The organism is Paenibacillus pinisoli (assembly GCF_003605435.1).
In the GTDB taxonomy this organism is placed as follows: Bacteria; Bacillota; Bacilli; order Paenibacillales; family Paenibacillaceae; genus Pristimantibacillus; species Pristimantibacillus pinisoli.
This window is the reverse complement of sequence record NZ_QXQB01000006.1, coordinates 1-57,671: the sequence shown is the minus strand read 5'-3', so window position 1 is coordinate 57,671 and position 57,671 is coordinate 1. Positions and strand designations below refer to the sequence as shown.

47 protein-coding genes, 1 pseudogene and 1 other annotated feature (1 of these 49 running past the window's edge) are annotated in these 57,671 nt (G+C 53.7%); of the genes and pseudogenes, 17 read left to right on the top strand and 31 right to left on the bottom strand.

Translation table 11 applies throughout. The features are described from left to right. Window positions 1–582, bottom strand: partial view of a response regulator gene (locus D3P09_RS23100; protein WP_120113801.1) — the 5' portion only. It extends 117 nt beyond the left edge of the window; the window shows 582 of its 699 coding nt (coding positions 1–582); its start codon is at window positions 580–582; its stop codon lies off the left edge, out of view. Next, entirely contained in the window at window positions 560–2,173 is a 1,614-nt protein-coding gene (locus D3P09_RS23095; protein ID WP_120113800.1) for an ATP-binding protein, read from the bottom strand. The genes D3P09_RS23100 and D3P09_RS23095 overlap by 23 nt, the downstream gene beginning before the upstream one ends. 256 nt (window positions 2,174–2,429) lie before the next feature. On the opposite strand from D3P09_RS23095, the gene D3P09_RS23090 reads away from it, so the two are divergent. The 5 genes from D3P09_RS23090 (at window position 2,430) to D3P09_RS23070 (ending at window position 7,297) form a co-directional block, all read left to right on the top strand. Beyond that, window positions 2,430–3,440 carry a Bug family tripartite tricarboxylate transporter substrate binding protein gene (locus D3P09_RS23090; protein ID WP_120113987.1) on the top strand — a complete coding sequence of 337 codons (1,011 nt, stop codon included), beginning with the start codon at window positions 2,430–2,432 and terminating at the stop codon, window positions 3,438–3,440. A gap of 91 nt (window positions 3,441–3,531) precedes the next feature. Then, on the top strand, window positions 3,532–3,987 hold the full coding sequence (locus D3P09_RS23085; RefSeq protein ID WP_120113799.1) for a tripartite tricarboxylate transporter TctB family protein: 456 nt from the start codon (window positions 3,532–3,534) through the stop codon (window positions 3,985–3,987). 17 nt (window positions 3,988–4,004) lie between these two features. Further along, window positions 4,005–5,531 carry a tripartite tricarboxylate transporter permease gene (locus D3P09_RS23080; protein ID WP_120113798.1) on the top strand — a complete coding sequence of 509 codons (1,527 nt, stop codon included), beginning with the start codon at window positions 4,005–4,007 and terminating at the stop codon, window positions 5,529–5,531. A 53-nt stretch (window positions 5,532–5,584) separates the two neighbouring features. Then, window positions 5,585–7,006, top strand: coding sequence for an NAD-dependent malic enzyme (locus tag D3P09_RS23075; protein ID WP_120113797.1), 1,422 nt, complete (start codon window positions 5,585–5,587; stop codon window positions 7,004–7,006). 42 nt (window positions 7,007–7,048) lie between these two features. Then, complete coding sequence (locus tag D3P09_RS23070) at window positions 7,049–7,297, top strand: HPr family phosphocarrier protein (RefSeq protein ID WP_120113796.1); 249 nt, start codon at window positions 7,049–7,051, stop codon at window positions 7,295–7,297. 944 nt (window positions 7,298–8,241) lie between these two features. Here D3P09_RS23070 and D3P09_RS23065 read toward each other — a convergent pair. Further along, window positions 8,242–12,396, bottom strand: a complete 4,155-nt coding sequence (locus tag D3P09_RS23065; protein WP_133305048.1) for an S-layer homology domain-containing protein — start codon at window positions 12,394–12,396, stop codon at window positions 8,242–8,244. A gap of 172 nt (window positions 12,397–12,568) precedes the next feature. Continuing rightward, the gene (locus tag D3P09_RS23060) at window positions 12,569–13,261 is read right to left on the bottom strand and encodes a lysoplasmalogenase (RefSeq protein ID WP_120113794.1); all 693 of its coding nucleotides are present in this window, start codon (window positions 13,259–13,261) and stop codon (window positions 12,569–12,571) included. A 395-nt stretch (window positions 13,262–13,656) separates the two neighbouring features. Here D3P09_RS23060 and D3P09_RS23055 point away from each other — a divergent pair, with 395 nt between their 5' ends. Continuing rightward, window positions 13,657–14,433 (top strand): GNAT family N-acetyltransferase, encoded by a 777-nt coding sequence (locus D3P09_RS23055; protein WP_120113793.1) that lies wholly within the window; start codon window positions 13,657–13,659, stop codon window positions 14,431–14,433. 54 nt (window positions 14,434–14,487) lie between these two features. On the opposite strand, the gene D3P09_RS23050 is transcribed toward D3P09_RS23055, so the two are convergent. From D3P09_RS23050 to D3P09_RS28525, 9 genes and pseudogenes are all read right to left on the bottom strand, one after another. Next, the gene (locus D3P09_RS23050; RefSeq protein ID WP_120113792.1) at window positions 14,488–15,792 is read right to left on the bottom strand and encodes a D-arabinono-1,4-lactone oxidase; all 1,305 of its coding nucleotides are present in this window, start codon (window positions 15,790–15,792) and stop codon (window positions 14,488–14,490) included. Then, window positions 15,789–16,976: an amino acid deaminase/aldolase gene (locus D3P09_RS23045; protein ID WP_120113791.1), complete on the bottom strand. Its 1,188-nt coding sequence runs from the start codon at window positions 16,974–16,976 to the stop codon at window positions 15,789–15,791. Before D3P09_RS23045 ends, D3P09_RS23050 begins: the two co-directional genes overlap by 4 nt. 232 nt (window positions 16,977–17,208) lie before the next feature. Next, window positions 17,209–17,331 carry a hypothetical protein gene (locus D3P09_RS28375; protein ID WP_279387145.1) on the bottom strand — a complete coding sequence of 41 codons (123 nt, stop codon included), beginning with the start codon at window positions 17,329–17,331 and terminating at the stop codon, window positions 17,209–17,211. A gap of 29 nt (window positions 17,332–17,360) precedes the next feature. Continuing rightward, a complete protein-coding gene (locus tag D3P09_RS23040; RefSeq protein WP_120113790.1) occupies window positions 17,361–17,855 on the bottom strand; it encodes a GNAT family N-acetyltransferase in 495 nt (164 codons plus the stop codon). A gap of 34 nt (window positions 17,856–17,889) precedes the next feature. Continuing rightward, window positions 17,890–18,414, bottom strand: coding sequence for a hypothetical protein (locus tag D3P09_RS23035; protein ID WP_120113789.1), 525 nt, complete (start codon window positions 18,412–18,414; stop codon window positions 17,890–17,892). Between the two features lie 143 nt (window positions 18,415–18,557). Continuing rightward, window positions 18,558–20,351, bottom strand: coding sequence for an ABC transporter ATP-binding protein (locus D3P09_RS23030; protein ID WP_120113788.1), 1,794 nt, complete (start codon window positions 20,349–20,351; stop codon window positions 18,558–18,560). 42 nt (window positions 20,352–20,393) lie between these two features. Further along, on the bottom strand, window positions 20,394–20,681 hold the full coding sequence (locus D3P09_RS23025) for a lasso peptide biosynthesis PqqD family chaperone (protein ID WP_120113787.1): 288 nt from the start codon (window positions 20,679–20,681) through the stop codon (window positions 20,394–20,396). Beyond that, the gene (locus tag D3P09_RS23020) at window positions 20,647–21,654 is read right to left on the bottom strand and encodes a phosphoenolpyruvate carboxykinase (ATP) (protein ID WP_120113786.1); all 1,008 of its coding nucleotides are present in this window, start codon (window positions 21,652–21,654) and stop codon (window positions 20,647–20,649) included. The genes D3P09_RS23025 and D3P09_RS23020 overlap by 35 nt, the downstream gene beginning before the upstream one ends. Before the next feature lie 153 nt (window positions 21,655–21,807). Continuing rightward, window positions 21,808–21,891, bottom strand: a pseudogene (locus D3P09_RS28525) (paeninodin family lasso peptide); the annotation flags it as partial. A 526-nt stretch (window positions 21,892–22,417) separates the two neighbouring features. Next, window positions 22,418–22,636 (top strand) — a binding site (T-box leader). A 47-nt stretch (window positions 22,637–22,683) separates the two neighbouring features. Here D3P09_RS28525 and D3P09_RS23010 point away from each other — a divergent pair. Next, complete coding sequence (locus D3P09_RS23010) at window positions 22,684–24,567, top strand: arginine--tRNA ligase (RefSeq protein ID WP_120113784.1); 1,884 nt, start codon at window positions 22,684–22,686, stop codon at window positions 24,565–24,567. Window positions 24,568–25,398: 831 nt separating this feature from the next. On the opposite strand, the gene D3P09_RS23005 is transcribed toward D3P09_RS23010, so the two are convergent. The 3 genes from D3P09_RS23005 to D3P09_RS22995 all read right to left on the bottom strand — a co-directional run bounded on the left by D3P09_RS23005 (window position 25,399) and on the right by D3P09_RS22995 (window position 28,583). Next, a complete protein-coding gene (locus D3P09_RS23005) occupies window positions 25,399–26,682 on the bottom strand; it encodes a cell wall-binding repeat-containing protein (RefSeq protein WP_207892546.1) in 1,284 nt (427 codons plus the stop codon). Window positions 26,683–26,814: 132 nt separating this feature from the next. After that, window positions 26,815–27,894 (bottom strand): sensor histidine kinase, encoded by a 1,080-nt coding sequence (locus D3P09_RS23000; protein WP_120113783.1) that lies wholly within the window; start codon window positions 27,892–27,894, stop codon window positions 26,815–26,817. Next, the gene (locus D3P09_RS22995; RefSeq protein ID WP_120113782.1) at window positions 27,891–28,583 is read right to left on the bottom strand and encodes a response regulator transcription factor; all 693 of its coding nucleotides are present in this window, start codon (window positions 28,581–28,583) and stop codon (window positions 27,891–27,893) included. Before D3P09_RS22995 ends, D3P09_RS23000 begins: the two co-directional genes overlap by 4 nt. A gap of 235 nt (window positions 28,584–28,818) precedes the next feature. Between D3P09_RS22995 and D3P09_RS22990 the strand changes: the two genes are divergently transcribed. Beyond that, window positions 28,819–29,856 carry an LLM class flavin-dependent oxidoreductase gene (locus D3P09_RS22990; protein ID WP_120113781.1) on the top strand — a complete coding sequence of 346 codons (1,038 nt, stop codon included), beginning with the start codon at window positions 28,819–28,821 and terminating at the stop codon, window positions 29,854–29,856. Window positions 29,857–29,988: 132 nt separating this feature from the next. Here D3P09_RS22990 and D3P09_RS22985 read toward each other — a convergent pair whose 3' ends face one another. The 4 genes from D3P09_RS22985 to D3P09_RS22970 form a co-directional block, all read right to left on the bottom strand. Then, window positions 29,989–30,825: a YitT family protein gene (locus tag D3P09_RS22985; RefSeq protein WP_120113780.1), complete on the bottom strand. Its 837-nt coding sequence runs from the start codon at window positions 30,823–30,825 to the stop codon at window positions 29,989–29,991. Window positions 30,826–31,001: 176 nt separating this feature from the next. Next, entirely contained in the window at window positions 31,002–32,294 is a 1,293-nt protein-coding gene (locus tag D3P09_RS22980) for an ABC transporter substrate-binding protein (RefSeq protein WP_120113779.1), read from the bottom strand. Window positions 32,295–32,426: 132 nt separating this feature from the next. Continuing rightward, window positions 32,427–33,263 carry a carbohydrate ABC transporter permease gene (locus D3P09_RS22975; RefSeq protein ID WP_120113778.1) on the bottom strand — a complete coding sequence of 279 codons (837 nt, stop codon included), beginning with the start codon at window positions 33,261–33,263 and terminating at the stop codon, window positions 32,427–32,429. Further along, window positions 33,263–34,144 (bottom strand): carbohydrate ABC transporter permease, encoded by an 882-nt coding sequence (locus tag D3P09_RS22970; RefSeq protein ID WP_120113986.1) that lies wholly within the window; start codon window positions 34,142–34,144, stop codon window positions 33,263–33,265. The genes D3P09_RS22975 and D3P09_RS22970 overlap by 1 nt, the downstream gene beginning before the upstream one ends. Window positions 34,145–34,344: 200 nt before the next feature. On the opposite strand from D3P09_RS22970, the gene D3P09_RS22965 reads away from it, so the two are divergent. Both D3P09_RS22965 and D3P09_RS22960 read left to right on the top strand, forming a co-directional pair. Continuing rightward, a complete protein-coding gene (locus D3P09_RS22965; protein ID WP_243644416.1) occupies window positions 34,345–36,093 on the top strand; it encodes a cache domain-containing sensor histidine kinase in 1,749 nt (582 codons plus the stop codon). 4 nt (window positions 36,094–36,097) lie between these two features. Then, entirely contained in the window at window positions 36,098–37,708 is a 1,611-nt protein-coding gene (locus D3P09_RS22960) for a response regulator transcription factor (RefSeq protein ID WP_120113776.1), read from the top strand. A gap of 278 nt (window positions 37,709–37,986) precedes the next feature. Here the strand turns inward: D3P09_RS22960 and D3P09_RS22955 are convergent, their stop codons facing one another. Continuing rightward, window positions 37,987–38,637, bottom strand: a complete 651-nt coding sequence (locus tag D3P09_RS22955) for a TetR/AcrR family transcriptional regulator (protein ID WP_120113775.1) — start codon at window positions 38,635–38,637, stop codon at window positions 37,987–37,989. 180 nt (window positions 38,638–38,817) lie between these two features. Here D3P09_RS22955 and D3P09_RS22950 point away from each other — a divergent pair, with 180 nt between their 5' ends. Beyond that, window positions 38,818–40,461, top strand: a complete 1,644-nt coding sequence (locus tag D3P09_RS22950) for an FAD-binding protein (RefSeq protein ID WP_165867556.1) — start codon at window positions 38,818–38,820, stop codon at window positions 40,459–40,461. Window positions 40,462–40,501: 40 nt separating this feature from the next. After that, window positions 40,502–40,957 carry an SRPBCC family protein gene (locus D3P09_RS22945; RefSeq protein ID WP_120113773.1) on the top strand — a complete coding sequence of 152 codons (456 nt, stop codon included), beginning with the start codon at window positions 40,502–40,504 and terminating at the stop codon, window positions 40,955–40,957. Between the two features lie 199 nt (window positions 40,958–41,156). On the opposite strand, the gene greA is transcribed toward D3P09_RS22945, so the two are convergent. The 4 genes from greA to D3P09_RS22925 all read right to left on the bottom strand — a co-directional run bounded on the left by greA (window position 41,157) and on the right by D3P09_RS22925 (window position 43,804). Continuing rightward, window positions 41,157–41,633, bottom strand: a complete 477-nt coding sequence (gene greA / locus D3P09_RS22940; RefSeq protein ID WP_120113772.1) for a transcription elongation factor GreA — start codon at window positions 41,631–41,633, stop codon at window positions 41,157–41,159. Window positions 41,634–41,692: 59 nt separating this feature from the next. Then, window positions 41,693–42,031, bottom strand: a complete 339-nt coding sequence (locus D3P09_RS22935) for a zinc ribbon domain-containing protein YjdM (protein ID WP_120113771.1) — start codon at window positions 42,029–42,031, stop codon at window positions 41,693–41,695. A 184-nt stretch (window positions 42,032–42,215) separates the two neighbouring features. After that, window positions 42,216–43,262, bottom strand: a complete 1,047-nt coding sequence (locus D3P09_RS22930) for a hypothetical protein (RefSeq protein WP_120113770.1) — start codon at window positions 43,260–43,262, stop codon at window positions 42,216–42,218. Then, complete coding sequence (locus tag D3P09_RS22925) at window positions 43,259–43,804, bottom strand: RNA polymerase sigma factor (protein ID WP_243644414.1); 546 nt, start codon at window positions 43,802–43,804, stop codon at window positions 43,259–43,261. The genes D3P09_RS22930 and D3P09_RS22925 overlap by 4 nt, the downstream gene beginning before the upstream one ends. Before the next feature lie 259 nt (window positions 43,805–44,063). Between D3P09_RS22925 and D3P09_RS22920 the strand changes: the two genes are divergently transcribed. After that, window positions 44,064–44,408: a DUF4234 domain-containing protein gene (locus D3P09_RS22920; RefSeq protein WP_120113769.1), complete on the top strand. Its 345-nt coding sequence runs from the start codon at window positions 44,064–44,066 to the stop codon at window positions 44,406–44,408. Continuing rightward, on the top strand, window positions 44,383–44,793 hold the full coding sequence (locus D3P09_RS22915) for a DUF2752 domain-containing protein (RefSeq protein ID WP_120113768.1): 411 nt from the start codon (window positions 44,383–44,385) through the stop codon (window positions 44,791–44,793). The genes D3P09_RS22920 and D3P09_RS22915 overlap by 26 nt, the downstream gene beginning before the upstream one ends. An 82-nt stretch (window positions 44,794–44,875) precedes the next feature. Here the strand turns inward: D3P09_RS22915 and D3P09_RS22910 are convergent, their stop codons facing one another. From D3P09_RS22910 to D3P09_RS22900, 3 genes are all read right to left on the bottom strand, one after another. Continuing rightward, window positions 44,876–47,410: a tetratricopeptide repeat protein gene (locus tag D3P09_RS22910; RefSeq protein ID WP_120113767.1), complete on the bottom strand. Its 2,535-nt coding sequence runs from the start codon at window positions 47,408–47,410 to the stop codon at window positions 44,876–44,878. 3 nt (window positions 47,411–47,413) lie between these two features. Beyond that, on the bottom strand, window positions 47,414–49,111 hold the full coding sequence (locus tag D3P09_RS22905) for a molecular chaperone HscC (RefSeq protein WP_120113766.1): 1,698 nt from the start codon (window positions 49,109–49,111) through the stop codon (window positions 47,414–47,416). 228 nt (window positions 49,112–49,339) lie between these two features. After that, a complete protein-coding gene (locus D3P09_RS22900) occupies window positions 49,340–50,752 on the bottom strand; it encodes an MFS transporter (protein ID WP_165867555.1) in 1,413 nt (470 codons plus the stop codon). Window positions 50,753–50,873: 121 nt separating this feature from the next. Between D3P09_RS22900 and D3P09_RS22895 the strand changes: the two genes are divergently transcribed. Both D3P09_RS22895 and D3P09_RS22890 read left to right on the top strand, forming a co-directional pair. Further along, a complete protein-coding gene (locus tag D3P09_RS22895; RefSeq protein WP_120113764.1) occupies window positions 50,874–51,770 on the top strand; it encodes a LysR family transcriptional regulator in 897 nt (298 codons plus the stop codon). 60 nt (window positions 51,771–51,830) lie between these two features. Continuing rightward, on the top strand, window positions 51,831–53,525 hold the full coding sequence (locus D3P09_RS22890) for a M3 family oligoendopeptidase (RefSeq protein ID WP_120113763.1): 1,695 nt from the start codon (window positions 51,831–51,833) through the stop codon (window positions 53,523–53,525). Window positions 53,526–53,791: 266 nt separating this feature from the next. Here the strand turns inward: D3P09_RS22890 and D3P09_RS22885 are convergent, their stop codons facing one another. From D3P09_RS22885 to D3P09_RS22875, 3 genes are read right to left on the bottom strand one after another with little or no spacing between them, the layout of a single operon-like run. Then, window positions 53,792–55,192, bottom strand: coding sequence for a hypothetical protein (locus tag D3P09_RS22885; protein ID WP_120113762.1), 1,401 nt, complete (start codon window positions 55,190–55,192; stop codon window positions 53,792–53,794). Between the two features lie 17 nt (window positions 55,193–55,209). Next, a complete protein-coding gene (locus D3P09_RS22880; RefSeq protein ID WP_120113761.1) occupies window positions 55,210–55,983 on the bottom strand; it encodes a DODA-type extradiol aromatic ring-opening family dioxygenase in 774 nt (257 codons plus the stop codon). Then, the gene (locus D3P09_RS22875; protein WP_120113760.1) at window positions 55,980–56,651 is read right to left on the bottom strand and encodes an alpha/beta hydrolase; all 672 of its coding nucleotides are present in this window, start codon (window positions 56,649–56,651) and stop codon (window positions 55,980–55,982) included. Before D3P09_RS22875 ends, D3P09_RS22880 begins: the two co-directional genes overlap by 4 nt. 150 nt (window positions 56,652–56,801) lie before the next feature. On the opposite strand from D3P09_RS22875, the gene D3P09_RS22870 reads away from it, so the two are divergent. After that, the gene (locus tag D3P09_RS22870; protein ID WP_120113759.1) at window positions 56,802–57,350 is read left to right on the top strand and encodes a helix-turn-helix domain-containing protein; all 549 of its coding nucleotides are present in this window, start codon (window positions 56,802–56,804) and stop codon (window positions 57,348–57,350) included. Window positions 57,351–57,671: the final 321 nt, after the last annotated feature.

Sequence of the window (57,671 nt, the reverse complement as noted above, 5' to 3'; positions counted from 1 at the left end):
ACGGCTGAAGCCGCCGTGCTTGCCCAGCTCCTCCGCGGTCCAGACGCCATCCGCCGATTCAAGGTATGCCATAATTTTCTCGCTTGTAATCTTATCGATGCCCTTTGGCAAATACGCATCCTTATGATCGGAACGCTCTCCCGTCCCCCATAACAGCTGATCCACACATTGCTGATCCATCTGCGCATCGGATTCCTCATATTGTCTGAGCTGTCCGTAATACTTGCGATAGGCCTTCAGCTTTTCCTGGAATCGCTCGAATACGACCGGCTTGATCATGAAGTCGAATACGCCGCCCCGTATGGCCTCACGCACCGTATCGAACTCCTTGGCCGCCGTAATGATCATCACATCGGTATGCGGACAGCTTCTCTGGATATGCTGCAGCAAATCCAGGCCAGACATATCGGGAAAGTACAAATCCAGCAGCACCAAGTCCGGCATCAGAATATCAAGCTGTTCATGCGCCTGTGCTTTATCGGTCGCAATGCCGACTACCTCGAAGCCTTCCACTTTCTCCACAAAACGCTGATTGATGCTTGCGATTCGCACATCGTCCTCAATGATGACGACCCGTATCATAACTATCCCTCCTCGCCTTCGGAATGGTGACAGTGAATACCGCGCCCCCTTCTTCTGCATTGCGGTATGCGATCGTTCCGTTCAACTGCTGTACGGCTCCATGCACAATAGACAGGCCAAATCCCCGGTTGCTCTCCCCTTTCGTCGAATAGCCTACCTCGAACAATCGGCCCTCGCTGCTTGCAGGAATGCCTCCGCCGCTATCCGCCACCTCGATTTGAAGCTCCTCTCCCTTGTCGCTGAGCCATACACTAACCCATCTGTCCTCGGCAACTGTTAACGCTTGAGCCGCTTCCATTGCATTGTCAATCAAGTTGCCGATAATGGCGACCAGCAGGTTGCGGCTCACAGCTTCCGGAATATCCTTGAATGTGCTCCCCCTGTTAATGTCGAGCCTCACCTTTAGTTCGCTCGCCCGGTTAAATTTGCCGATGAGAATGCCTCCGATGATAGGATCGGGAATTTCCTGAAGGAGGAACTGAATCAGATTCTGGTGAACATCCGTCTCATGCGTAATGAGATCCATCGCTTCCTGGTAGGACTCCAATTGAATAAGGCCATAGATCGTATATAGCTTATTCGAATATTCATGCGTCTGGGCGCGCAGCGCCTCCGTATACTTCTTCACCTGCGTCAGCTCATCAGTCAATCTCAGCAGCTCTGACTTATTGCGGAAGCTCGATACCGCCCCGACGATGCGATGCTCATGGTCATAAATCGGCAGACGGTTCGCAACGACGATATGGTCATTAATGATCATCTCCTGATCCTTCTCCGCTTCCCCGGACTGTATCACCTCAAGGAGTCTCGTATCCGGGATGACATCCCGAATATGCCTTCCCGTGATCGTCGTCTCTGCCGAAGAATCGATCATGATCGTCGCCGTATGATTGGCGAGCGTAACGATTCCTTCCCGGTTAATCGCGATAATCCCTTCATGAATTGTCTCTAGAATCGCCCTCTTCTCCTGGTAGAGAAGCCCGATCTCCTTGGGCTCCAGACCGTGAATCAGCCTCTTCACGCTGGATGCGATCCATATCGCACCTCCGCAGCCCGCTATTAAAGCGAGCGCGGCAAAGAAGAGCACCCGATTGCGATAAGACTGAGCAGACTCTTCAATATCCTTCATCAAAATACCGACCGATACGATGCCGATGATTTCGTCCCGATCGTTATAGATCGGCGTCTTGCCGCGCAGCGACGGGCCCATAGAGCCGACAGCCTTCGAGATGATGCTCATGCCTTGCAGCACCGGACCGTTGTCGCCGCCCACCATCTCCTGCCCGATCCGGTCGGGTACAGGATGGGCATAGCGGATGCCGTCGCGATTGCCGATCACGATATATTCCGCATCGGTCTCCAGCCGAATCTCTTCTACGACCGGCTGAATAATAGCTGACGGATTCTCCGTCTCAAAGGCTTCCTGGATAACGTCCATCTCGGCGACCGCCTTGGCCAGCTTAAGCGCCGAAGCGCCAATATTCTTCTCCAGTGTATCCACTAGCAGACGCTCAAAGCTGAAGGTCAAGGCAACAATGGTAGAGAACAGCAGGATGCCGATCAGCAGAATCAGCCTTGTTTGTAACCGCATACATTTACCTCCATGCTTGCAAGCTGCGCTTCGAGCTTTGATTTCCTTATTGTATGCTACATCGTGCCCTCGAACAAAGTCCAAACAGTTGGAATTCCCGTAAATTTTATGAACAAAATTATCGAAATGAACCTTTTTCAACTTATAACGCAATTCTATTCAAGCGCAAAGCACGGTGATAGTATGAAGTCACTCCGATTAGTAAGCGCTTACAGAAGGCGCTTCTCGGGACCTTATAAGGGGGAAACTATCTATGATGTTGAAACGGAATGGCTTGAAAACAATAGCAGCAGCGCTCGTACTCGCCGTCAGTTTAACCGCTTGCAGCACCGCCGGGGGCAACGGCGGCGGAGATTATCCGAAGAAGCCTTTTATCGTAACGGCTCCTTCAGGCGCCGGCGGCGGATGGGATAAGACAGCCCGCTCTCTGACCAAGGTGCTGTCCGAGACCAAGCTCATTGAGCAGACGATGACCGTTGAGAACAAGCCGGGCGGCGGCGGCACAGTATTCCTCGGGGAGTACGTAGCCAAAGACAGCAAGGACCCCTACAAGCTGTTCGTCAGCTCGCCGCCGATTCTCATCAATAACCTGAAGAAGGAAGGCAACAGCCCGTACGGGTATAAGGATGTCACACCGCTAGCCCAGATTACGAAGGATTTCGGCGCCATCGCGGTGGCAGCCGGCTCCAAGTACAACGATCTTCAATCGCTGATTGACGCGATTAAAGCCGATCCCAAGTCCGTAACGCTAGCTGGCGGCTCCGCCCCGGGCTCTATGGACCACCTGATCAGCGTGCTGCCGGCCTTCAAGTCCGGCATCGATCCGAAGACCGTCAAGTATTTGTCCTATGACGGGGGAGGCGAAGCGATCGCCGCGCTGCTGGGCAAAAACGCCGACGCCATCGGCACGGACATCTCATCGCTGGGCAGCTATCTGAAAGCGGGCAAAATTAAAATTCTGGCCGTAACGTCAAGCGAACGTCTCGGCGGCGATTTTAAGGATGTGCCTACGATGAAGGAGCTTGGCCTGGACGCGGAATTCAACATTTGGCGCGGGGTATTCGGACCGAAGGAGATGACCGGGGAGCAGGTTGCTTTCTGGGACAAGAAGCTGAAGGAACTGTCCGAGAATCAAGTCTGGCAGAAGGAGCTTGTGGCGAATGACTGGGCCAGCGAATACCGTAATGCCGCCGACTTCAAGACATTCCTCGAGCAACAGGAAAAAGACGTGCAAGATCTGCTGACCGCGCTGGGCATGCAGAAATAACTTCAACTCGCTATATCAGCGCACGAATTTGAAGGAAAGGGGGATGATTTTCGGTGTTCTCCCTTCTTCTTCCCTACAGGAGGCATCCCCTATGAACAGAACCTTCGACCGCTATGCCAGCATCGTATTCCTGCTTCTCGGCATCGGCTTTATGTGGCAGAGCGCAAGCATCAGCGCCACCTCATACGGAAGCACTGTCGGGCCTAATATATTCCCCTTCGGACTGGGTCTCGTCTTAGTTCTGCTAAGCATCCGTCTCTTCTACGAAGTCATGAAAACCAAGCCGAACGAGCAAAAAAAGGCCCAGCTGGATTATAAGCGATTTTTTATCATCTTTATTACAGCGTTTCTCTATGCCTACTTCCTGGAATTCATCGGCTATATAATCGGCACCTTCGTCTTTCTGCTCGTGGCGTTCCAGACCATTGAGAGAGGCAAGTGGCTCAAATCGATTCTGATTGCCGGACTATTCTCTATTAGCGTCTATGTCATCTTTGTCGTCTTGCTGGAAGGCTCCATGCCGGGCTTCCCGTCTTGGCTATCATGAGCATGGGAGGAATCTGAATGAACGTACTGGATTATTTGGCGGACGGCTTCATGACCGCCTTGCAGTGGCATAATATTCTCTTTGCTTTTTTCGGCGTGCTGATCGGCACATCCGTCGGTGTCCTGCCGGGCATCGGTCCCATGAGCGGCGTCGCTCTGCTGATTCCGGTCACCGCTTCGATGACAAGCGGATTGCCGCCTGAGGCGGCAGCGACCAGCTCCATAATTCTGCTTGCAGGCGTGTATTATGGCGCTATGTATGGCGGCTCCACTACTTCAATCTTGCTCAATACGCCAGGCGAATCGTCCTCCGTCGTCACGACGCTTGACGGCTACCAGATGGCCAAGCAAGGCAGAGCAGGCGCAGCCCTGTCCATTGCCGCCATCGGCTCGTTCGTCGCCGGCCTTTTTGCCCTCGTAGCCTTGATTGCTCTGGCGCAGCCATTGTCGAGCGTCGCTATCAATTTCGGTCCGGCAGATTACTTCTCGCTAATGCTGCTGGGACTATGCGCTGTAAGCGGCCTTGCCGGCAAGTCCATTACAAAAGCGCTCATAATGACCGTATTCGGACTGCTGCTCGCTACCATCGGCATGGATACCGTATCCGGCGTGGCGCGCTTCACGTTCGGCATTCCGCTGCTGTATTCCGGCCTTGAATTTCTCACTATTGCTGTCGGCCTCTTCGCGCTAGGGGAAGTGTTCAAGACCATTCTGGAGAAGGATTACAGCTCGGGAGGCATCGCCAAGATCGGCCGCGTCCTGCCTAGCCGCCAGGACTTGAAGGATAGCGCCGCTCCCATCACGCGCGGCTCTATTCTGGGATTCTTTATCGGCATTCTGCCAGGCGCAGGAGCGACGCTTGCTTCGTTCTTCAGCTATATTGTGGAGAAGAAAGTCAGCAAGAAGCCTGAGACCTTCGGCAAAGGCAATATCGCCGGCGTCGCAGCGCCCGAATCTGCCAACAACGCGGCATCCGGCGGAGCGATGATTCCTCTGCTTACGCTCGGCATTCCGGGCTCTGGCACGACTGCCATTCTGATGGGCGCGCTCATCATGTACAACATTCAGCCGGGTCCGCTGCTCTTCGAAGAGCATCCGCAAGTTGCTTGGGGGCTAATTGCCAGCATGCTCATCGGCAACCTGCTCCTGCTCGTGCTTAACATGCCGCTGGTGAAAGTATTCGCCAAAGTCATTCAAACGCCGGCCAAATATCTCATTCCCATTATTATTGCGATCTCGGTATTCGGCGTCTACGCGGTGCAGGCCCAAGTCTTCGATCTTATTCTGTTGTTGGGCTGCGGCATCGCCGGCTTTCTGCTGGCCCGCAACGACTTCCCGCTTGCTCCGCTTGTGCTCGGCCTTGTATTGGGACCGATGATTGAGAACAACATGCGCCGGGCGCTGACAACATCGAATGGCGATTTCATGATCTTTTTGCAAAAGCCCATGTCGCTCGCGTTCTTGATCATTGCCGTACTATGGATTGCCGTGCCGATCCTTCTAAAGCGCAGAGGCAAGGAAGTTGTCGTGAACGAAGAAGGCTAACCGCTTGATCTACCCTAACGATACAGATCTAATGACATGCCAAGGAGGCAGCCATGAACACACCCAAATTAGGCGGTAAAAGCGTCATTGCCCGCATCGAAATGAATATCGGCGAAGCCAGCTTCGGCCAGGTAACGGCCGCCATCTTCGAGGCTGGCGGCGATATCGTCGCCATCGACGTCATACAGACCAGCAGCCAAATGACCATTCGCGATGTCACCATTACCGTCATCGACACTGTAGATATCGACATCATTACCGAGCGTATCCGCAGCATGCCGGGCATTCGCTTGCTCCATCTGTCGGACCGGACGTTCCTGCTGCATCTTGGCGGCAAGATCGAGACCAAGCTGAAGGCGCCGATTCAAAACCGCGACGACCTCTCCCGTGTCTACACCCCGGATGTCGCGCGCGTCTGCATGGCCATTCACGAGGAGCCGCGCAAAGCGTTCACGTTGACCGTGAAGCGCAATACAGTAGCGGTGATCTCCGATGGAAGCGCCGTTCTTGGCCTTGGCAATATTGGCCCATATGCGGCAATGCCCGTTATGGAGGGCAAGTCCATGCTGTTCAAGCAGCTGGCGGATGTCGACTCGTTCCCAATCTGTCTCGATACGCAAGATACGGAAGGCATTATTACCGCAATCAAAGCGATTGCCCCCGCATTCGGCGGCATTAATCTGGAGGATATCTCGTCGCCGCGCTGCTTCGAGATCGAGCAGCGGCTGCGCGAGGAGCTGGACATCCCTGTCTTCCATGACGATCAGCATGGCACGGCAGTTGTCCTGTATGCCGCGCTGATCAACGCGCTGAAGGTCGTCGGCAAATCTATCGAAGGCCTAAAGGTTGTCGTCTGCGGTATTGGCGCCGCCGGGGTCGCCTGCAGCAAAATCTTAATGTCCGCAGGCGTAAAAAACATCATCGGCGTAGACCGATGCGGCGCTCTTACGGCAGATGAGACCTACGACAATGAAATTTGGCAGTGGTATGCCGGCCATACGAATCCTGAGCGCAGGTCTGGCACGCTGGGCGATGTGCTCCAGGGAGCTGACGTCTTCATCGGCTTATCGGCAGGCGGACTGCTGAAGAGAGAAGACGTGCTCCGCATGGCAGATCGGCCAATCGTCTTCGCGATGGCTAATCCGACACCGGAGATTTTGCCGGAGGAAGTAGAAGATATAGCGGGCGTGATCGCGACAGGACGCTCCGATTATCCGAATCAGATCAACAATGTGCTGTGCTTCCCGGGCATATTCCGCGGCGCGCTGGACTGCCGGGCTACCACGATTAACGAAGAGATGAAGCTGGCCGCTTCGGAAGCGATCGCCTCTGCGGTCTCCGACAAGGAGCGGAGCAAGCACTACATCATTCCAAGCGTGTTCAATCAACACGTTGTAAGCGGCATCCGCGATCTGGTCATTCAAGCGGCAATTCGCACAGGCGTAGCCCGCAGAATTCCAAGAGAGTATCGTTAATCGTTGATGTTGTGCCGATTCCATGTAACGGGGGGATTTCCGATGAAAAGCAGTATTCGATCCATCGTGGACATCAACATGGTCGCCAATGATTATTCATCCAGCATCGTACTCATTGTTGGTCCCGATCATTACATTGATGCGAAGAGCATCCTTGGCCTAAGCATGACGCTGTACCGCGACCGAACCTATCATCTCCAAATCCACGGCCCCGACCAAGCCGAAGCCAAAGCTGCCATGCTCGACGTGTTCGCCAAGCATAATCTGCAAGTCGAGCTGCACGGGGAGTGAGCAGATGCGGATAGTGAGTTTTTGAAGTTGCTTTTTCTGTTTTGAAAGCTTTGTAGAGGGGCGGCTGCCGGTGGATAGTCGCCTCCTTGCGCCGTATTAGCTGCTTGTTGGCTCTAGCGGCGGCGTTTTGCCGGCCCTAGCGATGGCTAGCGGCGTTGGAGTAAACTTTCGGCGCTTTTGATGGCTCTAGCGGTACCTCACGGCGTTACAGCGAACTTTTGGCGCTTTTTAAGACTCCAACGATTCCTCACGGCGTTACAGCGAACTTTTGGCGCTTTTTACTACTCCAACGATTCCTTGCGGCGTTAGAGTAACTTTCGGCGCTTTTGATGGCTCTAACAGTGCCTCACGGCGTTACAGCGAACTTTTGGCGCTTTTTACGACTCCAACGATTCCTAGCGGCGTTAGAGCGAACTTTCGGCGCTTTTTACTACTCCAACGATTCCTAGCGGCGTTAGAGTAAACTTTCGGCGCTTTTGATGGCTCTAGCGATGCCTTACGGCGTTACAGCGAACTTTTGGCGCTTTTTACGACTCCAACGATTCCTAGCGGCGTTAGAGCGAACTTTCGGCGCTTTTGATGGCTCTAGCGATGCCTTACGGCGTTACAGCGAACTTTTGGCGCTTTTTAAGACTCCAACGATTCCTAGCGGCGTTAGAGCGAACTTTCGGCGCTTTTGATGGCTCTAGCGATGCCTTACGGTGTTACAGCGAACTTTTGGCGCTTTTACCTACTCTAGCGGTGTGTGGCGGTGCTAGAGTATCATTTTGGCGCTTTTGCTAACTCTAGTGGTGTGTCGCAGCGCTAGAGCAACATTTTGGCGCTTTTGCCGACACTAACTGTGCGTGGCGCTTCTTTTGAGGGAATCCTACTCATCGAGACGCTCGCTCCATCTACAAAAAAAGCCTCTCCGCAATGCGGAGAGACTTTCCCTATCAATAGAATTACTTCTTCTCCTTCAGCTCTTGCAGCTTCAAGAGTACCGTTACTGCTTCCGCTCTGGTCATGCCCGCAGTTGGGTCGAAGCGGTTGTTGCCTTTGCCTTGCATCAGACCCGCTTCATAGACTGCCGCTACATATGGAACAGCCCATTGCGGCACATCTCCTGCGTCGGAGAAGCTCAGCTTCGCCGCTGGATCAATCTTAAGCGCCGCTGCTTTGGCGAGCATAACAGCCAGCTCGGAACGCTTCACTTGTCCTGTAGGACGGAATGTTCCATCGTCATAGCCGCCGATCAATCCCGCTTCCACAGCCTGGGCGATAGCCTGCTGCGACCAAGCCGGGATACGGTCCTGATCCGCGAATGCAGTTCCTGCTTGAGCGACCGGCAGCTCAAGCGCGCTGACCAGCATCGCCACGAACTCCGCGCGCGACGCCCCGTGATCCGGACGGAACGTGCCATCGCCATAACCGTTAACGATACCGCCCTTCAGCGCGCGATCAATGGCAGAGCTTGCCCAGTGATTCGCTGTGTCTGTGACAGTCGGAGCAGGCGTCCCCGGACCGCTGCCGCCACCGTTATTGCCACCGTTGCCATTTCCGGTATCACCGCCGTTATTGCCACCGTTGCCATTCCCGGTATCGCCGCCGTTGTTACCTCCGTTATTCCCTTCATTGCCATTCCCGGTATCGCCACCATTATTGCCACCGTTGTTGCCTCCGTTATTGCCTCCCCCGCCGTTGTTGCCGCCGTTGCCGGAGGATGCCGCTACAGCTATAACCGGCTCGGAGTTGCTTTTGCCGACCATCGCTTTGACAACAAATTCATATTTGACCGCGGCGTCCAACCCCGTTACTTCATAAGTGAAGGAGCTTGCTCCCTCGGCAGGAACGATACGCGCGTTCCAGTTCGGGCCCAGCTTATCCGTCTTCTCATAGATGCGGTAAGCATCCACTGCCGTATTGCCTTGCGGCGCATTCCATGTCAATGTCGCCTTGCCGTCTTTGATTGCGCTGATTGCAGCATTGCGAACCTTGTTCGGCTGCGGCATCGTCTTCTTGATGCTGAATTCGTCATACAGCTCCGTCGCTCCGCGCTCGCTTGTCGTATACACCTGGAATGACATCGAATTCTCCGTCACCGTAATGCCCGTGAACATCTCGGTTCCCGGCTGACCATACTTCTCCGCGAACGGGAACGGCCCCGCCTTCGGCGTATAGCGCTTATCTCCAGCCGCGTTGCTGACCAGATACATGGTGCCCAGCGGATTCAGCAGGCCGCCGTCAGTATCCTTCGCCGTATCCTTCTGCGGCACATTGTCATACATCGGATACGTCCGAGTATACGTATGGTCGTGGCCGCTCAGCACGACATCGATGCCGATCTCGTCGAACAGCTTCGTCAGCTTATCGCGGAAGAACAGCACATCAGAGTCGTTGGTATGGCTGGCTACGGAATAAGGGGATTTGTGGAACAGGACGATTTTCCAAGCCTTATTGGATTTCGCCGCTTCCGCTCTCAGCCACTCCTCCTGCTTCTTGTACACCACATCGACACCGTTCACTTCGTTGTATTCCGTGTTGATGATCATAAACTGAGCATCGCCATATTCGAAGGAGTAGACCGAGCCATCCGGCTTGGCGCCCGTATACGATACGTTCGGCACATTAAAGTGATACCAGAAGTTGTTGTTCAGCTTGCTCTCGTGATTGCCCAGCGCCGGCACGAATGGCAGGCTGCGCAGCGTATCCTGCGGCGTGTTCAGCAGCCACATCCACTGATCCTCAATGTCCCCATGGTCAACCAAGTCGCCTGTCAGCGTAAAAAATTCCGATGCCGGGAACGTATTCATCGCTTCATCCAGCGTATGCTTCCACGTGACATAATCCGATGCCGTCGTACCTTGCGTATCTGTCATGTACAGGAACTGGAACGCATCAGCCGCCGGGTTCGCAGTCTTGAACGTACGGATCTCGCTCCAATGCCCCTCTTGGCCGTCGCCAAGGCGGTAGCTGTACGTTGTATTCGGCTTGAGTCCTGTCGCTGTCGCTTTGTGGCTGGCATACGAAATCCGCTTGCCCGCGCTTTTGTCCTCTCTGGATTGGAACACATAAATTTCAGTCGATGTTCCGTTAAATGTAATCGTATCTGCCGCCGGCATCGTATTGCCTGCAACCTTCGACGTCTCCGCTACCTGCAGCTTCGTGCCGGTAATGCTGGAGTCGGTATACCAGGCAAAGCCTTGAGCCGTGCTTGGATCGCCATTGTACGTCAGCGCAATCGCCGTCGGAATCAGGTCGCCGGACGAGTCGGGCGCCAGACCGACCGGGTTGCCGATCAGCTGCATATCCCAGTACAGATCAGAGCTGCTGTCGCTGCGCTGATGAACCTCGGCGGCCAGCACGTTCGTGCCTTCCTTCAACAGGCTCAGCATGCTCTGCGTAAGATCAGCCGTCTCCGTCGTCGGGCTGCCCAGCGTTGTAGCGCTAAGCGTCCGGTAGTCCGGCTCGCCCTCTGGCATATTGAACCGGTATACTTCCACACCGTTCGCATACAGCACCACGCCGTCATCCACGCCAAATTGGCCGAACAGCTTCGTAATGAGGGACAGATCCTCTACCTGGAACGTTGTCCGATAATAGGTCGTCCGGTGCTTCTTGGAGCTGTCTTCGCCGAAGCTGACTACCGTCTTCATGCTGCCGAACAGAGTCGTCGCGTCTCCGGCAGGATAACCCAGCGGACCTGGTCCCGCGCTCCATGCAGCATCGTCAAAGCTTGCCGCTCTCCAAGCCGTTCCCTGATCAGAGCCGTTGTCGAGGTATTTCCACACCGAGTTCTTCGGAAGCAGGGCAATGTTCTTGCCCTCTTCGGCCGGCTGCTCCTCTTCTTCGCCGCCTTCTTCGCCAGGAGGCAGCGCCGTCATCATCATGTCGAAATACAGGTCGGAGCTGCTCAGGCTTTGATTATGCACTTCTACAGCGAACACATTCTCGCCATTCCGAAGCGCGCCCTTCAGCGCTTCCGTCAGATCCGGCGTATAAATAATCGGCAGATCCTTGGATGTCGTCGCCACTGTATCAAAGCCGATCTCGCCTTCAGGCAAGCCGGCGCGGAATACTTCAATGCCATTCACGTAGAACACCATGCCATCGTCCACGCCGAACGCCGTCTCGTATTTGTCGTACAGGCTGATATCGTCAATCGTTACTTTTTTGCTGAAATAAGACGTAATGTGCTTCTTGCCCGCATCTCCGCCATAGCTGATGATCGTCGCTACCTTGTCAAAGATCGAGTCCGGTCCCACGTCATTCGTCGGCACGTTGCTCTTCACCTTGTAGCCCAGCGGCGCCAAGTCGATGTCCCATGCAGAGTAGTCGAACGAAGCGTCCTTCATGGCCGCACTGTAATCGATGCCCTGATCGCTATAGCTCCAGCTTGCGCCTTTCTGCACGACTTCTAGCGGCTCTACAGGCTGAACCGCCTTCTCTGCAGTCAGCTTCATGTCAAAATACAAGTCGGAGCTGCTCAGGCTTTGGTTATGTATCTCGGCAGTCAGCTTATTGTCGCCACTGCGCAGCGCCGCCTTAAGCGCATCAGTCAGGTCCGCTGTATACACAATTGGTTTATCCTTGCCCGATGTCGCCAGCGTCTCATAGCCGACCTCGCCCTCCGCCATGCCCGCGCGGTATACTTCAACTCCGTTGGCATACAGCACGATGCCGTCGTCTACGCCAAGCGTCGCTTCGTAGCTGGCAAAAGCATTCACGTCTTGAATTTGAATGATTTTGCTGAAGTACGTTGTCGGATGCTTCTTCGAAGCATCATCGCCTAAGCTCGTTATGGTAGCCACCTTGTCGAACACAGTAGTCGGCGCTACCTCATTCGTAATGTTGCCGCTCGTTACTTTATAGCCGAATGGAGCGACGCCAACCTGCCACGTCGAATAATCGAACGCCACGTTTTTCATCGCACTGCTGTAGTCGACGCCTTCGTCGCTGTAGCTCCATGTCGATCCTTTATCTATAATGGTTACCGCCGCCGCGCCCTCATCTGTCCCCTCTGCCGCAGAAACGCCAGCAGACGGCAGAACCGCGCCCGACAAGACAACGATGGCCAATACTACCAGTAACCATTGCTGTTTTCTCCAATTACTGAACAACAAGTCTACCACCTCGTTTAAATGATGTTGTCGATTCCTACTATTTGAAGGGAAGGAATAAGACAACTCATCTTAACAAGGCTTTGTTTGTACTGTGTCATGTCCATATTAAGCGATTATTGAGATTTGGTATCGGAATTGTAAAAGGGACGCCGATCCGGCGTCCCTCTCATTATGCGTTGACCTTCATCCCGGAAGCTGCCGCTTTATTCCCTCGGAACAAGCTCCCGGAGATGCTGCCTGCCAGCAATAGCTGGGCAGCAAAATAAGTGGACATAATCATCAGCCCGGCAGACGGCAGGGGCTCCACGAACTTATTCCACGCCAGCACCGAATCCGAAATCACAAAAAGCAGCGCCCCGACCGCCGCATATCTGTTGCCGCTTAAAATCGCCGTCCAGAACATAAGGCCGATGACGATAATGTAGCATAACACCGGAATCCATAATCCGCTACTCGCATCATCGGAAGCAAGAACCTCATGAAACTTGACGGCCATCCAGACGCAGTACAGCACGATCGGAACAGCCGACAGCCAGCCCAGAAGCGAACCTCTCATACGCGTCAACATAGCAGCGGTGTAGAACAGATGGCCCGTCAGGAAGGAAGCCAGCCCTATCGTAAACCACATGTCCCCTGGCAGGAGCAGGAAGGCATCGCCGCCAATACTGAATATGAGCCCCGCCACAACAAGCCCCTTATAGACACGGGAGGTCTTCGCTGAAGGCGAAGTGACCGCCAGCGTAATTATCAGCGTCATCGGAAGCAGCTTGAATACCCAATGCAGCGGCTCGCTATCAACCGATAGCGTAGCCAGATGAACCACTCCTGTCGCTACAATCAATCCCAGCAGCCATTTGGACATGAGCAGATCTCCTCCTAAGCATCTCAACCTCGTCACAACCTATAACTACGCTCAGTATACAGAATGGGCCCGTGCAAGAACAGTTATTTTTGAAGCGCTTTCCCACAGGGGCTGGGAGCGGCCTTCAAGGATACCCAGGCGGGCATCCCCTTGCTTTCTAAGTACATGCTCGGCCATAGCGTGCTGCATGTGATGTTCGCCCCTCATTATGCAGAGAAGCACCGAGCGCCGGGAGATTCGCGCTGTGCGAAAAGTCCATTGCCCTTTCCTCTTGCTTGCGGGTGCTTGCAACTTTCTTATCCTTTTCTATAAGGAAACGGGTTAAGGCTTCAGGCCCTTTTCATGAAAATTGCTGATCATCTATGCTATAGTAACCCCAAAGGAGGCGATGCCTTATGAATAAATCCGATTTAATCGAAATCTTTAACCGCGAGCAAAGAATGGATATCGTCTATCCCGGAACCCGCCGCGAGGCTGACGAATATGTAGTGAGGCAGATCTCTCCGGAAGAAGAGGACAGCTTCATCAGCTACTCCAGCTTAACCGCCGCTCATGCTGATGCCGTCATTCAGCGGGAGCTCGATTATTTCGCAGCGCTAGGCCGCCGCTTCGAGTGGAAGCTGTATGACTTTGACGAACCGGCTGACCTCAAGGATCGGCTTGCTGCGCATGGCTTCGAGATTGAGGATGCCGAAGCACTTATGATCATGAAGCTTGACGCAGCCCATCCCATGATAACGGCATCCATCCCAGACTCTATCCAGCGTATTACCGACGATGCCGGAATCGACGCGCTCATGGCGCTGGAAGATACGATCTGGCAGGTATCGCATCAGGAGCTGGGCAATCGGCTTAAGCGGGATAAGCGCACGATGCCGGAAGAGCTGCTGATCTATGCGGCATACGACGAGTCGGGCCGCATCGCAAGCGGCGCGTGGATGTATATGTATACGGGAACAGCCTTTTGCAGCTTCTGGGGAGGCTCAACCCTGCCTGAATACCGAGGCAAAGGATTCTATAAAGCGCTCATCGCCGTCAGGGCGCAAGAGGCTTGGAAGAGAGGCTTCCGTCTGCTTACGGTTGACGCCAGCCCCATGAGCCGGCCGATTCTGGAGCGCAACGGCTTCCAGTGCCTGGGATACACCTACCCATGCAAGTCGCCTCAAATTTAACGAAATCGCATTCCTCGGCCAGCGGCTAAGGAATGCGTTTTTTTATGGATACGGTTATGTATCGAGCAGCTTTTCAATATACGGGTTAAGCAGGATCCGATCCGGGTCCAGCTCTGCCCGCACGCTGCGAAAGTCATCCCATCTGGGATATCTCTCCTTGAGACGGCCGCCGCTCAGCGTATGCAGCTTGCCCCAATGCGGACGTCCTCCATAACGAAGAAAGATCTCCTCCATCGCGGCAAAATAAGCCTCATACGGCATTCCCTTATACATATGCACCGCGATGTACGCGGAATCCCGCCCGTAGGAAGGGCTCAGCCAAATATCGTCTCCCTGAACATAGCGGCATTCCACGGGAAAGTGGACATGGAACTTCATGCGGGCCATTGTCTCCCGCATCTCTTCTATTACCGGAACCATCGCCTCAGCGGGCAAATTGTATTCCATCTCATTGAACCGGACAAGCCGCGCTGTAGCGAACAGCTTGTGGCTGTACTGCACCTTGCGGCCGACCGGCACCTGCGAAGCAGACAGCCGGCTGATGGCGGCGCTCGTGCTCGGCATCCTGCGGCATATGCCGGACAATAAGCCGAACACGGCGTTTTCGACGACAACGTCTCCCAGGTAGTCTCTTACTTTGCGGACGACAACCGGCGAATCCGTCTCGTTCATCAGCTTGATCTGGCAAGGCTCGGCGTAAGGGAACCAATAAAACTCGAAGTGGCGGTTCTCCTCAGCGAGTCGAACGGACTCCTGCAGGCATTGCTTAAGAGGCATGCGACTGCTCACATACTCCAGCTTATAAGCCGGCCTCAATCTGAGCGTCACTTGCACGATAATGCCCAGCGCGCCAAGCGAGACCTGCATCGCCTTGAACCATTGCGGATGGGACTCCACCGTGCAGGTCAGAACCTCGCCCTGACCCGTTACGACCGTTACGCCGGCGATTTGCGTCGAGATGGTGCCCAGCCCCCGTCCCGTTCCATGGGTTCCCGTACTGATCGCCCCTGCGATGGACTGCACGTCGATGTCGCCCAAATTTTCTTGCGCAAGCCCGTGAACGAACAGCTCTTCGCCAAGCCGCTTCAGCTTGGTGCCGGCCCATACCGTTGCAGTGCCCCCTTCAGGATCCACCTCTACAATGCCCTGCAGCAGATCAAGCGAGATAAGCATATCATCGCTGGCGGCGATGGCCGTGAAGGAATGGCCAGAGCCAACGACACGAAGCCGTCTGCCTTCTTGCTTGCAGCGGCGAACAGCCCCAACCACCTCTTCAATAGACGCGGGCAGCAGCACCTCGCGCGGCGTAGCCTTCACCGAGCCCGACCAATTGGACCAGCCTGCAGCATTCCGTCTCATAAGAAACACTCCCCCATCCCCCGATAGGTGTCGTATTGTCCAACCAGCCTGCTCCTCGATACCGCATGCAGCACCGGGAATCGCTCGCACAGCTCTCCAGCCTTCGCATGGCGGAAAAATACCGGATCGCCAATCTCCATCCTCACATCCTTGGAACAGCGCAGCGGCGTCTGGACTTCTCCCGCTCCTTCAAGCGGGAACAGAGTCAGCCCCTCCGGCAAATACGGCTTCGGCAGCTTGTCGGCCCCCGCCGCACCAGATGCGGTATAACCGCCGCCAAGGCAAGTGACGATATTATCGCTTGGCCGGCGCACGACTTCTACGGCGTAACCTGCGGCAGGCTGATAACGGAACGTCTTATAATTGTCGAACAAGCCCGGCGAATAAAAGCCCGAGCCCGCCGTAAGCTCCGTCACCCACGGCTCTTGCTTCGAGCTGTCCAGACTGCCTGTTCCCCCGGCATTCACAAAGCGCAGCTTGACGCCCAGCCCCTCGATGCCGCGCACGGCTTCCTCCCGTCTTCGCGACACTTCGGCTATGGAGCGCTTCTTCAGCCATTGAATAAGCCCGTTGCGCATTGCCGCTCCAGGCGCATTGTCGCCTACGCCCGCAATCTGGGCTTCATAGCCCATTAATCCGTCGAGCTTGAGCCAAGGAGATTGCACAATCCGCTCCGCAACCGCTTTCATTTGCGGCCATGCCGACAAGGGTGAGCGCCATACCCCGAAGCGCAAGCCCGGATAAGATACGGACAAATCCAGATCCAGGCATAACGGCACGATAACGCCTCGCGCCTTGGCTCGCCCCTCTAGCTCCTCGACATGCTCGGCACAATCCACCATAAAGGAGATCGTCTTGCCTTCTGCAATCCGGTCAAGCAACCCATCGATGGAAGCCGACATGCCCTGCGGGTAACCAAGCAGCAAGTCATCCAGTCCCTGATCCGCCAGAAACACTGCTTCCGCTGCGGTATAGCACATGATCCCGCGATAGGCCGGGTGCGCCTCCAATATTAACCGCAGCACGCCAACCGAACGAATGGACTTGCTTGCTATTCGGATATACTTGTTTCCTGCCGCATGGGCAATAGCCGCGATATTCGCCTCCAGCCTATCCACATCCACAAAAGCAAACGGCATCGCGACGTCTTTAAAGGCTTCCTTATACTCGGCATATATCCCCATCTACGCTCAACTCCCCAGAGTTACGTACTATACCTGTGACGTTATGCCTAATTGTATTCTGGTTAAAGGGATCACTTTCCTCCTATTTGCCATAACGGGCAAGCATAGCCTGAATTTTGCTTTGGTTGACCCATTCCCATTAACCGCACGCAAAAAAGCAGGCAAGGAGCATTTCGCAACCAATGCTCTTGCCTGCTTGATCTGTTCTGGCACAAAGGCCAGGTACCGCTTATTACTTGCTGGAAGCCGCGGAAGTTCTGAGCTGCTCGTTCACTTTCAGAACGTTCAGGACGTCAATACGGCCGAAGCCGCTACCCTTAATATTTTGTTTAATTGTAGGTGGTTGTGGGATCATCTTTTTCACCTCCTCCATGAAATACTTGCTTACGATTCCAATCTCAAATAAGCTTTCAGCCTGCTCACTTCAGAGCTATAAATGTATTCCGGATCGCCGCCGTTGTCTCTCTCTCCAATCCTATCGGCGAACTTCCCGTACAACCGGTTCAAGTACCGATTCTCGGCCAGGGCATGGAACCGAATGCGGCGTACGGTCGGATATTTGCTGCATATATGCCGGACCAAGTCGCGAATTCCTTCATAAAAAACCCTGCTGCTGCGGTACTCTTCCATCAGGATGGCCGAATCGATAAACGCCGTGTGCCTATCCGGTTCATAGTAATATTGAACAAACCCGATGAATTCGCCTGATTCATTCTCATACATGAAGATATAGCTGGTTGGCAGAGTCATTAAAATATGGGCCGCAGCTATTTCGATCGTATAGTTGCGGCGAAACTGCCGGCTATATGTGAGATAGAAGCGTGCGAACCGGGCATAGTCGGAATCCCGCTCGCAAAGCTTGGTTGCCGCACGAATCATGAATACCCCTCCTGAATCCATTCTTTTTGGGGTCTTAGGCAAGCGCCAAAGGTCGAAACTTATTCAAATACGCCTCCAAATCGGTCAGCTTGGTCCGGTAAGCCGACAGCTTGCCGAATTCAGTCTCTGTCTCGGACTCCAGTATGGCGAGCTTTGCTGCGATTCTCTGGATGGAAGGGGTCTGCCCCGTCCAAAATACGATTTCCGTTACAGGAACTGGCTGATGGCGCAGATGATGCAGAAGGAATTGCAGCATTTGCAGAAAAAGCCTTGTCACTCTATAGTGCCTATCTAAATAAATGGCCTGGATTTGCACCACATGCTCATCCTCGTATTGCTTCTCGCCAGTTCCATGGATATAGCCGAGCGCTCCGACTGCCTCATTCTCCTCATTGAGGCATACAATCGCTTCCCTCCCCAGCAGGGTCGGACTTGAGATCATGCCGAAGGATACGACAAATGGATACGGCATATGAAGATCATCATAATGCCTCAACATAAAATCCAAATATTTGGCGTGATACACCTCGGTAGCACATACGGAAAAGCTGACATCCATGACTTGCTGCCCCCTCGTTCATCTATGCCAATACTACTAGTTCGACCATTTTCGCGTCTATCAACTAAATACTACTTTTTTTCTAATACGCAAAAAATCCCCCATATGGGGGATCATCTAATGCCAATTGGCTCTAGTCCTGCTCAGCCGGTCGAATGTCCAACCATCCTGCCGAATAGCCTTTTCCCGTCGACTGCCAAATCGTCGTAACCGCCGCGCTGAACAATCTCTCCATGATCAAGCACAATAACTTGATCCGCATGCTGAATCGTAGACAATCGGTGTGCGATCACAATGATGGTCATGCTTCCCTTCAGACTGTCCAGCGTCTCCTTCACGCGCCGCTCCGTTACGGTATCCAGCGCGCTGGTCGCCTCGTCCAATATGAGAATGGCGGGCTTGCGCAATAGCGCCCGCGCCAGCACAATCCGCTGCCGTTCGCCCCCGGACAAGCGGACGCCCCGATCGCCGATTATCGTATCCAGCCTCTCAGGCAGACCCCGGGCCAAGTCGCCCGCCGCAGCCAGATCCAATGCTTCCCACAGCTCCTCTTCCGTCGCCGACTCATTCATCAGCATCAGGTTATCGCGCAGAGAGGCGTGGAACAGGAAAGGGTCTTGCGACACATAGCTGACTGCGCGCCTGAGCGGCAGCAGATTATGCTCGGCAAGCGGCGAGCCGTCGACCAGCACTTCCCCTCTCTCCGGCTTATGCAAGCCCAGAAGCATATCGACGAGCGTGCTTTTGCCAGCGCCCGAGGGACCGGCAATGGCTGTCATCTGCCCGGCAGGGATATGCATATGGATATTGTTCAGCGCATACGGGCGATCGCCTTCCTGGCGGTAGCGGAAGCTGACTCCGCGCAGCTCCAGCCCATGCCGCAGCTCCAGCGTTCTGCCGCCCGCAAACCTCCCGTTCATCAGCTCCTGCGATTCTGCGCATTCCTGCTGCAGCTTAATCAGCGCCTCCAGTGACGGAATGAGCGCGGCGACGCTCTCCAGACTGGACTGCATGCTCGAGACGACCGGCCACAAGCGGGAAAAAATAACGATAATAAGCAGCAGCTGAGCGGGCTGTGATTGAAACAGACTGACCAGCACATAGACGAACACCGCCAGCAGAACGGCCGACGCAGCGCTATATATAAATTGGGAATTTGTTTTCATTTTCGTATAAGCTATCGCATTATGCTCCACCTTCCGCAGCAGCACATTCATCCAGTGGACATGCACACGCTCCAGCGTATTGCTCTTGATATCCTTCATGCCGCTTAGATGGTCGGTAACGCCAGCCTGATAGATTTTGGACAGCTCCAGATTATCTTGGCCGAATTGCTTGGCCTTGCGGGTGAAGTACCGTGAGAAGAGCAGCAGAATGCCTCCGCTCAGCAATACCGCAATTGTAATTTTAGGCGAGAGCGCGATAGCCAAGCCAATCTTAACGGCAGCGAAAATAAGCGCAGAGATGAAATCCAGCGATAACCCGATGCCTTTTTTCACCTGTGCAATCTCGATCGTCAGCATTTTCACCAGATCAGCGTTGCGGTTGCGCAAATAAAAAGCCCAGTCAGCCCGCAGCAAGCTGCTGTACGTATCCTCCCGAAGCTTGCGAAGATACCCCTGCTGGATGCGCTTGTCTACAATAGCTTGATGCCGTCCGATAAAGCTTTGCCCTATGATAATAAGCACATACAGAGCTAGAATCCCTGCCAGGCTTTGCATGAAAGGGATATGTCCGAACCAATCCAGCAAGCCGGCCAGGTAGCCGAAGTCATCCCCCTTCAGCTCGATAAGGCCTGTAAGGCCGAGCAGCGGGACGATCAGTAGAATACCCGCGGATTGCATCATGCCGATGGCGAGCATGCCAGCGAAATTGAACACAAGCTTGCTCCCGGCAAAACGGAGCATATCCTTCATGAAATAGACGATAGCCCTCATGGCTGCTTGCCTCCCTTGTCGCGGCCCTCAGCGTCCGCGGCCCTACGCTTCAACCCGGATGAGCCCTTGCTCGCGCAGCTGCTCCAGAAAGTCCAGCACCCGGCGCTCGCACTCGGGGCGCTCGACCGCATAATCGATCATAAGCGCATCCACCACTTGCCGGACCGTCGCCGCCCCCTCCAGCCGAGACCATATATCTCCCCCGATATCTCCCAAATTGTAATAAGCGTATGTTCCCGTATGCAGCAATACCTTCTCACCCTCGATATCCGAGGCCAGATGCTCCTCCCCTTGCCTAACGCAGCTGTCCAATGTTAATGCCGCAATCATTGCGCTCCCCCTCTCCAATATGGCTAACGATTAATTCCACAAGCTCATGAGCTGTAAATACCGAAGGCGCTCGCTTCACCCGGTACGCCGGAATCTCTCTTACAAGCGAGGTTACGGACTCAAAATGCCACTCCAGCAAGCCAAGCGGCGGAATTAGCGCCCGGTGGAAGGTATGCTGAAGCAGCGCTTGGAACTTCTCCGCCTTCTGAATCGGATGGAGCGATACGTGTTCTTCCCCGGCCGGCTCCTTCACAAGCTCAAAGATACCGCCTAGCGGCAGGGCTTCGCGCTGCAGCCGGTCGACCGCCACCGCATACTTCATGCGTCTGGCCGCATTGTCGCCGCGCTTTACCTCGCGCTCATAGATCGCAGATAAGCTATTGCCGTTCAGATCGAAGTGCGGCAGACATTCCTGCCACAGCTTCTGTTCCGGCAGAGCCGGCATAACGATAGGCGCGGAACCATCCTTAGGCATGGAGACCGGAATGACATCATCGGTCAGAAAGCTGTAGCCTTGCTCCAGAAACGCCCGTGTAAGCGTCGATTTGCCTGCGCCGGATTGGCCTACAATCGCGTAGGCCTTGCCCTGTATCGCAATCGCGCTTCCATGCAGGGGAAGCACTCTTCTCTGCAGCAGAAGAGCTGACACCGCGTAGCCGTCCAAAAAAAGGCGCAGCTTCTCAACAGGCGGGTTCCCGATCGGCGAGACGATAATGCGGTTGCCGTCACGAACAAGATAACGGGCGACGTTCTCAATCAGGAACAAAACAAAGTTCTCTTGAATGACATATGCCTCATCCTCCCCTGCCAGCTCCGACCATAGCGCCTCCAGGCCTCCATAGGTCACTTCTACGTCTGCCGGCAAGCCTGGGGAACTATTGTCATCCAAATCATGAGCCTCGGACGGCGGGATGTCGCTTCTGAAGCGCAGGCCAAAGGCCGTATATAGATAAGCTAGAGCAGCAGTAGTCATTAGAACCTCCCGTGAATGTAATAAGCCCCCATCCCTTCGGACAGGGAATAAGGGCTATCCTCACCATATGTATGCGCTTACTTAGCTGCCAAAGCCAATGCTGGGATCGGATCCCGGATTGGAGCCCGAGCCGGAGCCGGAACCAGAACCTTTGCCGGGCTTATGCGGCTTCTTCTTCATCGTCATGTTCACATTCAGCACTTCCAAATGCGGTACTTTCCATTCCTTCTTCTCCAAGGCCTAACACCTCCTTCTAACGGGTGGTATCATCCTGCATGAATGAGTGCGGAAGCGATCTGCGAATGATCCAATGTTCTTAATTAAGAACGATTGTGTCCTAATATTAAGGAAATTTTAAGATTTTGTCAATTTGTTTTTTAGTTCATTTAGGGGTGGTCTCGCGCTGCAGTTAGGACTATGGAATGAATTCCATACTAGGAATCGATTACCAGCCATTTGGAGGGAGACTATACTTGCGACTGCTCTGCGAAATGCACTTGCTTTTTACAGGATATTCGAAATCATTCCGCCAATCATGGACACCGCTATGACGCATGGCAGAGGCCGCGGCAAAATATCGCAGGAACCGCTTGCCGAACAATTTTCCCGCAGCTTTCGCCGCGATCGCCTGGAGATCGCGATAGGCAAGGTCAAATGGCTGAAATCGCTCAATCGTTGGCTTCCCTCCGTGGCAGAAGCTATATTGCGCCATTAACAGGGGCTTGCGTTTTGCGAATGAATCGTTATAATTAGTAAAAATATCGAACAATCCATGATTGGGAGAGTAACTGCCAGCAGAAGTTCAAGCGAGCCGGGAGAGTGGGAGCCGGTATGGATGCAGCAGCGAACCGGACCCATAAGATAGGCTTCTGAACCTTCAAAGTAAGAAGTCTCGGCTGCGGCCGTTATCCGTATTGAGTGGCTGAGCCTTCCGTTCAGCAACAAGAGTGGTACCGCGAATGCACACGCCTTCGTCTCTTATTCCAAGAGACGGGGGCGTTTTTTTATGAGTCAAAGGAGGATGCTGGGATGTTAATCGAATGGATGAAATTGCGCATAGCTGAGGCTGTGCTTGAATTGCATGAGGAATTAGGCGCCGAGCGTCCGCAGGATTTGAAGATTGCGGTGGAGCAGCCTGTGCATATGGAGCACGGGGATTACTCGACCAATGTAGCCATGCAGCTCGCCAAGCCGCTGCGCAAGCCTCCCCTGCATATCGCAGGGCTGCTTAAGAACAAGCTGGAGAGCGATGCCGAGTTCTCCGCTCTGGCACGCCTGATTGAAGTGGCGCCGCCCGGCTTCTTGAACGTGCATCTGGATTGGAACGATTGGGCACGCCGCGAATTCCATTCGTCCGATGCCTTCGGCGGCAAGGCCATTATCGAGCATACCTCGATCAACCCCAACAAATCGGCTCATATCGGCCATCTGCGCAATTCCTGCATCGGCGATACGCTTGCCCGCATTCTGAAGAAAACCGGGCGCGAGGTGGAGGTTCACAATTATATCGACGATCTGGGCAATCAGCTTGCCGATACCGTAGTCGGACTGCTGCATGTTCCGCTGAACAAGGAGCATGCCCGCTTCGGCGACTTCTGCTGGGATATCTATTCCGGCGTCAATCGGGAGTATGCGGCAAATCCTGTTAAGCTAAGCGAACGGACGAATGTGCTGCACGCGCTGGAGGAAGGCGACAACGGCTTGTCCTGGATCGGGCTGCTTGTAGCGGAGCGCATCGTGCGCGAGCATTTGGAGGAGATGAAGGCCTTCGGCATCGATTATGACCTGCTCGTATGGGAAAGCCAGATCGTCAGGGAAGGATTCTGGCAGGCGGCGTTCGAGCGTCTGAGCGGCACTTCCTCCTTCGTGCAGGAGACGTCCGGCAAGCTGGAAGGGTGCTGGGTGCTAAGGCAGACCGCAACTGGCACAAGCGAGACAGCTATGGAGTCGGATGAAGCCGATCAGCATCAGATGGATAAGGTGCTGGTACGCTCGAACGGCATTCTGACCTATACCGCCAAGGATATCGCCTACCACTTATGGAAATTCGGACTGCTGGAGAGGGACTTCTCGTACCAGCCTTTCTCGGACGGGCTTTGGTCAACGCACCATGGCGGCCTCTCTTCCTCAACGTACGGCAAAGCCGATACCGTCATCAACGTGATCGACTACAGACAGGAATATCCGCAGGCCATGGTGAAGCAGGCGCTCGAGGTGCTGGGCTATGCCGAGCAAGCCGATAAGCTGCGCCATGTCAGCTACGGGGTCGTATCGCTGAGCCCTGCCGCTGCGGAGGAACTTGGCATCGACACCTCATCCGGCAAGTCCTCTTATGCGATGTCCGGCAGACAAGGCGTAGGCATTAAGATCGCCGATCTGCTGGACCGGATGGAGAACGTGATCGACGAGAAGCGCTCGGACGCACACGGCTTGTCCAGCCGCATCATCGGGGCTGCAGCCATCCGGTATTATCTGCTGCGCTTCGCCTTATCGACGGAGGTTGTATTCGATCTTCAGCAAGCAACCGAAGTAACCGGCAATACCGGCGTCTACCTGATGTACGCATACGCGCGCGCGGCGAATATCATCGCGAAGACGGCTGAGCACGGCACCGGTTCTGCTGCCATTCCGGCTGAGGCTGAGCCAAAAGAAAAAGCGGAGCTCGCTTTGATCCGCCATATCGCCGCTTGGCAGGATACGCTGCATGCAGCTGCCCGCGAGCTGTCTCCAACAATTATCTGCAACTACGCTTATGAGCTTGCCTCCCTGTTCAACAACTTCTACGCGGCATGTCCGATTCTGAAGGCCGCTGAGGATACAAAGGCATACCGTCTATGGCTCGTCTCCTTGTTCCGGCAGACCATGGGCGAAGCACTGGATACGCTTGGCCTTCCGGCCCCGGCTCGCATGTAATCCCTCGGGTGTATCCATTATTTTTGCAGTAAACCGCGTTGTCTTCGTCTGCAACGGTCAGTTCGCCAATGCGCCGAACACGACCCCGATCGCCAATGGTGCCGGCCTGACTGCCTTGCGATGACGCGCGGTTCCGGCCAACCGAAAAACAGGCTGTCCCAAAAAGCGAAATAACTGTGCCACACAACGTTACACGCGACAAAGTGGCGGAAATGCGATTATAGCGACGCCTCACAACGTTACACGCGACAAAGTAGCGGAAATGCGATTGTAGCGACGCCTCACAACGTTACACGCGACAAAGTAGCGGAAATACAATTGTAGCGACGCCTCACAACGTTACACGCGTCAAAGTGGCGGAAATACGATTGTAGCGACGCCTCACAACGTTACACGCGACAAAGTAGCGGAAATACGATTGTAGCGACGCCTCACAACGTTACACGCGACAAAGTAGCGGAAATACGATTGTAGCGACGCCTCACAACGTTACACGCGTCAAAGTGGCGGAAATACGATTGTAGCGACGCCTCACAACGTTACACACGACAAAGTAGCGGAAATGCGATTGTAGCGACGCCTCACAACGTTACACGCGACAAAGTAGCGGAAATACGATTGTAGCGACGCCTCACAACGTTACACGCAACCAGAGCGCAGAACTGTTCAGAATTAATAGCTAAATAACTAAGGGACTTCCTTATTTATAAGCAGACCAAACCAAAATGACGGTGCAGGGATAACACCCAGGCACCGTCATTTTATTAATTTTCACCGATGTCTCTTGGAGTCAACCTGCTTTCGAGACAGCTCCCTTTCTGCTCAGCCGTATTAATGATGGGAGCCTCCGCTTTCGCCTCCGCCCCCGCTGCCGCCCTCTTGGGCGCCGGAGGAGGACTGTCCCTCTTCGGCAGGCTGTCCGCCGCCGTGAGCACCATGTCCCGCTCCCGACTCCGATACAATCTCCAGCATGGCATCAATCTCGCCTTGCGCCGCTTCGGACAGCTCGCCCTTCGAGCCTGTCAGCCAAGCGTGATTAAACGGGCCTTCGACTGGAGATTCCTTGTACTTCGGTTGAATAGACATGACATACGCCATGACGGAATCCGGCATTCCCTTCTTATCCGTCCATAGCAGCGGAGCGTGCTTGCCCAGATGCGAGAACGGCGCGGCTGCAAGGGCGAGCTCCGGCGAAGCCTTCGCTGCGAAGGAGAAGTTATGGCCAGGCGAGTCGATCCCCCAGCCGAAGCCCGTCTCCGGATCTTTGAATTTCGCGAAGGCTATCGCATTCTCGTAAGGATCGTCACCGGCAATCCGGACGACCTTGCCGTATTGGCCCAGCTGCTCCTCGACCTTAGCCGATACGGCCCCTTCCGGGCCCAGAATATAGATATTCGCTCCGCCGCCGCGCGTGTTCAGCGCATCAATCGTCTCTTGCGGAATGTTGTCTTTCTTTACATATAACAGCGGCTCCGGCATATGGGCTATCCAATTGACGGCCGGCATCGTATATTCGGCGCTATCCATCGAGCCCACAATTACGGATTTCGGGATCTCCTTCGTCAATTCGGCATAGTAGGCGTCTATTTCCTTGGCGATAGCCGGAGCGCTTCCCCCTTCGATGCGGTCCGTCTTATAGCCAAGCGCTTTGATTTGAACCTCTACGTTCTCCCCCAAATTGCCGACCAGCATCACTTGGACGCCATTATTGCTATCCACGCCTTTGGGACGAAGCCGCTTCAGCTCCTGCAGCGTCACATCCGGAACGCTGTCCGGGCCTGCGAACAAGACCGGACCATCATTGGGATGGTGGATGAGATTCGCGCTGACCAGAGCGGTCTGCCAATCCTGCGGATCGGCGATAATGACGCCACCGGGACGATTGCCCTCCTCCGTAGCCATCCACAACGTCTGCGATACGATAACTGCCGCTTCCTCCGGCTGATCCGCATTGATTCTTGTTGTATTTTTGGAAGCAATCCAAGGCGCCGATGAACCGACGACCGTGCTGCCGCCTCCGGTACTTGCGGCAGGCTTATTCGAGTCGAAGCATCCTGTAAGCGTCAATAGAAGCGCGGCGGATACGATGCCCGCTTTCCATGTATGTTGGAACATGCCAAACCTCCTGTATCCTGCTACTGAACTCCGTACATTGTCTCCCTGTTTTGGATATGCTCCATACCGGGGACAAGCTTCCGGGCAAGATCAGTATAATCGGAGGTTTTGAAGATCCTGTGTAGATGCCGGTCAGTGCTTCGGCAGCCGGATATGAATGGTTGTGCCAGTACCGCCGCTCTCTGCTCGCACCGTTCCGCCATGTGCCGTAACCAGCTGCTTAACAATTGTAAGCCCGAGGCCGCTGCCTCCTGTCCGGCGATTGCGGGACTTCTCCGTACGATAGAATCGCTCGAAGATATAGGGCAGCTCCTCCGGCGGGATGCCGCTCCCTGTATCCCGCACCAGCAGGCGCACGTCCTCCCCCTCATCAGCAGCCTCTATATGGACATTGCCTCCTTGCGGAGTATACTTCAGCGCATTGCTCAGCAGGTTAGCCATAATTTGCATCATCCGGTTCGGGTCCATCTCCAGTTGGATCCCTGAATCAGCCTGGAAGCTAAGGGCTACGCCCTTCTCTCTGAAGGCGGCATGCACAAGATCGGCAGCGCGCTGAATGACGTCTGCAAGCGGGCACAAGCTGCGATTCAGTTGGAACCCGGGAGACTCCACATGAGTCAAATCCTCCAGCTCCGCAACCAGCCGGGCCAGCCGCTCAATCTCCTCATAGCAGGCATGGATACGCTCCGGCGTCGGAGCCCATATTCCGTCCTCCATGGCCCGCATGTGGCTCTTCAAGGTTGCAAGGGGCGTGCGCAGCTCATGGGCAATATCCTCGGTCATCGTCACCCGAAGCTGCTCTTGCTGGCGAAGCTGGTCTGCTAGCGAGTTCAGCGAAGCGCCAAGCTGCGCCAGCTCATCCTCCCCCTTGACATGCACTCTTGAATGCCACTGCCCGCCCGACATTCTCTCCGCAATCCGTTTCATATGAACAAGCGGCTCGGATATGCGCCTTGCGACGTAGAAGCCCAGAACAACAGCCAGCGTAATGGAACCGAGGCCCGTCCAAAGGATCGTCTGAATAAGCGCCTGCTCCAGGTGATAAGCCAGCGCCTTTGGATCTCCATCCATGCCCGACGCTTCATGCTGCTCCTGATACATCGTAAAGTGATAATGCGTCTCCAGGACAATGCTGATCACCGCAATCGCAACAACGCCTGCGGCAAGCGCAATGATGATGAACGCCAGCCGCAGGTGAAGGCGCCGCTTCATGCTTCTCCCCCCGCGAACCGGTATCCCGTCCCGTATACCGTCACGATGTAAACGGGCGATTTGGGATCGGGTTCGATTTTGGAGCGGATATTTTTGACATGCTGATCGATCGTGCGAATATCTCCCTCGAATTCATAACCCAGCACCTTCTCCACCAGCTCCTCGCGTGTGAACCGCCGCTGGGGATGCTTCGCCAGCGCAAGCAGCAGCTTGTATTCATTCGGCGTCAGGCTCACCGCTTCTCCCCCGCAATGCACCTCTTGCTTGAGCGAATCGATGGCCAGATGGCCGCCATGGAACACGAGGCGATCCGCCAGCAGCTGATTGTCATCCGTACGGCGCAATATAGCGCGCACACGCGCCACTACCTCGCGAGGATCAAACGGTTTGATGACATAATCGTCCGCCCCCAGCGACAACCCTCTAATTCGATTACTCTCCGAGACCTTTGCCGTCAGCATCAGTATTGGAATAGAATGAATCCGGCGTATCGCTTCGCATACCGCCTCTCCGTCCATATCCGGTAGCATGAGATCCAGTATGATCAGATCAGGCGGCTGCTCCTCAACGATCCGCAAGGCCTCGCGTCCCGTCCCCGCTTCCAGGCAGCGGAATCCTCCTTGTGCCAAATAAGATACGAGCACGTCGCGTATTTTATATTCATCATCAACCACTGCGATTGTTTTCATGTTCACCCTCCAGATAAGCATAGAGCTATCTCCATTCTACCTTGGACTTGTGTAGAAACCATATAGAAGGAACCGCAATGCGGAAATAAATTGCATATTGGAGCAGCGAGACAAGTGTAAAGGCAGCCGTTCTATGCCACAATAAGGTAGGATTGAACTGCCGTTTACTTACTATAATTGATTTACATTCATTTTTATAGTAAACTGTAAAAAAGTAAAGGAGGCGTCGAATATTATGGAAATTGGAATCAGTACATTTATGGAAGCCACGCCCCATCCGGTCACAGGCAAGGCGATCGGCCATGCCGAGCGGCTGCGCAACGGAGTAGAAGAGATTGTACTTGCCGACCAGGTCGGCCTTGACGTATATGCCGTCGGCGAGCATCACCGCGCCGACTATGCCGCAAGCGCACCTGCTGTATTGCTGGCAGCAGCGGCTTCCCGCACGAAGAATATCCGCCTCTCCAGCGCCGTAACGGTCTTGTCGTCGGATGATCCTGTCCGCGTATACCAAGCCTTCTCCACACTGGATGGCATCTCGAACGGACGAGCAGAGATTATGGCTGGACGCGGATCCTTCATCGAATCCTTCCCGCTCTTCGGCCAGAGCCTGGACGATTATGATGAATTGTTCGAGGAGAAGCTGGAGCTGCTTCTCGCGGTGCGCGATTCCGAGAAGGTCACTTGGCGCGGAGGCCACCGCCCTGCCATCAACAATCGCGGCGTATATCCGCGCTCTGTCCAGGACCCGCTTCCGGTCTGGATCGGAACAGGCGGCAACCCGGAATCCGCCGTTCGCGCCGGCACGCTGGGCTTGCCAGTCGTCTTCGCTATCATCGGCGGCATGCCGGAGCGGTTCGCCCCGCTGGTGAACCTGTATAAGCAAGCGGCCACCAGAGCCGGCCATGATCCGCGGAAGCTGCAGATCGCGACGCACTCCCACGGCTTTATCGCCGATACGACCGAAGAAGCAGCAGACACCTTCTTCCCGTATACCCAAGCCCAAATGAACACGATCGGACGCGAGAGAGGCTGGCCGCATTATGACCGCGAAGCATTCGATTCCGCACGCAGCCTCAGAGGCTCCCTCTATGTCGGCGATCCGGAATATGTCGCGGAGAAAATCGTATTGCTGCACAAAAACCTGGGTCTGACCCGCTTCCTGCATCATGTAGACATTGGCTCCATGCCGCACCGCGAAGTGCTGCGCTCCATCGAGCTGCTTGGCACGAAGGTTGCGCCGATTGTGCGCAAGGAGCTGGCTCGCTCGTAAGGCAGCGAATAGTCCAGCCGTCAACTTTCCGCGAACGCACACGCATTAGCGCGACGGTAACAGAGCGCTCTAATCTGTCCCCTATGAACAAAAACGCCGCTCCTGTACAGGAACGGCGTTTTTATTGGCCTGCTATTTCGAAATATCCACAAATCCTTCGCCGAATACATTGCGTACATCATGGATCGTAATAAACGCATTTTTGTCGACCGATTTGACGATTTTTTTCAGCATGCTGACTTCAGGCTTCGTAATGACGATATACAGAATATCCTTCGGCGTATTGGTGTAGTTGCCTTTGCCGTAAAATACCGTTACCCCGCGGTCCATCACCTTGTTGACTCTCTCCGCAATCAGTTTCTGCTCATTGGAGACAATCATGACGGCCTTCTGCGAATTCAGACCTTCAATAATAAAGTCCATCACCTTCGTGCCGACATACAGCATCACAATCGTGAACAGCATGCCCTGAATGCCGATGATGAAATATGACGCAAATACGACAATCAGATCGAAGAACAGGAGCGCGTAGCTGACATTCCAGTCCAAATATTTGTTCATAATTCTGGCCAGAATCGTCGTTCCCGCCGTCGTGCCGCCTACGCGGATAATGATGCCGATCCCGGCGCCTGTAAGAACGCCGCCGAAGATCGTATTGATCATGAGATCATGCGTGCCAATCGTCCAGCTCTCCGTCAGATGCAGGAACAGCGAGTTGAACAAGACGGCAATGACCGTATAGATCGTCGTCGTTTTATCCAAAAATTTATAGCCGATAATAAGCAGAAATGAGTTAATAATCAGGTTGACCAGACCGGGTGACCATTGAAATTGGTAATAAGCGATAATCGTCAGGCCGGTGACGCCGCCTTCGCCCAGATCATTCGGGATGACAAACACATTGATCGCAACCGCAAAAATAAATGCGCCTACCATGATCATCAAAATGTCTATCAGTCGTTTTTTCATTGCTTTCACATGTCCTTTCGCCGGTGCACTATCCATCATCAAAAAAGCGAATACCGCAAGGGCATTCGCTTGAAGTTGTGTCGTTCATGCGTGTGCTTGTTAGGCCATCCCGATTATAGCAAATCAGCAAATGTTCGGCAATTGAGCGGACTAAAGCGTCATCGCCTTCCGAATGCTTACTTAGCTTTGAGACCATCCCATGACTTCTGCAAGTCTTCGAGCAAGCGGGCCGCATCGGATTTGCCTGCAATGTAGGCTTGAATCTTGCTTCCGAACTCATTCATCGCTCCATCCGGGAACTTATTGAAATTCCAGCTTAGCGCCTTGCCATCCTGGCTGTACTTCACCACTTCCGCTCCCAGATCGCCGAGATCCTCGCTAGTCGCCTCGATCGTGGTGAATGCCGGAATAAACTTGAATTCTTTTGCAATATAATGCTTCCCCGTTTCGGATGTAACGAGCCAATTCAGAAATTCCTTCGCTTCTTCCTTCATAGCGGAATTTTTGTTGATGACCCAGTTGTTCGGAACGCCGACGTACAGCTTGTCGTTCGCCTCTGCGTCTTCGTTAATCGGCATCGGGAGAATCCCGATATTGAGATTCGGATTGATGCCGTCGATCTGGACCTGCGTCCAGTTCCCCTGCTGTGTCATCGCGACCTCGCCATTCGCGAACATCGTCATCTCTGTATTGTAGTCCGTCGTCAGCGGATTTTTGTTGCCGTACTTCAGAGTCAGGTCCAGCAGCTTGATCCATTGCTCGAACACCGGGTTGCCCGCTATGCTCGCCGTTCCATCATTCAAGCCTTGCACAAAGCCGTTCGGGTCGTCTTGATGCGCAAACCCGACATTCAGCCCATGAAGGGCAAGCACCCACAGCTCCTGATACCCATTGGCGAACGGCGTGACGCCGGAAGCTTCCAGCTTCTTCGCCGCTTCCTCCAGCTGGCTAAGCGTCTTCGGCACATCGGTAATGCCTGCTTTCTCGAACAAATCCTTATTGTATAGGAAGCCGTACCCTTCCAGGTTCATCGGCTGGCCGTAGATCTTGCCGTCTTTGGTCATCGGATCCTTCGCAACCTCGATCGTATCCGCTACCCACGGCTGGTCAGACAGATCCTCCAGATTGCCAAGCCAAGTCTCCAGATCACGGTAGCCGCCGTTGTTGAAAATATCAGGCTCCTCGCCGGATGCGAATTTCGCTTTCAGAGCCGCTCCGTAATCCGCTCCGCCGCCGACAGTCTGAATATCGAGCTTAATGCCGGGATGCTCCTTCTCGTATTCCGCCTTCAAGCGGTTAAGAGCCTCGGCGATTTCTACTTTGAACTGGAAGATTTTCAGCGTCTTTGTCTCTCCGCCGCCGCTTCCCCCGCTGCCGGCATTCGGGCTTTTACCTGTTCCGCCGCAAGCCGCCAGCAATAGGGTCATGGCAAGCAACAGCAATAGCGTAAGCTTTGTATTCTTCTTCATTCGTCATTCCTCCCTTTTTTATGTACAAGCATATGAAAACGCTTCAATTGGATTACATCCTCATTGTAGAGATTGCCCCTGAACGAGAGTAGACCAGATATTGATCAAAGTAGTAGACAAAATTGACCTATGCTATCCTTTCACTGCGCCTGCCGTAATACCCTCGATAATATACTTTTGCATCGCCAGGAAAAACACGATGATTGGCACGATTCCCATCACCAGAGCCGGCAAGGCGAGATCCCACTGCTTCGTATATTGACCGAAAAAGGCAAAAGTCGCAATCGGAATTGTTCGAAGCTCCGGCGATTGCAGGATCAGCGACGGCAGCAGATAGTCGTTCCATATCCAAAGCGAATTCAGAATGAAGACGGTCACCAGCATCGGCTTCAGCAGCGGAAGCACAATCCGGATGAAGACGCCGTAGGTATTGGAGCCGTCCACGGTAGCCGCTTCCTCAATCTCCATCGGTATCGACTTGATAAAGCCGTGGAACAAGAAGACCGACATCGGCACGCCGAAGCCAAGATAGCAAATAATCAGTCCCGGAATGCTGTTCATCAGTCCCGCCATCCCGGTTACTTTCACCAGCGGAATCATGATGGACTGGAACGGCACGACCATAGCTGCGACAAAGGTCAGGAAGAGCAGGCGATTGAACAGCGTGCCGCTGCGCACCATCCAGTATGCCGCCATGGAGCTTAAGATAACGAGCAAGACGTTGCTCACGACCGTAATTACCAATGAGTTCCGGAACGCTACCGGGAAATTCGTCATCTCGAATGCGCGGGCATAATTGCTCCATTGAAAAAAGGACGGCCAGCTTGCAGCGTTCGTCAGCAGCTCGCTGAAGCTCTTAACAGAGTTCACGAACAGAAAGTAGAACGGAATGAGGAAGAGCAGACCGAGCGCAATCATGGCCAGCTCGACGGCGGCGATTCCTGATTTCTTTTTATAAGCAGCCTCCATTACGCTTCAACCTCCTTGCTCTTGGTGAATTTGACCTGAATGCTCGTAATAACCGCTACAATGACGAAGAAGATGATGGCCTTGGCCGTGCCGAGTCCGTAACGATTGTTGGAGAATGCCTCATTGTAGATATTCATCGCCACGGATTCCGTTGATCCGAACGGCCCGCCTCTGGTCAGCGAGAGATTCAAATCGAACATCTTGAACGACCATGACAGCGCCAGGAACAGACAGACCGTAGCAGCAGGCATGATCAGCGGGATGATAATCGTACGCAAGGTCTGCCATCTGCTCGCCCCGTCGATCTCAGCCGCCTCCAGAATATCCTTTGGCACATTGTTGAGAGACGAGATATAGATGACCATCAAATATCCTGCCGTCTGCCAGACGAATACAATGACGATCGCCCAGAACGCCGTCCCTTCCGTGCCTAGCCACGGCTGGTTGAAGAAAGCAAGGCCCGTCAGCTCGCCTACTGCCGAGAACCCTTTGACGAAGATGAACTGCCAGATAAACCCGAGCAGCAAGCCGCCAATGACATTCGGCATAAAGAAGACGGTACGCAGCACATTGCGCGACTTGAGCGGCTTAATCAGAAAGTAAGCCAGCGCGAAGCCAAGCACATTGGTTGCTGCAACGCCTATTATGGTGAACCGGGTCGTGAACCAGAAGGAGTCTCGGAACGCTGTATCCTGCATGAAGATATGCTTGTAATTATCAAGGCCGATCCAGCTCACCTCGCCGGATACCCCATTCCAGCTCGTGAAGGAATAATACAGGCCTGACACGAATGGAATCAAAATGATGAGGACGAAGACCAGGACGGCCGGACCGACGAATACGATCTGCTGACCCAACTGAGATGTTTTTTTGCGGTTCATCCATACTCCCCCTTGCGCATTTCGAATTTTGCTTATCATAATTATGCTTGAACCCTCCTTCCAAAAAAACGGACGATCGTGAACCGTTAGCAGTACGATATTGATCTATCTCGGGGGGCAGCGCTCCACCGCAAGATTTAATTCGAAATGAGGCGATTCCGATCAAAACCTACAGCATCCGCCGCAAGCTGATTGCATTCATGCTGGCCGTGACGATTATTCCTCTGACACTGTCGCTTGTCATTACGCTGGTCTATACCAAGGAATCTATCAAAGAGCAGTCGATGGGAGAAAATGCACGGCTGATATTTCAAGGCAAAACCAATCTCGTTAACTACTTGAACAACATTAACCGGGCTTCAACTGTGCTGTATTCGGATTCGCATTTTCTCAACAATCTGTCCAAGAGCTTCGACGACTATCAAGCCGTTGCGGAAATGTACATCACTTTGCAAAACCTGCAGGGCTCGCTGCCCGATATTCAACAGGTCTATCTGCATTCCTACCTGACGAACCAGTCGACGCTTATTACGAATACGGTGCCCAGGAGAGAATTTCGGGAATCTCCTTACCTCGGCACAGAGAAGGCCGATCCGGTCAAGCCGAGCACCGAGCCGCCGCACTACGCGCACAGCTACGGCTTCCCGCCTTCTCTACATGACGATCCGAAGCAGCTGGTCTTCACCTACTACCGCCCAATCGTCCGTATTCCGTCTACAGACCGGATGGCGATGCTGGCTATCGACCTGAAGCTGGACGGCATCGCGGCAATATCCGAGCAGCTCTTCCACCCGGATGATGAGAAGCTCTACCTGCTTGATGAGAATGGGATCATCATCTACAGCGGGCAAGCCGATGGAATCGGAAAGCCATTGGACGATCCTGGCTTGTTCGAGCGCATGCGCAGCGGCGGCCAAGGCATTATTGACGAAGAAGGCGCTATCCGCGTATACGAGAAGCTTGGCCTCGCCTTTGCCGACTGGACGATTGTGAAGGAAATTCCGTACAATGTGCTTTATCGCAAGTCAAATGAGTTAATAACGATTAATGCCGTCATTGCGGCGGTTGCCCTTATTGTCGTAATTGCAGGAACGCTATATATATCCATTCGGATTACGAGACCGATCCTGCGGCTTGCCAGTTACATGAACCAGATTCAGACCGGCAAGCTGGATGTGGATATCGATGTTCGCAGCCGGGACGAAATCGGCTTCCTCACCCGAAGGTTCAAGCAAATGATGGATACGATTAACAATCTAATATTGCGCAAATACAAGCTAGAGCTTGCGAATAAAAGCAATCAATTGGAAGCGCTTCAAGCACAAATTGATCCTCATTTCCTGTTCAATACCTTGCAGTCGATCGGCACCGTCGCCCTTCAGCATGACGCCCCTCGGGTGTATTCGCTGTTGTCGTCGCTGGCCGATATTATGCGTTACAAGATGCGGAGCGGCGAGGCGATGGTGACGCTGGAGGAGGAGCTCGATCAGCTCAAGCTGTATATGGAACTGCAGAAGGAGCGGTTCGACGAGCAATTTGACTTCTTCCTGGAGATAGATCCGGCCAGCCTGTCCGCACCGATGCCCAAGATGACGCTTCAGCCGCTGGCGGAGAACTACTTCAAGCATGGAATGAACGATCAATCAGGAACAGGAAATCTGACAGTCCGAAGCCGGATAACGGACGATGACCGGGTCATCGTAGAGATAGAGAATAATGGCTCCTCCATTCCACTTGATAGGCTTCGCCAGTTGCAAGAGGCGCTGGAGATAAATGCCGATGAGGAGCATAATGACCGCGGGCCGGAGACGGAGATTTCCTCTTCGATCGGCTTGCAGAATGTTCTGATGCGGCTTAAGCTGTATACCGACGATACAGCCGGATTGGAGATTGCGAACATGCAGCCTCAAGGAGTCAGCATCAGATTGAACTACAGACGAGGAGCGTGACGGAATGAAGGTTGTCATTGTCGATGATGAGAAGCATGTGCGCAGCGCCATTACTATGCTGGCGGAATGGGATAAGCTTGGCATTCAGGAGGTGCTGCAGGCATCCGACGGCGAGGAAGCTGAACGGCTTATTGAGTTGCACCAGCCCCACATTGTCTTGACGGATATGAGGATGCCGAGGAAGAGCGGAGCCGAGCTGCTCACATGGCTGTCGGAGAACAAGCCGCATATGAAGACGATCGTCATCAGCGGCTATGACGACTTCGAATACGTGCGCCACGCTATCCGTCATGGCGGCATGGATTATATTCTTAAGCCGGTGAAAGCAGCTGCACTGAACGAGGCGCTGAAGAAAGCTGTACAATGCTGGCGGAAGGAAGAAGATGAGCGCATTCGCTTGACCCAGCAGATGATCGGGATGAACGAAATGAAGCCGCATTACACCGACAGGCTGCTCACAGAGCTGCTCTCCGGCCAAAGCGGACGCGAGTTCCTGGAGGGGATCCAGGATGAATTGCAATTCCCGGCAGGGCTTGCCTCATGTTCTGTCGCGGTTGCCGCTGTCTCTCAACTGGACCATGAGCTGTTCGGGAAATTCAAGAACAGGCTGCAGCTGATTCATTTCGTTATTCTCAATATTTGCAACGAGCTGCTGCGCAGCCGAGGCATTGCTTTCCGGCAGCTGGACAGCCGAGGCGAGATCGTCCTGTTATTCTGGGGACCCTCTGAACAATTCGAAGCTCTGCTGGGTGAGATTGGGAAGGGCATCCTGGTTACCTTGCAGCGCCAGGTTCATTTTGGCTTGGCGCTGGAACGCTCTTATCCGAAGGAATTGCCGCGTGCATATCAGGAGGCATCGAAGGCGCTATGGAAGCGCAATGCGCTTGATCCGGCCCGAATTCATCGCCAGCATGCAGAGAAGATGGAGCAGGCGGGCCGCCCCCTTCGGCTAAGCGCTTACGAAGAAGAGCTTAGACTGGCGGCGTTAAGCGGCAGTAATGACCGAATACGAGCCGCAGCGGAACATTGGATCGCAGAGGTTAGGCAGCTCGATTCCGTATCGCCAGAGCTGCTGCTGCAATGGAATCAGGAATGGGAGTGGATGAGGACGCAATGGCTGGAGGATGGCCGGACTACATCCGCTGTCGACGCCCGGGAGACCTCTGCCGATATGCCTGTGTGCCTTCCGCTTGACCAGCAGGGGATGCTGTCATGGGCTACGCTTCAGGGAGAGCTGGAGAATCGTCTGGCCGACGTATCCGCGCCGCTCACCCGGATGCATGCCAATCACACGTCGTTTATCGAGTCGATTGCCAGCTATCTGAATGAGCACTACCGGGAAGAAGTATCGCTGCAGGATGTGGCTGCTCGGTTCTATCTAAGCAGAGAATATATTGCCCGTAAGTTTAAGCAGGCTTATGGCGTGACTATACTTGATTACTTAAGCCGAATCCGCATAGACAGAGCCAAGCTGCTGCTCCATAATCCACATCTGCGCATCGTCCAGATTGCAGAGATGGTCGGTTACCCGGACGAAAAGTACTTCCGCCGCGTTTTCAAGAAGATAGAAGGCGTAAGTCCCGGCGAATACCGGAAGGAGCATACGATCGGGTAGTCTTGCCGATTGGCTGCGCAAAAGGGCGATGGCCCAATAGTGAAGCAGACAATAAGTTATGGTCGATTGCTGATTGAAAAAGAGAAGAAGCCTTCAAAACCACCGTAAAAGTGGGATTGAAGGCTTCTCTTTTGCCTTTTCAATATTTTTTGAGGCGGCAGCTATTAATTGGGGCTGTGGGGTAGCTCTAAGCCGTGTTTTGCGGCTTGCAGATGTGGCACAACTAATTCGCTCTTGGGCAAGTTCTTTTTGTTACTCACGTTCAAGCGTCGTGCCAACTATGCCTTCAAATAGTCGAGCAAAATATGCTTCAGCACCGTAAGCTGCTTCTCCGGCTCCAAGTCCAGCTCCAGCCGCAAAATGTTGCGCTGCAGCGACAGCTTCCGCGAGAAGATCGCAAATGCGTTAATCACCGTCGTCAACGTCTCCCGCACCGAAATATCGCTGCGCAAAGACCCGTCCTCTTGGCCGTCTTGAATAATACGCGAGAACATCAGCGATACCCGGCGGTACAGGCGGTTGAACTCGTCCATGTCCTCAAGCGGCTCGTCCGAATGGGCGGCGTAGTTCTCAAAGTCCTCCAGGAACTTGATGTTGCGGTCATAATGATTCGGCAGCGGCGCAATGAAGAAGTCGAACAGCAGCTCCATCTTCTCCAGGCATGTACTATCCGTCTGGCTGATCTTCTGGAATTCCAGGAACACTTCCTCGATCATATTCGTCGCAACCGCTACGATCAGCTTCTCTTTTTTGGGGAAATACCGGAATAATGTCGCAATCCCGATACTGGCTTCCTTGGCTATATGGTGCATTGTAGTCTTCTCTATGCCATTATCGCTAAAGACGCGTTCCGCCGTCTCCAATATTACTTGCTCGCGATGCTGCTTCAGCTCGCTAAGCTCTTGCTTATATCTTGTTTTCGGTTCCATTCCTCTCGAACCCTCTCTGCCTATCCAATATCTTCTTTCTGATATTATAGCTTTACATTTTTGGACCCGCAACAAAAGTTAAATTGACAACTTATAAATGATAGGTCTATTATCATAGTGATAGTGTATCTATCATTTTTCATCATGCAACTCATCATAAGCAGAAATGGAGATGTTGACATGCCCGCGAAAAAACCTGCAAATTGGGATCGCGAAGTCGATGTTGTCGTCATGGGGACCGGCGGAGCCGCTCTTGTATCCGCTATCATGGCGCATGATCAAGGAGCCGAGGTGCTTATCCTTGAGAAAGCGGCACAAATTGGAGGCACAACTGCCTTCTCCGGGGGAATTCCATGGATTCCAATGAACCTCTACATGAAGGAAGCCGGTATCGAAGACTCAAAAGAGGAAGCGCTTACGTATATCAAACGTCTGACCGGCGGCAAAGAACCAGATCCTGCTTTGCTCGAGGTGTTCGTCGATAACGGACATCAGATGATCCAGTACCTATATGACCATACGCCGCTTCGATTCAATATTCCGAAGGGCTATCCTGAATATTATGCCAAGCTGCCGGGCGGCAAGCCGACAGGCGGACGCTCCCTCGATCCGATGCCGTTCGATATGAACCAGATCGGAGAATGGGGAGCGCTCATACGGAACAATCCGGTCTTCCCTCCGCTCACACTGGAGGAAGGCGGCGCCATCGGCGGCATCGACTTCGAGAAAGTCGCATGGCGCATGGAGAACAACATTGTCACGATGGGACGCTCTCTCATTGCCTCGATGTTCAAGGCGATCCTCGATCGCGGAATTGAGACGCTGACCGAGACACCGGGCAAAGAGCTGGTGTTGAACGATGCCGGTGAAGTCATCGGCCTCGTCGCAGAACGCGAAGGCAAGCCGTATTACATCGGCGCTCGCAGAGGCGTCATTCTTGCCTCGGGCGGTTTCGAATGGAATAAGGAACTGGTGAAGACATTCCTGAAGGGCGAGGTCACGCATCCGTTATCCCCGGCAGGCAATGACGGCGACGGCCTCATTATGGCTATGGAAGCCGGCGCGGCTCTTGGCAACATGAGCGAAGCCTGGTGGTATCCGGCCATGCAGGATCCTACATTCGAATATGAGGACCGCGTGCTGAACCAGCTTGGCAGCGGACGCTTCGGCCCGAACAGCATTGTCGTCAACCGCCACGGCAGACGGTTCGTCCATGAAGGCGTCACGTACAATGACATGCCGAAGTCGTTCTACGAATACGATCCGGTCGCGCTGGAATGGCCTAATGAGCCGCCGGTATGGATGGTCTTCGACCAGCAGCTGAAGGACAAAACCATGGTCGTCACGATGATGCCGGGCGAGCCTGCGCCTGACTGGGTGCCGCAAGCTGACAGCATTCGCGAGCTGGCGGCGAAGATCGGAGTCGACCCGGACGGTCTGGAGAAGACCGTTGCCGACTACAATGCGAATGCCAAACAAGGCGCAGACCCTGAATTCCATCGCGGAACGACCTTCTTCGAGAATCTGGGCGGCGGCGGAGGCAATGCGGAGGCCAATATCGGGGCCATTGAGCAGGGTCCATTCTACGCGCTGCCGATCTACTTCGGCACGCTTGGCACCAGCGGCGGGCCTCGCATCAACGCCGACGGCCAGGTGATCAGCTTGAGAGGCAAGCCGCTCAGCGGTCTGTATGCCGCTGGCAACGCTGCGATGGGCATCATGGGACAAGCCTATGTCAGCGCAGGCGGCACGTTAGGCCCGGCTATGACCTTCGGTTATCTGGCAGGCATGGCGGCAGGCAAAGCCGCGTCCAAATCGATTTAATCCGCTTCATCATAGATCTACAGAAGAAAGGATGATAGACATGCCAAGCGGCACACACTCGATAAATCTGCAAGTACCGATCCAGAACATCTGGAATTTCGTCAGCGATATGGACAAATGGGCGCCTCTCGTGCCAGGTTATATCGAGCATACGATTATTAGCGACAAGCAATCCACCTGGAGCTTCAAGGGCGACCTCGGTTTTATGAAAAAAACAGTCAAGCTCAGAATCGACATTACGAACTGGATCGAGCCGACCAAAGTTACATTCGATCTGACCGGCGTGTCAGACAACTTCATCGGCAGCGGCTATTTCGAAGCAGAAGCCATTAGCGGCAACGAGACGAAAATGACCGGATTCCTGGATATCACAGCTAAAGGCGCCATGGGTCCAATGATCAACGGCATCTTGAAATCATTTGTGCCGAAGACAGCCGAAGAACTGTCCCAAGCAATCGCTAACCGTATTGAGGAAATCGAAAGCGTCAAATCATAAGACATGGCAGGCTGCCGAGAACGTCTCGACAGCCTGTTCATCCGAATGCGCGCTGCAAGTTCGGTATTACAGACTATACCGGCTATGACAAGCCCGCAAGGGACAACCCTCAGAAAGCTGCAACAGGAGTTGCAGCCATTCTTTGGCTGCATTCATCAGGACCACAAAAAAAAACGAGCCCATTCGGCCCGTTTTTCTCTTACGCTTTTATTTCGAGAAGCTCATACTTGATAACACCCATCGGCGCATCAACGTTGATCGTATCGCCGACCTTTTTGCCCATCAGCTCTTTGCCAAGCGGGCTTTCATACGAGATTTTGTTGTCCGCCACATCCGCTTCTGCGGGACCCACAACGCGATACTCGATTTTTTCATTAAATTCAATATCGTTCAGAATAACCAAGGAGCCGACGCTTACCTGGTTCGAACTCAAGTTGCTGGCATCTACGACGCGCGCAATCTTCAGCATTCTCTCCAGCTGCAGGATTCTCGTCTCCATAAACGCCTGGTCATCTTTGGCGGAATGGTATTCGCTATTTTCCTTCAAATCGCCATAGCTGATCGCAACTTTCAAGCGCTCCGACAGCTCTTTGCGCTTGACGGTTTTCAGCTCCATCAATTCATCTTCAATCTTCTGCAAGCCTTCCGCCGTCAGAATCAATTCTTCTTTGGACACTACGGATACTCCCCTTTCACAATCCTATATTATTGTACCCGATTTGGGCATTCCATTTCCTATATTTTCTTCACAAATTCCGATTTCAGCTGCATCGCGCCAAACCCGTCGATTTTGCAGTCGATATCGTGATCGCCCTCAATCAATCGGATGTTCTTCACCTTCGTGCCGATCTTGATGACCGACGAGCTTCCCTTCACCTTCAAATCCTTGATGACCGACACCGAATCGCCGTCATTCAAGACGTTGCCGTTCGCATCTTTCACGACCCGCTTCTCTTCCGCTTCCTCCATCGCTGTCAGCGACCACTCATGAGCGCATTCCGGGCAGACGAGCAAGTTGCCATCCTCGTAGGTATACTGGGAACCGCATTTCGGACAATTAGGCAAATTAGACATGTTATCGTGCTCCAATGTTTTTATACCAGTATATCGGAACAAGTGCTGGAGATACAGACAAACCAAGGAAATGGCGTACATTTCTTACAGATATCTGGGTGCCATGAATGCGGAGGAGCAATATAGGCATAAAAAAGACCACGAGCAGCACAAGCTGCCCATGATCCTTCATCATTATCGCTAACTAAGATTGAAGCTGTATTAAGCCATGCGTTCCCGGATCGTAGCGGTACGTGCGTACCGGCTCGCCTGCACCGCTATTCTTGCTGCGGATGGAGAACCATCCCTGTTCCCGGTTGTAATCTATGATATCACCATACTTGGCGCCCAGAACATCGCGTATGCTGGCCCACAGCAGCTCCCCGTTCTCTTCTTTGAACACATAGATCTGATTCTGCTTATATGTCGTGACAATCGCTTCCTCCCGGCCGTCGCCGTCCAAGTCATATTCATACGTCTCAGCTTCGAATATGGCATAAGGAATGATACTTCCATTGGACTGGTGCAGGTAGTAGGTACACGAATCGCCGTCCGTTCTGCAAGGATTTATAGCAATTTTGACCACATTCTTTCCGAATAGACGCGCCATCATTATCTCATTGTCATACAGATGTCCATATCCAAAGTGAAGCAATGTATTGGGCTTTGAAACTCCATCGATGACAAAGCCGATATAATCATATTTCTCATCCGTCCCATGCTTGGTATTCGATTCCTGCAGCTTTGTAAATCGTATAGCTGAACCAAGACCATCTACAGGTCTTTGATCCAGAATTTCAATCTCATCAAAGGATAGCTCTATTGTCTGGCCGAACCCCCATAACGGCGAGTGTTTATTAGATAAACCCGGCAGAATATCATCGTCATTCTCCGATATCACTTCGCCCTTCTGCAGCTTCCGCGCCTCCAAATATCGGAACGTAACAGGCAATCCCCATTCATGCTCCTGCACAATCTGATCATCGCCGCTCGGAGGCACTGGCTCGCCAACTCCCGCTTGCTTACCGGCGTCTGCTGTCCATGGAGCGTCGTCTGCATTATAAAACAGTACGATGCCCGCAATTACGCATAATGCAGCTATGCCAATAAGATGCAAACGGGGACGAAACCGCATCGCATGCCTCCGATCAACCGCTTCCAGCACGGAACGCTTCATCTCTTCGCTGAATTCCGCTTTGCCGAACAATCCCCGCCTCACCGCGTCTTGCCAATCCGGCCTGATCTCGCTCATCGCTCCATCTCCCTCCACTTGCTTTCCACGATTTTGCGGGCACGGTGCAGCCTGGACTTCACCGTTCCCTCCGACAGACCCAGCAGTTGGCCAATCTCCGCCTTGGTCATCCCATGCTCCAGATGAAGCACCAGAACCTCCCTATGCTTCATCGACAGTCCCATAACGATGTTCAGCAATTCCAGCTCCGACTGCTTCCCCATAAAAGCCGCCTCCGCCGATTCGGCCATTTTGTCAGGCTTCACCCATTCGAACAGCACCATTCTCCGTACATAGCTGGATCTCAGCTCATTGATAGCGAGATTGCGCGCTATGGCGAACAGCCAGGTTTTGAAGGAAGACTGTCCCTTGAACGATCCGATATTCTGATAGACCTTAATAAACGCTTCCTGAGCAATATCCTTAGCCTGCTCCCGATTGCGGGTGATGGCATATGCATAGGTCCGGACATCGTCCCCGTATTGCGTCATCAGATTGTACAGCTCTGTCTTGCCCATCCGCTCCATATTCGTCAAATATTGCGGCTCAACATGAGATTCCAATCGTTCACCCCCTCACCTTTTAGACAAGGCTAAAGCTCCAATCGTTCCATTTTCCGTTCTTCTCGTTCGCATTTTCTAATCTTTCTATTTTTTCCTTGTCTTGATAGCCATATTTTCATATACTTATTTCGTCGTTATTTGTCAAATACTGCGAATTGAGTGAGATTCCGTAGGCGGACCATTCGAGCGATAGCCATGCTAGAGCGAGCGCTGCTATGCTGACAAAACCAATATCAACTAGATCGGATGGTGCAAGTTCATGATTCGTCAACGCAATATCGCGCTAGCTATTATTCTTACTATTGTGACCTGCGGTATTTACGGCATTTACTGGTTCATCGTCATGACGGACGAAGTAGGCCAATTAAGCGGAGACCCTTCGTTCACAGGGGTTAAGCACTTCCTGCTGACTCTCGTAACATGCGGAATTTGGGGAATCGTATGGTCCTATCAAGTGGCCAAGCATATCGAGGAAGCGCAATTGCAGCGCGGACTCAGACCTTCAGACAACGCGCTGATTTATGTACTGTTGTCCATCTTCGGTTTCGGCATTGTTACATATGCCCTGGTGCAATCCGATGTCAACAAAATGGCAATGCCTTAAGGAGCTGCCCAAGCGGCATCCCAAGCTGTTCTGGGGAGCCATGCTTGGCGGTGGCGGACTGCTGTACGCCAAGGTGTGGCTGCCTTTAACCGGGCTGTCCGTGCCATGTCCCATTCACGCGGTTACGGGGCTGTATTGTCCCGGCTGCGGCATCACGAGAGCCGCTCTTTCCTTGCTGGAGCTTGATGTCTATCAGGCGTTCCGCTTCAATTCCCTTATCTTCGTTCTGGCGCCGCTCTTTGCCCTGTATGCGTGGGCGAATGCCAAGAAGAAACGGAGGATTGGCAGCACCCTGCTGATCGCTATGCTGGCGATTACGCTTATCTACGGTCTGGCCCGCAATCTGCCGCCATGGTCGTATATGGCTCCAACCGAGCTGGCTTGACTCGCGCAACAATAAAGGATATCTCCTATTCCGCAACCGGAAAGCGAGATATCCTTTTTTGTTAATCAAACTTTATTAGCCTTTATTTCCTGCCCAGCCACGAAAAGACCGACTTCTTCTGGTCGCCTTGCAGCAGCTTGGCGCGCTGAGCCAGCGTATCCTCATGGTCGGGCTCCAGCTCCAGAATGCGGTCGCAGACAGCGAGCGCTTCCCGGTTCTGTCCCTGCTCGATCATCATCGTCATGCGAAGATGAAGAATGCTGACGAACTGCGAATCCAAAGCAAGACCTTGTTGAATGTATGCTGCCGCCTCTTCCTTCCGCTCCAGCATGTAATGCGACCATGCCAGGAAGTCGTAGGCATACGCGCTCTCCGCATCGACAGCCAGAAGCTCATGGCAGAGGGCGATACATTGCTCGTAATCACGCGCATGATCAAAGGTCACATGGATTTTCTTCTCATAGGCCCGCACCAGCGTCGGCTCGATCGCAATCGCTTGATCCAGATGGTGCAGACTTTCCTGCCAGGTCTCCTCTTGATGGAGCAGCAGTCCAAGCTGCAGATGATAGGAAGCCACTGCGGGATCGATAGCGATAGCCTGGCGATAAGCGGCGATCGCTTCGTCACGCTCGCCTTGGTCACGATGGATATCGCCGATCAGATCATAGAATAGATCCGCTTGCTCGGCCTTCTCCTTCCATTCGGCTGCCAAGCGGTAAGCATCATCCAGTTGTCGCATGTTGTAATAGCTGAGCGCCGCATAGTATACGGCTTGCTCCATGCCTGGCCTGTCCATAATTTTCTCAAACTCCGCGACCGACTCATCGTACCGCTGCATGCGGAAGAAACACATGCCTTTGCAAAGCAGCGCGTCCTGCTGCTCCTCCTCCATCTCCAGAGCATGGTCGCAATTCGCGATGGAATCCTCGAATTCGCCCATATACCGCAAGGCGTTCGCCTTCTCCACATAGAGGCGCGCATCCCGAAGATCATGTCTGGCAGCTTGATGAAAGGCATCAAGAACATGGCGGTACTGCCCGACGCGGTTCAGCATGCTCATCTTCACGATATACGCTTCCGTATAGTAAGCATTGATAGACAGAGCCTTGTCCGCCGCTTCATAACACTCGCCGTACCGGCCAAGCTCCAGCAGCGCATCGGCCTTCTGCCTGTAGCCATTGGCGAAAGATCCGTCATATTGAATCGACAGCTCCGCGGAAGCCAGCGCTTCTTCATGACGCCCCAGCAGATTCAGCGTATAAGCCTTGTTGTTGTATAACGAAGCTTCTTCCGGCTTAAGCTCAATCGCCTTGTCGTAATACAGGACCGCTTCCTCCAGCTGGCCCATCTCCTCCAGCAATACCGCCTTCCAATGATAGAGCTCCATATGATCCGGGTAGGCCGCCAGCGCTTCATTAACCTTGGTTAGCGCAAGCTCCTTCTTGTCCATATGATGCAAGACGACGCACAGCTGCACCTGCAGCTTGGCGGAAGGATGCTGCGGCTCCAGCTCGCAAATCAACCCATAAGCTTCCTCTATGCGGCCGGTCGCCAAGTAAGAGCTCACAAGCTCATGCGCGGTTTCGATATCCTCAGGACGCCCATCCGAGCTGGCGGTCATCTCTTCGATCTGGAAGCGATGAGCGGAAGCCAGCAAATTAATGACTTCATGATCGTTCGGCAGAATCTGCTTGAGCTGATTCAGGTATTCCGAAGCGTCTCCGTAATAGCCCAGACTAACGGCACACTTGCCCAGCGAGAAGAGCACATCGGCTGCATCCGGCCTGATTGGAAGCACATGCTTATAATCCTGATATGCTTCCTCATAGCGCCCTAATCGGAACAGCAAGTTCGCACGGTAATACCGCGCGTAATAATCCGTCTCATCCCTGTCCAGCAGCTCATTCAGCTTCTCTCCAGCCTCCGCCAGCCTGCCGAGAGCCATGCTGTAGCGCGTTCCCAGAATAATCGCGTCGGGATGCGAAGGACACAGCTGCGCAAGCTGAAGCAGCGACTCGCGAGCCGTGTAATAATCATAATCATCAATAGCTTGCATGCCGGTGCGATATTGCTTTATGAACGTCTCCTGCTGGCCCGGCATGCAGCTAAGCAATTCGTGATAGCGGAAAAACTGGTCGCGTTCGATCCGGTTCATCACAAACTCAATAAAGTTCTGGTGGTAGTCCTCCAGCAGCTTGTCCTTTTGCTTGTTCCATTCAAAATGCTGGTTCAGCGCCACCCATACCGGATAAGGAAGGTGAAAATACTCCGTCAGGAAATTAAGCGTCACGCGGCTAGCCGCCTCGCGGGTATCGATCAGATGGCAGACATCCATATCCAGCAGCGATTGCCATGCCCGCACATCCAGCCTCTGCTCGTAGTTGTCATATACTTGCTTCAGGCGTTGCGAGTACTGCTCCAGCGGGTCCTCCGGTCCGTCTCCTGTCAGCGAGCCGTTCTTGGCCGCATCCATCGCTTTCTCGTAAGCTGCCCGAATCTCCTGGAATTCCTCCGGATGCGTCTCCGGATTGTAGACCTTAATAAGCTGGGTGTATGCCCGCTTGATGACCTTCTCGTCCGTCGTCGGTTCAATTCGTAAGACCGCAAATTCCTGCATGCTCTACTCTCCCTTTGCCTCGATAGCGTCGAATACATCCTTCAGCAGCTTCTTCATGTCTGCAATCTTTCTCGGCTCCTGCTTGTCCAGCGCGTCCTCGAATTCCCGCAGCAGCTTCGCGATCTCCATTCGCTCGTAGCCGATATGCTCCTCATACAGCCTCTCGCCGCGAGCAATGACCCACTTGTTCTCCTGCTGGTCGCGCGGATGAATCTTAAGGCTCGCCAGCTGCTCGATGCGCCTTGCCATCTCCTCCGGCGACATCTCGCCCGGATTGCGCTCGATCATCATTTGCTTCACAAGGCCGGTGGACGGCACCTTTACTTCGACCTCCAGCAAGCCGTTGATGTCATAGGTATACCGGACATCGACGCATTCCTGGCCTGACGGCCGGACCGGAACGGGCACGTTAATCTCCCCGAGGAAAATATTTTCGCGCGAAAGTCTGGCCTCTCCTTGCAGGATATCGACCTTGATCATCCGCTGATTGTCATTGGTGGTATAGAAGCGTTCGATCCTGCTGACCGGAATCGCCGTATTGCGCTCAATAATCGGGAAGAAATGTCCGCTCTCATGGTAGCCGTTCGACTTGGTTACCGAGACCGAGGTGCCCAGCGTATAAGGGCATACGTCCGTGAGGATGACTTCCTTCAGGCTCTCATGGCGCTCCTTCAAGCCCGCTTGAATGCCGGCCCCAATGCCGACTACTTCATCCGGGTTCACATTGGCATACGCCAGCTGCCCGAACAGCTTGCTGACGAACGTGCGGATGAAAGGCAATCTCGTCGCACCGCCCACGAGCAGAATCGCATCGAGATCCTTCACCTTCAGCGAAGCGTCAGACAAGGCTCGCTCAATGGGAGCCCGCAGACGCTGCAGCAGCGGCTTCGTTGCCAGCTCGTATTCATCCTGGCTAACTTCAAGAACAAGCTCGCTTTCCTTATGCACAAAAGCGATTCGCGCGGAGCGTTTGTCGGCGAAGGACAGCTTCGCCGTCTCCGCTTGCTTGCGCAGCTTCGCGAACTCTCTCGGCTCAATGTCATCCTCCGCCAATCCATGGCGGGTCAAGAACATATCAATCAGCAGCTGCGTGAAGTCCTCGCCCCCCAGGTAGTTGTCCCCGGCTACAGCTCTGACCTCCATGACCTGATCGAATAATTCCAGAATAGAGACGTCGAAGGTGCCTCCTCCCAGATCGAAGACCAGAAATTTCGTATCCGCATCCCGCTGATGAAGTCCATAGGCGATGGCCGCGGCTGTCGGTTCTGTAACCAAGCGCTCTACACGCAGCCCCGCCAATTCGCCAGCCCGTACCGTCGCTTTGCGCTGCACGTCGTTGAAATAAGCCGGCACGCTAATGACAGCCTCCTGCACCGGCTTGCCCAGCACATGCTCCGCGTCTTTCTTAAGCGCCTTGATCACAAGCGCAGACAGCTCTTCGGGCAGAAACTCCTGATCGCCGAGCTTAAACAGCTTTTTCGTTCCCATATATCTTTTGAAAAAAGATGCGCTTAGCTCAGGATGAGAGATTTGCCGCTCCAGCGCAATCTGTCCCACGACAAATTCGCCTTCGCCGTCCACGCTGACTGCCGACGGAGTCAGGTGCTTCCCAAGCCCGTTCGGGATAATAACAGGCCCTTCCTCCGTCCAATACGTTACCAAACTATTTGTTGTCCCAAGATCAATGCCAATGATCGTCATAAGTCCTCCGCAATTCATTCCGTTAATGGTGATATAACAATATCTTACAAGATTGCTCTATCTCTTGCTATATCAAAGTATATCGGCAAATGATCCTCTACTCCATAGCCCCCTCTATCAGCCATACTAGCTAACTGGCAGCAATAGTCTCATGGCCCATCCGTCCCCTGACAAAAAAAAAAGCAGGAGCCGTCCGAAGACGGCTCCTGCCTCTGCCCATCATCTGATTCAATTAAGCTTTCGCGATAAACTGAAGAAAAGAAGCACGGCGCCGATGCAAGCGCCGGCCAGAGCGATGGTGTGCAGGCCAGCCGTGGTCACCGTGGATCCGAACGCAATGCCGAGCAAGCTGGTGGACAGGATGCCGCCGACCGACCGGAAGGTCTGGAACAGGCCGGACGCCGCTCCCGTCTCGCTTGGTTTGGTGTGCTGATACAGCGCCGTCTGCAAGCCCATATTATTCATCCCGTTGGTAATGCCTACGATAGATGTAGCCAGCAAGATAAAGAAGATCGGCGTATCCTCGCCCATCAATAACAGCAGCAGCGTGCCCAGCAGCAGCGCGCTGCTCCCGGCAATAATAGCGGGACGGTAGCTCCAGCGCTGAATGATACGGACGGCAATTGGCGTCGCCAGCATGCCGATTCCTGCAAAAGGCAGCATCAGAAGCCCTGCCGTCTGCGGATCGTAGCCCTTCACCTGGCCGAGCCATAGTGGCATACTGAAGAACAAGGAGTAGAACACGATGTTCAGTCCGGCAAACTGCGCATATACCGACTGCAGCTTCTTATTGCGGCCTAACATGCGAAGATCGATAAACGGCTTGTCCGTCCTCAGCTCCCTTAAGCCGAAGAGAACCGCACAGACCGGAATAACGGCAAGCAGCCACCAGATAGCGCCTGAGCCAAGCGACGTCAGAAACAGCATAAAGCTGATCAGCATCCCCATGAACAGCAGGACGCCCGGCACATCCAGCAGCCGCAGCAGGCCGCTGGTCTGCCCCCTCTCCGTTCGCCTGTGGTCGGCAGGCATCCAGCGGGAAGCCAGCACGATGACGGCCAGCGCGATCGGAATATTGATCCAGAAGATCGAATGCCAGCCGCTGTGCTGAACCAGCAGTCCGCCGAGCGTCGGGCCGAACGCCGCCATGACATTGGCGGACACGGAGATGATGCCCAGCGAAGAGGTTATACCCTTGGATTGTCCGTCCCCCGGCGCCGGCTGAGCGAAAGACCGGATAATCGCCATTCCCGCCGGAAAAGCGACCGTGCTGCCGAGCGCCAGCATAATCCGGAACGCCAGCAGCCAGCCGAATGAAGGCGCCCATACGGAGAGCAGGCTGCTTGCTATGACGATCGCAAGTCCCGTCATCATGACGCGGCGCGCGCCGAGCAAGTCAGCCAGCTTGCCCATTAGCGGCTGTCCCGCTGCCGCAGCCAGGTAGAAGCCTGTGATAAGCCAGGTTGCCGTTGCTACATCTATGCCGTAGCTGGCGCCAATACCAAGCAGCGCTACAGCAATCATGGAAGAATTGAGCGGATTGAGAATGACGCTGAGCGCGACGACCCATGTCATTTTACGAAGCGAATAGGTAGATGGAATAGTATTCATTGTAGCCCTATGTTGTTCTGCAGCTGCCATATTCATTCATTCCTTTGCCTGATCTGTCATGAACCCATTGTAAATGGGAATGCTCATAAATAAAAATAGATGATATCGTATGAATTGATAATAATTTCGTTATAAAGGAAGGGTGACAAATATGGACTTGCAGCATTTGAAGTATTTTCAGACCGTAGCCAGACTGGAGCATATGACGTATGCCGCCCAAGAGCTGCATATCGCCCAACCCGCACTCAGTGTCATTATCTCCCGGATGGAGGAGCAGCTTGGCGTCCCCCTGTTCGACCGGCAAGGCAGGCGCATCAAGCTGAACCAGTACGGCAGAATTTATCTGGGGAAGGTCAACGAAGCGCTTCATGCGCTGGAGGAAGGCCAGCGCCAGCTGTCCGATCTGGCGGGCATCGAGAAAGCGACCATCAGCATTGCAGCTACGACGCTGAACCGCTTCTCGAATATGCTGGGGCCGTATTTGGCCGCCCATCCGCAAGCGAACTTCCGCATTATGCAGACCCCTACGGAAGATATGAAGATCCAGCTGCTGCAAAGCGGCGAGATCGACTTCGTATTTGCCGCACCTCCAATTACAGCGGATGGAATAGCAGGCTCGAACCTGCTGACGGAGGAGATCATGCTGGCCGTGCCGCCGCAGCATCGATTGGCAAGGCGAAGCAGCATTCGGCTGAGCGAAGCCGCCGATGAACCGTTCATCAGCCTCAAGCCGGGCTACAGCTTCCGCGATCTGACCTTCTCGTACTGCGCGGCGGCGGGCTTCGTACCGCGCGTCGTGTGCGAGGGAGATGAGCCTACATCGATCGGCAGCCTGGTAGCAGCCGGACTCGGCGTCGCCTTCCTTCCTGCTGCGGCACGCAGGAATCACGGTCCGCTGGTCTTCCTGTCCATCGAAGAGCCGGTATGCATGCGGACGATGCAGCTGGCATGGCTGGAGGGCCGTTATGTATCGGGCGCGGCAAGGTCGTTCCGGGATTTTGCCATCAACTACTATGCTTCGGGCCAAGACAAATTGAGTCTGGACTAACCCCATTCCATCAGGCGTATAATGGAGTATGTAAATGACAGGAAAGCAGGTGCTTAACCTATGAAATTCAGTACATATGATTACGAACGGCCAGACGTGAAGACGTTCGAGCTGCAATTCAAGGAATTGCTGAATGCATTCACGAATGCGGCGGCGTATGAAGAGCAAGACGAAGCGATGACTGCGATCAATAAGCTCCGCAGCGAATTCGATACGATGCAGACGATCGCCAGCATCCGCCATTCGATTGATACGAACGACGAGTTCTACAAAGCGGAGCAGGACTTCTTCGACGAGAACGGCCCCATTGTCCAGGAATACATTACCGATTATTATCGCGCGCTAGTCGATTCCTCGTTCCGCGTGCAGTTGGAGGCAAAATGGGGGCGGCAGCTCTTCCAGCTTGCCGAGCTGTCGCTGAAGACGTTTAGCCCTGAAGTGATCGAGGACCTTCAGCTTGAGAACAAGCTGACGACGGAATACGGCAAGCTGCTCGCTTCCGCGAAAATCCCTTTCGAAGGCGAAGAGCGGACGCTGGCTCAGCTGACTCCGTTCCAGCAATCGCCGGACCGCAGCATGCGCAAGCGCGCCGCTGAAGCATCGTTCGGCTTTATGGCCGAGCATGAAGCTGACTTCGACCGCATCTACGACGAGCTGGTCAAGACGCGCACGAGAATCGCCCATAAGCTTGGTTTCTCCAACTACGTCGAGCTCGGCTATGCGCGCATGAGCCGGACCGATTACAATGCGGAGATGGTCGCACGATTCCGCGAGCAAGTGCTGGAGCATATCGTTCCGGTCGCCTCGAAGCTGAAGCAGCGCCAGCAAAGCCGCATCGGCATCGATGAATTGCTGTATTATGACGAGAATCTGGCTTTCTTGTCCGGCAACGCTACGCCGAAGGGCGATCCCGACTGGATCGTTGAGAACGGCGCGAAGATGTACGCCGAACTGTCGCCTGAGACGGATGAATTCTACCGGTTCATGCAGGACAACGAACTGATGGATCTTGTCAGCAAGAAAGGTAAGCGCGGCGGCGGATATTGCACCTATATCAGCGAGCATCAGGCGCCTTACATCTTCTCCAACTTCAACGGCACATCGGGCGACATCGACGTGCTGACGCATGAGGCGGGCCACGCCTTCCAGGTGTACCAAAGCCGGAGCTATGCGGTGCCGGAGTACAGCTTCCCGACTTACGAGGCTTGCGAAATCCATTCGATGAGCATGGAGTTCTTCACTTGGCCGTGGATGGACCTGTTCTTCAAGGAAGACGCGGACAAATACCGCTTCGACCATCTGGCAAGCGCATTGATCTTTATCCCGTATGGCGTAACGGTTGATGAATTCCAGCACTTTGTGTACGAGAATCCGGAAGCGACTCCAGAGGAGCGCAAGGCGGCTTGGCGGAGAATCGAGAGCAAATATTTGCCGCATCGCCAATATGCGGATAACGAGTACCTGGAGCAAGGCGGCTTCTGGCATAGACAAAGCCACATCTTCAACTCGCCGTTCTACTACATCGACTACACGCTCGCGCAGATTTGCGCGTTTCAATTCTGGAAGAAGATGCATGAGGACCGCAGCGCCGCATGGTCAGACTACCTCAGCCTATGCAAGCTTGGAGGAAGCCTATCCTTCACCGAGCTTGTCGCCAAAGCAGGGCTTGTCTCCCCGTTCGAGGACGGCTGCGTGACTTCAGTCATCGGAACAATCGATAGCTGGCTGAATGAAGTAGACGATCAAGCGTTATAAGCAAAAGACGGCTGCCGGAGTATACACCGGTAGCCGTCTTCCGTTTTATTTTATTGGGCGGCATTCGCTTTTGCGCGCTCTTCCATCATATTGGCAATATCCTGGATTTGGTTCATCACCGAGATTGGATCGGAGAAGTAGAAGCGGCAACCGATTCCATAGTTTAATGTGTTCGCTCAGCTGTAACATAGGAGTACAATCTCCACTTTCTCCAATAATGTCGCTCATGGTTATAGTTTATCATGGATCTGTACCCCTTAAAGTTGTCACCCGCCAATGCCATAATGCAGCAAGCCCAAATAGAGAATAAGCGCCGCAGCCATCCATAGCGCATACGCATAATTCGGCCTGGCCATCTGAATCGCCGTCTTGTTCTGCAGGCCGGCAAGCAGATGATTCACAGCCGATGCGGGCGAGATCGGATTGGACAAGCCCCAGCTGCCAAGCAGCAGCACGGCAAAGTATACGGTGGATATGCCGACTGCGGACGGATCAATGCCGGTGGCAAGGATGGTAACCGGCACAATCGGATGCAGGCCGATCCAAGAGGTCGCCATAATGAGCAGGACGGTAAAAAGCGAAAACGCCAGCCACAACGGAACAGGCAGCTTCTCCAGCAGCCCGGGAATATAAGCTCCGAAGCTGGTCGAGCGGATAGAGCCGCTGAAGAACCCGGCAGTAAGGAATAGCGTAATCTCCTTCTGTAAGGCAGGCAGCGTAACCGTTATATGATTCGCGATGCCTTGGCGGTAGATGTCCATTGCTCCTTTCGCCGCACACCAAAGCAGCGGGATCAAGACAGCGCCCAGACACGTGATGAGCACCATCGGCAGCTCAAGCAGCCGCTCAAGCAGCAGAATAGCCGCTATCGCTAGAACAAGATACGCTGCCAGCCCGAACGGGAACGGTGTACGGATGGATTGGCTGCCTTCGGGAGCTTGCCCGGCATCCTCTGCCCGCTCCGAGTCCGCATCATTTTGCTCCTTGCGCCATAGCTCGCGGCCGCTCACGGCTATGCTCGCGATCAAGCTAAGGAGCGATAGTCCGATAATATAAGGCAGAATGGACGACCAGCCAAGCGACAGCGCCGATGTCACAAGCGCCATAGCAGCGAAGTAGGGCGACCACATAATGGCTCCGCCGAAGCCCCGATTCATCGCAGCAGCCAGCAGCCGGGCCATCCGGCTCGAATGCGGCTTGACGAAAGCGAGATGATAGACGACCGGTATGGAGCCCACATTAATAAACGCCCCCATAATTTGAGTAAGCAGCTGAGTGCCTGTGAACATGACCGCTTTGCTTCTGACGCTCGTCTCATAGAAACGGCGCAGAGCCGCGACATAGGCCGGCAGCCGTACTGGAATGCCGAACAGCGGCGCGAATACAAACAGGGTGACAAGCGTTGCGTTAATTGCAGCAGCTTCGAACCACAGATGAAGATCCGCTTTCTGCAGCAGCATGAGCACGACACCGCCAGCCATAAAGCCTGCCGCCAGCCACTTTGCTATTCCTTTAAGTCTTGGAAGCGACAGTACAATGGCTAGCAAAGCCAGTCCTCCAAGCGGATAAAGCAGCAGCTCCATAGAGGTAAGCTGCTGCGCGATAAAGACGGCGGCGAGCGAAAACACTACGATTTTCTGGGCCGCCACCCATATTGACCTTGCCATATGATTCGCCTTCTTTGTTAGTTAAACTGCCAGCAGCTTAGGCTTAGATTGCCATATTGATAACTTCGGTGAATCAGCTTCGCTTGCCGGTTCGCATCTCCTGTACCCATCGCAAGAAGCAACGGGATAAAATGCTCGCTTGTCGGCACCGCATCGCGCGCATGTGGAGCCAGCTCCATGTAACGGAACAGGGCGTCTACATCCCAATTCTCCAGCTTGCTCTGCAGCCAATTATCGAAGGATTCCGCCCAGTCGTCAATGGCGTCGCCGGAACGCCAATTCAAGCGGCGCAAATTATGCACCGTTCCCCCGCTGCCGATAATGAGGACATCTTGTTCCCGCAGCTCTCCAAGCGCCTTGCCGATCTCGTACTGCTGCTCCGCTGCCAAATACCGGTTCACCGACAGCGCAATCACCGGAATGTCCGCATCCGGGTAGAGCAGCTTCAGCACAGCCCATGCGCCGTGGTCAAGGCCCCGCTCCTCATCCAATACGCTCTCGATGCCATGGCTGGCGAACAGGGATTGGATACGCTCGCTAAGCGCTCGATCGCTTCGGGCCGGATAAGTCATCTGATACAGCTCGTCCTGGAACCCGCCGAAATCATAAATGGTGCTGTACTGCTCCGCTGCGCCAATCGTCTGAATCGGCTCCTCCCAGTGGGCAGAGAAGAGCACGATCGCCTTCGGCTTCGGCGTATTCTCTCTGAATTGCTTCATCAAATCCGTGTATGCATGCTCCTCCAGCACAAGGGAAGGCGCTCCATGGGCAAAAAAGTAAGATGGCATCATTGTTCCTTCACTCCTTCATCCGCTTTAGTAAGTGCGTCTTGCTTCAGCCAGCTCACATAGTCAGCCATATTCTCCGGCGTTACCCCATGATCAGCGGGGTACGTTTTGAACGTTAGCCTGGAAGTTACGCTGCCCATGTACTGGGCGGTCTCATGCCCAATGCGAATCGGGAATACCGAATCGAACTCGCCGTGCGAGACGAATACGGAGACATCCTTCATCGATTGAACGTTGTATTCGGTCTTCACGAATTGCGGAATGTAGCCGTTCAAGGCCACAATGCCCCGCAAGGCGCTTCCCATCGTGTGCGCAAGCGTCAACGATAGAATAGCCCCTTGGCTGAATCCGAGCAAATAGCGCCGCTCCGTATCCACCGGATATTGTTCGGATGCGTAGGCGATAAAAGCTTCCAGCTGCTCGACTGAGCGGTCGAACGACTCGCGCAAGGGATTGCCCAGGCTTTTCAGCTCATAATATTGATAGCCTGCCCCAAGCAGCAGATCGCCGCGAATATGAATCGTAATAAAGCGGTCCTCGAGCGGACTCGTCAGCCCTATCATATTGCCTTCATTGGAACCCTTCCCGTGAAGGGTGAACAGGGTCGGGTACTTCATGCCGGGCTCCATGCCCTCCGGCAGTTGAATCTGGTAAGCGTACGCGGGTATCATATTCAATCACCTCTCGGCTAAATATTAGTTATAAAGAATTTACTTTTATATTAGTAATTTAAACGAGCAGGCACTAGCATGTCAATGGAAAAATTGATAATATAAATATATCATCTGTATTACAAATATTTTTGAGGATGCGTGAACTCTATGGATATCGGCTCCAACATTCGGGCCATACGAAAGCGGAAAGCGATCACGATCGCCCAAATATGCGAAGAAACCAGCCTGTCCCAAGGCTTCTTGAGCCAGGTTGAGACGAATAAGACCTCCCCCTCCATTGCTACGTTGGAGAATATTGCGAATGCCTTGAAGGTGCCGCTTGCTTATTTGCTGCTGAAAAAAGAGGACCGCATGCACATTGTGCGCAAGTCAGAGCGCAAAGTGACCACCAGCGGCAGCGAGCAGCTGAAGGTAGAGCATCTCAGCTCCTCCAAGAACGTGAAGATGATGCTTGTCGAGTTCCCTCCAGGCGCTTCCACCGGTGAGGAGCCTCATGCCCATGAAGGGGAAGAGGTGCATGTGGTGATCAAAGGCAAAATCTACGCCGAGCAAGGCGAGGATTCTGCCGAATTCGAGGAAGGCGACTCCTTCTCTTGGAATGCCTGCACGCCTCACCTTGTTCGCAATATCGGAGATGAGCAGGCAATCGTGCTCATTTCCGTCTATACCGAGACCGATCAGCAGCCTTATGCGTAATTGGGATGGCTCTACAATGGGACTGTCCCATAGGGGGTAGCAACGTATTAGACATTTCAAAGCGTTGATTGAAAAAGCCTTCAAACCACCGTAACGGGTTTGAAGGCTTTTTTCTTGCTTGAAATCTGTATAGGGCAGAGAGGCTGGCTGCAGGGTAGCTCTAAGCCGTGTTTCTCGGCTTGCAGCATACTTTCTGGACTTCTGTCAAGAAAGTAGACACCAATTAAGCGACCTGTTGTTGCTCATAGTACCTTTTTTCGCGCAAATGTGGAGTTAAGTAACCGATTGAAGAATGAATACGGATGCGATTGTATTCCAACT

Bases quoted from the DNA above. Each gene is read 5' to 3' on its own strand.
- D3P09_RS23095 (WP_120113800.1), bottom strand. From the start codon at position 2,173: ATGCGGTTACAAACAAGGCTGATTCTGCTGATCGGCATCCTGCTGTTC.
- D3P09_RS23090 (WP_120113987.1), top strand. From the start codon at position 2,430: ATGTTGAAACGGAATGGCTTGAAAACAATAGCAGCAGCGCTCGTACTC.
- D3P09_RS23085 (WP_120113799.1), top strand. From the start codon at position 3,532: ATGAACAGAACCTTCGACCGCTATGCCAGCATCGTATTCCTGCTTCTC.
- D3P09_RS23080 (WP_120113798.1), top strand. From the start codon at position 4,005: ATGAACGTACTGGATTATTTGGCGGACGGCTTCATGACCGCCTTGCAG.
- D3P09_RS23075 (WP_120113797.1), top strand. From the start codon at position 5,585: ATGAACACACCCAAATTAGGCGGTAAAAGCGTCATTGCCCGCATCGAA.
- D3P09_RS23070 (WP_120113796.1), top strand. From the start codon at position 7,049: ATGAAAAGCAGTATTCGATCCATCGTGGACATCAACATGGTCGCCAAT.
- D3P09_RS23060 (WP_120113794.1), bottom strand. From the start codon at position 13,261: ATGTCCAAATGGCTGCTGGGATTGATTGTAGCGACAGGAGTGGTTCAT.
- D3P09_RS23055 (WP_120113793.1), top strand. From the start codon at position 13,657: ATGAATAAATCCGATTTAATCGAAATCTTTAACCGCGAGCAAAGAATG.
- D3P09_RS23050 (WP_120113792.1), bottom strand. From the start codon at position 15,792: ATGAGACGGAATGCTGCAGGCTGGTCCAATTGGTCGGGCTCGGTGAAG.
- D3P09_RS23045 (WP_120113791.1), bottom strand. From the start codon at position 16,976: ATGGGGATATATGCCGAGTATAAGGAAGCCTTTAAAGACGTCGCGATG.
- D3P09_RS28375 (WP_279387145.1), bottom strand. From the start codon at position 17,331: ATGATCCCACAACCACCTACAATTAAACAAAATATTAAGGGTAGCGGC.
- D3P09_RS23040 (WP_120113790.1), bottom strand. From the start codon at position 17,855: ATGATTCGTGCGGCAACCAAGCTTTGCGAGCGGGATTCCGACTATGCC.
- D3P09_RS23035 (WP_120113789.1), bottom strand. From the start codon at position 18,414: ATGGATGTCAGCTTTTCCGTATGTGCTACCGAGGTGTATCACGCCAAA.
- D3P09_RS23030 (WP_120113788.1), bottom strand. From the start codon at position 20,351: ATGAGGGCTATCGTCTATTTCATGAAGGATATGCTCCGTTTTGCCGGG.
- D3P09_RS23025 (WP_120113787.1), bottom strand. From the start codon at position 20,681: ATGATTGCGGCATTAACATTGGACAGCTGCGTTAGGCAAGGGGAGGAG.
- D3P09_RS23020 (WP_120113786.1), bottom strand. From the start codon at position 21,654: ATGACTACTGCTGCTCTAGCTTATCTATATACGGCCTTTGGCCTGCGC.
- D3P09_RS23010 (WP_120113784.1), top strand. From the start codon at position 22,684: ATGTTAATCGAATGGATGAAATTGCGCATAGCTGAGGCTGTGCTTGAA.
- D3P09_RS23005 (WP_207892546.1), bottom strand. From the start codon at position 26,682: ATGTTCCAACATACATGGAAAGCGGGCATCGTATCCGCCGCGCTTCTA.
- D3P09_RS23000 (WP_120113783.1), bottom strand. From the start codon at position 27,894: ATGAAGCGGCGCCTTCACCTGCGGCTGGCGTTCATCATCATTGCGCTT.
- D3P09_RS22995 (WP_120113782.1), bottom strand. From the start codon at position 28,583: ATGAAAACAATCGCAGTGGTTGATGATGAATATAAAATACGCGACGTG.
- D3P09_RS22990 (WP_120113781.1), top strand. From the start codon at position 28,819: ATGGAAATTGGAATCAGTACATTTATGGAAGCCACGCCCCATCCGGTC.
- D3P09_RS22985 (WP_120113780.1), bottom strand. From the start codon at position 30,825: ATGAAAAAACGACTGATAGACATTTTGATGATCATGGTAGGCGCATTT.
- D3P09_RS22980 (WP_120113779.1), bottom strand. From the start codon at position 32,294: ATGAAGAAGAATACAAAGCTTACGCTATTGCTGTTGCTTGCCATGACC.
- D3P09_RS22975 (WP_120113778.1), bottom strand. From the start codon at position 33,263: ATGGAGGCTGCTTATAAAAAGAAATCAGGAATCGCCGCCGTCGAGCTG.
- D3P09_RS22970 (WP_120113986.1), bottom strand. From the start codon at position 34,144: ATGAACCGCAAAAAAACATCTCAGTTGGGTCAGCAGATCGTATTCGTC.
- D3P09_RS22965 (WP_243644416.1), top strand. From the start codon at position 34,345: ATGCTGGCCGTGACGATTATTCCTCTGACACTGTCGCTTGTCATTACG.
- D3P09_RS22960 (WP_120113776.1), top strand. From the start codon at position 36,098: ATGAAGGTTGTCATTGTCGATGATGAGAAGCATGTGCGCAGCGCCATT.
- D3P09_RS22955 (WP_120113775.1), bottom strand. From the start codon at position 38,637: ATGGAACCGAAAACAAGATATAAGCAAGAGCTTAGCGAGCTGAAGCAG.
- D3P09_RS22950 (WP_165867556.1), top strand. From the start codon at position 38,818: ATGCCCGCGAAAAAACCTGCAAATTGGGATCGCGAAGTCGATGTTGTC.
- D3P09_RS22945 (WP_120113773.1), top strand. From the start codon at position 40,502: ATGCCAAGCGGCACACACTCGATAAATCTGCAAGTACCGATCCAGAAC.
- D3P09_RS22935 (WP_120113771.1), bottom strand. From the start codon at position 42,031: ATGTCTAATTTGCCTAATTGTCCGAAATGCGGTTCCCAGTATACCTAC.
- D3P09_RS22930 (WP_120113770.1), bottom strand. From the start codon at position 43,262: ATGAGCGAGATCAGGCCGGATTGGCAAGACGCGGTGAGGCGGGGATTG.
- D3P09_RS22920 (WP_120113769.1), top strand. From the start codon at position 44,064: ATGATTCGTCAACGCAATATCGCGCTAGCTATTATTCTTACTATTGTG.
- D3P09_RS22915 (WP_120113768.1), top strand. From the start codon at position 44,383: ATGTCAACAAAATGGCAATGCCTTAAGGAGCTGCCCAAGCGGCATCCC.
- D3P09_RS22910 (WP_120113767.1), bottom strand. From the start codon at position 47,410: ATGCAGGAATTTGCGGTCTTACGAATTGAACCGACGACGGACGAGAAG.
- D3P09_RS22905 (WP_120113766.1), bottom strand. From the start codon at position 49,111: ATGACGATCATTGGCATTGATCTTGGGACAACAAATAGTTTGGTAACG.
- D3P09_RS22900 (WP_165867555.1), bottom strand. From the start codon at position 50,752: ATGGCAGCTGCAGAACAACATAGGGCTACAATGAATACTATTCCATCT.
- D3P09_RS22895 (WP_120113764.1), top strand. From the start codon at position 50,874: ATGGACTTGCAGCATTTGAAGTATTTTCAGACCGTAGCCAGACTGGAG.
- D3P09_RS22890 (WP_120113763.1), top strand. From the start codon at position 51,831: ATGAAATTCAGTACATATGATTACGAACGGCCAGACGTGAAGACGTTC.
- D3P09_RS22885 (WP_120113762.1), bottom strand. From the start codon at position 55,192: ATGGCAAGGTCAATATGGGTGGCGGCCCAGAAAATCGTAGTGTTTTCG.
- D3P09_RS22880 (WP_120113761.1), bottom strand. From the start codon at position 55,983: ATGATGCCATCTTACTTTTTTGCCCATGGAGCGCCTTCCCTTGTGCTG.
- D3P09_RS22875 (WP_120113760.1), bottom strand. From the start codon at position 56,651: ATGATACCCGCGTACGCTTACCAGATTCAACTGCCGGAGGGCATGGAG.
- D3P09_RS22870 (WP_120113759.1), top strand. From the start codon at position 56,802: ATGGATATCGGCTCCAACATTCGGGCCATACGAAAGCGGAAAGCGATC.